At 40.9% G+C, this 57151-nt stretch carries 67 protein-coding genes and 2 riboswitches (2 of these 69 running past the window's edge); of the genes, 7 read left to right on the forward strand and 60 right to left on the reverse strand.

What is annotated here, in order from left to right; translation table 11 throughout:
* From NSQ17_RS10675 to NSQ17_RS10735, 13 genes are all read right to left on the reverse strand, one after another.
* On the reverse strand, positions 1-636 hold the 5' portion of the coding sequence (locus NSQ17_RS10675; protein WP_342467427.1) for a flagellar brake domain-containing protein. Its footprint begins 12 nt before the window's first position; the window shows 636 of its 648 coding nt (coding positions 1-636); it begins with the start codon at positions 634-636; its stop codon lies beyond the left edge, outside the window.
* A gap of 102 nt (positions 637-738) precedes the next feature.
* Complete coding sequence (gene ypeB / locus NSQ17_RS10680) at positions 739-2088, reverse strand: germination protein YpeB (RefSeq protein ID WP_008344510.1); 1350 nt, start codon at positions 2086-2088, stop codon at positions 739-741.
* A 16-nt stretch (positions 2089-2104) separates the two neighbouring features.
* On the reverse strand, positions 2105-3025 hold the full coding sequence (gene sleB / locus NSQ17_RS10685; protein WP_144679408.1) for a spore cortex-lytic enzyme: 921 nt from the start codon (positions 3023-3025) through the stop codon (positions 2105-2107).
* A gap of 132 nt (positions 3026-3157) precedes the next feature.
* On the reverse strand, positions 3158-3814 hold the full coding sequence (gene prsW, locus NSQ17_RS10690; RefSeq protein WP_008344507.1) for a glutamic-type intramembrane protease PrsW: 657 nt from the start codon (positions 3812-3814) through the stop codon (positions 3158-3160).
* A gap of 155 nt (positions 3815-3969) precedes the next feature.
* Positions 3970-4941 (reverse strand): YpdA family putative bacillithiol disulfide reductase, encoded by a 972-nt coding sequence (locus tag NSQ17_RS10695; protein ID WP_024718498.1) that lies wholly within the window; start codon positions 4939-4941, stop codon positions 3970-3972.
* Positions 4942-5065: 124 nt separating this feature from the next.
* Positions 5066-6340, reverse strand: a complete 1275-nt coding sequence (locus NSQ17_RS10700; RefSeq protein WP_007500982.1) for a Glu/Leu/Phe/Val dehydrogenase — start codon at positions 6338-6340, stop codon at positions 5066-5068.
* A gap of 196 nt (positions 6341-6536) precedes the next feature.
* The gene (locus tag NSQ17_RS10705) at positions 6537-7115 is read right to left on the reverse strand and encodes a genetic competence negative regulator (protein ID WP_007500984.1); all 579 of its coding nucleotides are present in this window, start codon (positions 7113-7115) and stop codon (positions 6537-6539) included.
* Between the two features lie 164 nt (positions 7116-7279).
* Positions 7280-8068 carry a metallophosphoesterase gene (locus tag NSQ17_RS10710; protein ID WP_144679406.1) on the reverse strand — a complete coding sequence of 263 codons (789 nt, stop codon included), beginning with the start codon at positions 8066-8068 and terminating at the stop codon, positions 7280-7282.
* An 87-nt stretch (positions 8069-8155) separates the two neighbouring features.
* On the reverse strand, positions 8156-8608 hold the full coding sequence (locus NSQ17_RS10715; RefSeq protein WP_007500988.1) for a DUF2663 family protein: 453 nt from the start codon (positions 8606-8608) through the stop codon (positions 8156-8158).
* 64 nt (positions 8609-8672) lie between these two features.
* Positions 8673-9437 (reverse strand): LysM peptidoglycan-binding domain-containing protein, encoded by a 765-nt coding sequence (locus NSQ17_RS10720; RefSeq protein WP_342467428.1) that lies wholly within the window; start codon positions 9435-9437, stop codon positions 8673-8675.
* The gene (locus NSQ17_RS10725; RefSeq protein WP_017359770.1) at positions 9382-10023 is read right to left on the reverse strand and encodes a CPBP family intramembrane glutamic endopeptidase; all 642 of its coding nucleotides are present in this window, start codon (positions 10021-10023) and stop codon (positions 9382-9384) included. The genes NSQ17_RS10720 and NSQ17_RS10725 overlap by 56 nt, the downstream gene beginning before the upstream one ends.
* Positions 10020-11528 carry an ATP-dependent DNA helicase RecQ gene (locus NSQ17_RS10730; protein WP_342467429.1) on the reverse strand — a complete coding sequence of 503 codons (1509 nt, stop codon included), beginning with the start codon at positions 11526-11528 and terminating at the stop codon, positions 10020-10022. The genes NSQ17_RS10725 and NSQ17_RS10730 overlap by 4 nt, the downstream gene beginning before the upstream one ends.
* Positions 11521-12573: a helix-turn-helix domain-containing protein gene (locus NSQ17_RS10735; RefSeq protein WP_282745219.1), complete on the reverse strand. Its 1053-nt coding sequence runs from the start codon at positions 12571-12573 to the stop codon at positions 11521-11523. The genes NSQ17_RS10730 and NSQ17_RS10735 overlap by 8 nt, the downstream gene beginning before the upstream one ends.
* Positions 12574-12841: 268 nt before the next feature.
* Between NSQ17_RS10735 and NSQ17_RS10740 the strand changes: the two genes are divergently transcribed.
* On the forward strand, positions 12842-13090 hold the full coding sequence (locus tag NSQ17_RS10740) for a ferredoxin (protein WP_008344492.1): 249 nt from the start codon (positions 12842-12844) through the stop codon (positions 13088-13090).
* Between the two features lie 34 nt (positions 13091-13124).
* Here the strand turns inward: NSQ17_RS10740 and NSQ17_RS10745 are convergent, their stop codons facing one another.
* Positions 13125-13706, reverse strand: a complete 582-nt coding sequence (locus NSQ17_RS10745; protein ID WP_008344490.1) for an ECF transporter S component — start codon at positions 13704-13706, stop codon at positions 13125-13127.
* 149 nt (positions 13707-13855) lie between these two features.
* Positions 13856-13988, reverse strand: a riboswitch (FMN riboswitch).
* Between the two features lie 287 nt (positions 13989-14275).
* Here NSQ17_RS10745 and serA point away from each other — a divergent pair.
* Positions 14276-15850: a phosphoglycerate dehydrogenase gene (gene serA, locus NSQ17_RS10750; protein WP_041507010.1), complete on the forward strand. Its 1575-nt coding sequence runs from the start codon at positions 14276-14278 to the stop codon at positions 15848-15850.
* Positions 15851-15882: 32 nt separating this feature from the next.
* Here the strand turns inward: serA and NSQ17_RS10755 are convergent, their stop codons facing one another.
* From NSQ17_RS10755 to NSQ17_RS10825, 15 genes are all read right to left on the reverse strand, one after another.
* The gene (locus NSQ17_RS10755; RefSeq protein WP_039165787.1) at positions 15883-16530 is read right to left on the reverse strand and encodes a M23 family metallopeptidase; all 648 of its coding nucleotides are present in this window, start codon (positions 16528-16530) and stop codon (positions 15883-15885) included.
* Between the two features lie 100 nt (positions 16531-16630).
* Positions 16631-17737, reverse strand: coding sequence for a sigma X negative regulator (locus tag NSQ17_RS10760; RefSeq protein WP_096881583.1), 1107 nt, complete (start codon positions 17735-17737; stop codon positions 16631-16633).
* Positions 17697-18257 (reverse strand): RNA polymerase sigma factor SigX, encoded by a 561-nt coding sequence (sigX, locus tag NSQ17_RS10765; RefSeq protein WP_007501006.1) that lies wholly within the window; start codon positions 18255-18257, stop codon positions 17697-17699. Before sigX ends, NSQ17_RS10760 begins: the two co-directional genes overlap by 41 nt.
* 202 nt (positions 18258-18459) lie before the next feature.
* Positions 18460-20241 carry an ATP-binding protein gene (locus NSQ17_RS10770; RefSeq protein WP_024718919.1) on the reverse strand — a complete coding sequence of 594 codons (1782 nt, stop codon included), beginning with the start codon at positions 20239-20241 and terminating at the stop codon, positions 18460-18462.
* Positions 20238-20960, reverse strand: a complete 723-nt coding sequence (locus tag NSQ17_RS10775; protein WP_003215596.1) for a response regulator transcription factor — start codon at positions 20958-20960, stop codon at positions 20238-20240. The genes NSQ17_RS10770 and NSQ17_RS10775 overlap by 4 nt, the downstream gene beginning before the upstream one ends.
* 86 nt (positions 20961-21046) lie before the next feature.
* Positions 21047-22225, reverse strand: a complete 1179-nt coding sequence (gene ccsB / locus NSQ17_RS10780) for a c-type cytochrome biogenesis protein CcsB (protein WP_017359778.1) — start codon at positions 22223-22225, stop codon at positions 21047-21049.
* Positions 22209-23888, reverse strand: coding sequence for a cytochrome c biogenesis protein ResB (locus NSQ17_RS10785; protein ID WP_045034330.1), 1680 nt, complete (start codon positions 23886-23888; stop codon positions 22209-22211). The genes ccsB and NSQ17_RS10785 overlap by 17 nt, the downstream gene beginning before the upstream one ends.
* A gap of 1 nt (position 23889) precedes the next feature.
* On the reverse strand, positions 23890-24420 hold the full coding sequence (locus NSQ17_RS10790; RefSeq protein ID WP_008344474.1) for a thiol-disulfide oxidoreductase ResA: 531 nt from the start codon (positions 24418-24420) through the stop codon (positions 23890-23892).
* 90 nt (positions 24421-24510) lie between these two features.
* Complete coding sequence (gene rluB, locus NSQ17_RS10795; RefSeq protein ID WP_008344472.1) at positions 24511-25245, reverse strand: 23S rRNA pseudouridine(2605) synthase RluB; 735 nt, start codon at positions 25243-25245, stop codon at positions 24511-24513.
* A gap of 134 nt (positions 25246-25379) precedes the next feature.
* On the reverse strand, positions 25380-25916 hold the full coding sequence (locus NSQ17_RS10800) for a spore maturation protein (RefSeq protein WP_017359781.1): 537 nt from the start codon (positions 25914-25916) through the stop codon (positions 25380-25382).
* 4 nt (positions 25917-25920) lie between these two features.
* Entirely contained in the window at positions 25921-26508 is a 588-nt protein-coding gene (locus NSQ17_RS10805) for a nucleoside recognition domain-containing protein (protein WP_008344468.1), read from the reverse strand.
* Entirely contained in the window at positions 26496-27647 is a 1152-nt protein-coding gene (locus NSQ17_RS10810) for a D-alanyl-D-alanine carboxypeptidase family protein (protein ID WP_284725401.1), read from the reverse strand. Before NSQ17_RS10810 ends, NSQ17_RS10805 begins: the two co-directional genes overlap by 13 nt.
* A 110-nt stretch (positions 27648-27757) precedes the next feature.
* Positions 27758-28237: a YpuI family protein gene (locus NSQ17_RS10815; RefSeq protein ID WP_024718922.1), complete on the reverse strand. Its 480-nt coding sequence runs from the start codon at positions 28235-28237 to the stop codon at positions 27758-27760.
* Positions 28238-28350: 113 nt separating this feature from the next.
* Positions 28351-28944 carry an SMC-Scp complex subunit ScpB gene (scpB, locus tag NSQ17_RS10820; RefSeq protein WP_342467430.1) on the reverse strand — a complete coding sequence of 198 codons (594 nt, stop codon included), beginning with the start codon at positions 28942-28944 and terminating at the stop codon, positions 28351-28353.
* The gene (locus tag NSQ17_RS10825) at positions 28934-29692 is read right to left on the reverse strand and encodes a segregation/condensation protein A (RefSeq protein ID WP_007501021.1); all 759 of its coding nucleotides are present in this window, start codon (positions 29690-29692) and stop codon (positions 28934-28936) included. Before NSQ17_RS10825 ends, scpB begins: the two co-directional genes overlap by 11 nt.
* Before the next feature lie 210 nt (positions 29693-29902).
* Here NSQ17_RS10825 and NSQ17_RS10830 point away from each other — a divergent pair, with 210 nt between their 5' ends.
* Together NSQ17_RS10830 and NSQ17_RS10835 are read left to right on the forward strand one after the other, a co-directional pair.
* On the forward strand, positions 29903-29995 hold the full coding sequence (locus NSQ17_RS10830; RefSeq protein ID WP_008359694.1) for a YjcZ family sporulation protein: 93 nt from the start codon (positions 29903-29905) through the stop codon (positions 29993-29995).
* An 88-nt stretch (positions 29996-30083) separates the two neighbouring features.
* Complete coding sequence (locus NSQ17_RS10835) at positions 30084-30608, forward strand: DUF309 domain-containing protein (protein ID WP_039165804.1); 525 nt, start codon at positions 30084-30086, stop codon at positions 30606-30608.
* Positions 30609-30833: 225 nt separating this feature from the next.
* On the opposite strand, the gene NSQ17_RS10840 is transcribed toward NSQ17_RS10835, so the two are convergent.
* From NSQ17_RS10840 to NSQ17_RS10870, 7 genes are all read right to left on the reverse strand, one after another.
* A complete protein-coding gene (locus tag NSQ17_RS10840) occupies positions 30834-31187 on the reverse strand; it encodes a GNAT family N-acetyltransferase (RefSeq protein ID WP_039165807.1) in 354 nt (117 codons plus the stop codon).
* 113 nt (positions 31188-31300) lie between these two features.
* Positions 31301-31765: a 6,7-dimethyl-8-ribityllumazine synthase gene (gene ribE / locus NSQ17_RS10845; RefSeq protein ID WP_007501031.1), complete on the reverse strand. Its 465-nt coding sequence runs from the start codon at positions 31763-31765 to the stop codon at positions 31301-31303.
* Positions 31766-31791: 26 nt separating this feature from the next.
* Complete coding sequence (ribB, locus tag NSQ17_RS10850; protein WP_017359786.1) at positions 31792-32415, reverse strand: 3,4-dihydroxy-2-butanone-4-phosphate synthase; 624 nt, start codon at positions 32413-32415, stop codon at positions 31792-31794.
* An 11-nt stretch (positions 32416-32426) separates the two neighbouring features.
* Entirely contained in the window at positions 32427-33077 is a 651-nt protein-coding gene (ribE, locus tag NSQ17_RS10855; RefSeq protein ID WP_268431878.1) for a riboflavin synthase, read from the reverse strand.
* A 252-nt stretch (positions 33078-33329) separates the two neighbouring features.
* A riboswitch (FMN riboswitch) is annotated at positions 33330-33471 on the reverse strand.
* Positions 33472-33584: 113 nt separating this feature from the next.
* The gene (locus NSQ17_RS10860; RefSeq protein ID WP_008344451.1) at positions 33585-33929 is read right to left on the reverse strand and encodes a hypothetical protein; all 345 of its coding nucleotides are present in this window, start codon (positions 33927-33929) and stop codon (positions 33585-33587) included.
* A gap of 234 nt (positions 33930-34163) precedes the next feature.
* Positions 34164-34400, reverse strand: coding sequence for a DUF2164 family protein (locus NSQ17_RS10865; RefSeq protein WP_041507005.1), 237 nt, complete (start codon positions 34398-34400; stop codon positions 34164-34166).
* 200 nt (positions 34401-34600) lie between these two features.
* The gene (locus NSQ17_RS10870; RefSeq protein ID WP_017359789.1) at positions 34601-35182 is read right to left on the reverse strand and encodes a TetR/AcrR family transcriptional regulator; all 582 of its coding nucleotides are present in this window, start codon (positions 35180-35182) and stop codon (positions 34601-34603) included.
* 250 nt (positions 35183-35432) lie between these two features.
* Here NSQ17_RS10870 and NSQ17_RS10875 point away from each other — a divergent pair, with 250 nt between their 5' ends.
* A complete protein-coding gene (locus NSQ17_RS10875; RefSeq protein ID WP_256689353.1) occupies positions 35433-36695 on the forward strand; it encodes an MFS transporter in 1263 nt (420 codons plus the stop codon).
* Positions 36696-36725: 30 nt separating this feature from the next.
* On the opposite strand, the gene NSQ17_RS10880 is transcribed toward NSQ17_RS10875, so the two are convergent.
* Positions 36726-37163 (reverse strand): peptidylprolyl isomerase, encoded by a 438-nt coding sequence (locus tag NSQ17_RS10880; protein WP_007501040.1) that lies wholly within the window; start codon positions 37161-37163, stop codon positions 36726-36728.
* Positions 37164-37484: 321 nt separating this feature from the next.
* Between NSQ17_RS10880 and NSQ17_RS10885 the strand changes: the two genes are divergently transcribed.
* On the forward strand, positions 37485-38369 hold the full coding sequence (locus NSQ17_RS10885; protein ID WP_008344446.1) for a DUF1002 domain-containing protein: 885 nt from the start codon (positions 37485-37487) through the stop codon (positions 38367-38369).
* Between the two features lie 40 nt (positions 38370-38409).
* On the opposite strand, the gene lysA is transcribed toward NSQ17_RS10885, so the two are convergent.
* From lysA to NSQ17_RS11000, 23 genes are all read right to left on the reverse strand, one after another.
* The gene (gene lysA, locus NSQ17_RS10890) at positions 38410-39735 is read right to left on the reverse strand and encodes a diaminopimelate decarboxylase (protein WP_342468098.1); all 1326 of its coding nucleotides are present in this window, start codon (positions 39733-39735) and stop codon (positions 38410-38412) included.
* 115 nt (positions 39736-39850) lie between these two features.
* Complete coding sequence (locus NSQ17_RS10895) at positions 39851-41323, reverse strand: spore germination protein (RefSeq protein ID WP_007501043.1); 1473 nt, start codon at positions 41321-41323, stop codon at positions 39851-39853.
* The gene (locus tag NSQ17_RS10900; protein WP_007501044.1) at positions 41277-41885 is read right to left on the reverse strand and encodes a stage V sporulation protein AE; all 609 of its coding nucleotides are present in this window, start codon (positions 41883-41885) and stop codon (positions 41277-41279) included. The genes NSQ17_RS10895 and NSQ17_RS10900 overlap by 47 nt, the downstream gene beginning before the upstream one ends.
* 6 nt (positions 41886-41891) lie before the next feature.
* Positions 41892-42242 carry a stage V sporulation protein AE gene (gene spoVAE / locus NSQ17_RS10905; protein WP_007501045.1) on the reverse strand — a complete coding sequence of 117 codons (351 nt, stop codon included), beginning with the start codon at positions 42240-42242 and terminating at the stop codon, positions 41892-41894.
* Positions 42242-43258: a stage V sporulation protein AD gene (gene spoVAD, locus NSQ17_RS10910; protein ID WP_024718928.1), complete on the reverse strand. Its 1017-nt coding sequence runs from the start codon at positions 43256-43258 to the stop codon at positions 42242-42244. The genes spoVAE and spoVAD overlap by 1 nt, the downstream gene beginning before the upstream one ends.
* Before the next feature lie 12 nt (positions 43259-43270).
* Entirely contained in the window at positions 43271-43723 is a 453-nt protein-coding gene (gene spoVAC / locus NSQ17_RS10915) for a stage V sporulation protein AC (RefSeq protein ID WP_024718929.1), read from the reverse strand.
* Positions 43724-43743: 20 nt separating this feature from the next.
* Positions 43744-44160 (reverse strand): stage V sporulation protein AB, encoded by a 417-nt coding sequence (locus NSQ17_RS10920; RefSeq protein WP_024718930.1) that lies wholly within the window; start codon positions 44158-44160, stop codon positions 43744-43746.
* Positions 44150-44770, reverse strand: a complete 621-nt coding sequence (locus NSQ17_RS10925; protein WP_342467431.1) for a stage V sporulation protein AA — start codon at positions 44768-44770, stop codon at positions 44150-44152. The genes NSQ17_RS10920 and NSQ17_RS10925 overlap by 11 nt, the downstream gene beginning before the upstream one ends.
* Before the next feature lie 114 nt (positions 44771-44884).
* On the reverse strand, positions 44885-45652 hold the full coding sequence (gene sigF / locus NSQ17_RS10930; RefSeq protein WP_007501051.1) for an RNA polymerase sporulation sigma factor SigF: 768 nt from the start codon (positions 45650-45652) through the stop codon (positions 44885-44887).
* Between the two features lie 12 nt (positions 45653-45664).
* The gene (gene spoIIAB, locus NSQ17_RS10935; protein ID WP_007501052.1) at positions 45665-46105 is read right to left on the reverse strand and encodes an anti-sigma F factor; all 441 of its coding nucleotides are present in this window, start codon (positions 46103-46105) and stop codon (positions 45665-45667) included.
* The gene (gene spoIIAA / locus NSQ17_RS10940; protein ID WP_008344431.1) at positions 46102-46455 is read right to left on the reverse strand and encodes an anti-sigma F factor antagonist; all 354 of its coding nucleotides are present in this window, start codon (positions 46453-46455) and stop codon (positions 46102-46104) included. The genes spoIIAB and spoIIAA overlap by 4 nt, the downstream gene beginning before the upstream one ends.
* 157 nt (positions 46456-46612) lie before the next feature.
* The gene (locus NSQ17_RS10945; protein ID WP_178930309.1) at positions 46613-47800 is read right to left on the reverse strand and encodes a D-alanyl-D-alanine carboxypeptidase family protein; all 1188 of its coding nucleotides are present in this window, start codon (positions 47798-47800) and stop codon (positions 46613-46615) included.
* Positions 47801-47925: 125 nt separating this feature from the next.
* Complete coding sequence (locus tag NSQ17_RS10950; RefSeq protein ID WP_019743098.1) at positions 47926-48738, reverse strand: purine-nucleoside phosphorylase; 813 nt, start codon at positions 48736-48738, stop codon at positions 47926-47928.
* A gap of 11 nt (positions 48739-48749) precedes the next feature.
* Positions 48750-49934, reverse strand: a complete 1185-nt coding sequence (gene deoB / locus NSQ17_RS10955; RefSeq protein WP_025207568.1) for a phosphopentomutase — start codon at positions 49932-49934, stop codon at positions 48750-48752.
* Positions 49935-50087: 153 nt separating this feature from the next.
* The gene (gene xerD / locus NSQ17_RS10960) at positions 50088-50978 is read right to left on the reverse strand and encodes a site-specific tyrosine recombinase XerD (RefSeq protein ID WP_007501057.1); all 891 of its coding nucleotides are present in this window, start codon (positions 50976-50978) and stop codon (positions 50088-50090) included.
* A gap of 6 nt (positions 50979-50984) precedes the next feature.
* Positions 50985-51212, reverse strand: a complete 228-nt coding sequence (locus tag NSQ17_RS10965; protein ID WP_024718934.1) for a YqzK family protein — start codon at positions 51210-51212, stop codon at positions 50985-50987.
* Positions 51213-51329: 117 nt separating this feature from the next.
* Positions 51330-51782 (reverse strand): ferric iron uptake transcriptional regulator, encoded by a 453-nt coding sequence (fur, locus tag NSQ17_RS10970; RefSeq protein ID WP_003215577.1) that lies wholly within the window; start codon positions 51780-51782, stop codon positions 51330-51332.
* A gap of 121 nt (positions 51783-51903) precedes the next feature.
* Positions 51904-52548 carry a stage II sporulation protein M gene (spoIIM, locus tag NSQ17_RS10975; RefSeq protein ID WP_017367532.1) on the reverse strand — a complete coding sequence of 215 codons (645 nt, stop codon included), beginning with the start codon at positions 52546-52548 and terminating at the stop codon, positions 51904-51906.
* Positions 52549-52664: 116 nt separating this feature from the next.
* Positions 52665-53795, reverse strand: a complete 1131-nt coding sequence (locus tag NSQ17_RS10980) for a S8 family peptidase (protein WP_024718936.1) — start codon at positions 53793-53795, stop codon at positions 52665-52667.
* Between the two features lie 111 nt (positions 53796-53906).
* Positions 53907-54128, reverse strand: a complete 222-nt coding sequence (locus tag NSQ17_RS10985) for a hypothetical protein (protein WP_217967018.1) — start codon at positions 54126-54128, stop codon at positions 53907-53909.
* Positions 54129-54196: 68 nt separating this feature from the next.
* Positions 54197-54649, reverse strand: coding sequence for a GNAT family N-acetyltransferase (locus tag NSQ17_RS10990; protein ID WP_041091980.1), 453 nt, complete (start codon positions 54647-54649; stop codon positions 54197-54199).
* Positions 54636-55817, reverse strand: coding sequence for a TIGR00375 family protein (locus tag NSQ17_RS10995; RefSeq protein ID WP_135009210.1), 1182 nt, complete (start codon positions 55815-55817; stop codon positions 54636-54638). The genes NSQ17_RS10990 and NSQ17_RS10995 overlap by 14 nt, the downstream gene beginning before the upstream one ends.
* Positions 55814-56371, reverse strand: a complete 558-nt coding sequence (locus NSQ17_RS11000; protein WP_024718940.1) for an NUDIX hydrolase — start codon at positions 56369-56371, stop codon at positions 55814-55816. The genes NSQ17_RS10995 and NSQ17_RS11000 overlap by 4 nt, the downstream gene beginning before the upstream one ends.
* Before the next feature lie 168 nt (positions 56372-56539).
* On the opposite strand from NSQ17_RS11000, the gene NSQ17_RS11005 reads away from it, so the two are divergent.
* On the forward strand, positions 56540-57151 hold the 5' portion of the coding sequence (locus tag NSQ17_RS11005) for an aldo/keto reductase (protein WP_008343842.1). It continues 315 nt past the right edge of the window; the window shows 612 of its 927 coding nt (coding positions 1-612); the start codon lies at positions 56540-56542; its stop codon lies beyond the right edge, outside the window.

A 57151-nucleotide genomic window follows, 5' to 3' on the forward strand; every position in this document is an offset into this window, starting at 1 on the left:
CACACGTGTTAGAAGCTGCTGCTGGAAGCAATACTTCATGATGTGTTGCTGGTGGTCGTTTGTGATTTCAGTAAATTCCATGATCGCTCTTGTTTTCCCCGTCTGTTCATCTTGATAAACACGATTCATTTCTGCAATCGCTTTAATTTTCACTGGTTCTTTAAGTGAAAGTTCAAACTCTGTGACGACCTCGCCATATTCTTTTAGTGAGACACCTTCTGGAACAGCAATTGCTACACCGCCAGCACTCATATTGACAATAAATGTGTCGAAGGTTTCTTCACCATTTTGCGTAATGGACGCTTTCACCATCGTATCCACTCGAAGATATTCTCTTCGCTGAAGCCGAATCATTTCTTCTTTTGGCGGAATCGAAACGACAATCATCGGGATATCTTCTTTTCTTTTCTCAATGACTTTGCTTGTACATTTGTATGGAATTTGATTTTCATCGAAAAAGAAGACGGTGATTTCTGTTTCTTGATTTAAATAGATCGTGCGCCCCGTTTCTTTATCAGCTGGATAATTAATGCAAATATCATCGTTATTATTTTCCAAAACTTTCGATTTTGCAGTTTTCACTTCTTTGTTCTCATTGACATACTCAATTGTGATTGCATCCCCTATTTGTAACATTCCTCATCACTCTTTTCATCTGTGAAATCGTATCCTCTCTTATATTAAACCATGTATAAAACAAAAGGAAAAGGCTTATTCGCCTTTTCCTCGCTTCCTTTTCTATAGGTCTTTATATATAGGTTCTGCATTTTTTAGTTTATCTACTCTTTCTTCTTTTCCAGTATCTGCATTAATGAACATTCGGTACGTGTCGTTTTTAATGGTTCCTAAAAACTCATAGCAGAGAACTTCCTCTGACATATCATTTTGAACAAGAGCTACATGTGTATCCTCGATCTTCACATGTTTATTTAAGGTCTTTTCAGCTTCTTTTCGAGAAATCTTTGGTGCTTTTATGTCACGTTTTCTGTGATTCATTAAATAGTCTTTCGCTGAGAATCCCACAACCTCACCATCATCTAAAGCGACTTTCATTCGAATACTATCTGGATAAAGCAATACGTTATTCTGTAAAGGCACATAGGTAAATACGCCGATATTATCAAATTGCGCACTCTCATCTAAATGAAATGATTCGGTATCGAATCCATGCTTCTTTAAGAAACTTAGTGCTTTTTCTGAGGCATCATTTAAACTGATTTTTTGTTTTTTCACTTCACGGTTCTGAAGAAGATAGACAGGATGGCCGCCTTTTTCAGTCAAGTCTAAATAAAAGTTTGCCCGGTTGTCTGGGTCAGACATTGACAGGCTGTAGACATCACGGTTCGTTTTACTCCCACTTTTTCTCACCTTAAAATCTTTGTTATGGTCAGGCGCAAATTGCTGGGCGATGCGAATCGCTTCTTTTTTTGAAATCTTTTGCCCTTTTAAGTGATTGTAGCCTTGCGTTTCTGATTCAGTTGACACATTTGTAGGGCCAAGATCAACATCTGCAAACGCATCAGCATTTCTCTCAACGGTTTTTAATCCGTCAATGATGGTGTTGTCGTTTTTTCGATCTCCATCAGCCAGTGCCATTTCAACATCCATCCATTTTAAATTTTTGTTGAGTACGAGATGCTGCACTTGTCTAAGTTCGTTTTGAATATCTGCCGCTTGATCATATAAAGTGGTAATGGTTTTGTGTGTATCTTTGTTTAATGGTTCATCTGATAAAGATTTAAGTGACGATTTGTAGCTAAAGTCACCGACATTCGCTAGAAACTCTTCTGTTTTGTTAAAAGGCATCAATGTGAGCGGAAGCTGACTGACATTGTTATGCGCTTCTGATGACATTCTCCATACATCTGCCAGTGCTGGAGATATAGATGTTTGGCTATTCATCGCAAGTGTTGCGCCAAGTTTATCGTGCAGCTGATCGACTTGATACGTTAAATCATGGAAGGCTCTTTGATAGTTGTTCTCTGCATGAAGCAGTACTGCATCTTTTTCTTGATGCTCTTTATAGCCCCAGTATCCTGTTGAGATGACAGCAATTCCTAAAATAGCAATCAATATTCCTCTGATCATTTATTTACACCTCTTTTTATTCACAGAAAATATGTTTCCCGATTCGTTTAATTTGTGGTCTTCCCCAAATCCATGGGCTTGTTGCTGTATCAGGATTAAAGTAATAAACGGCGCTTTCAGATGGGTCCCAGCCATTAATGGCATCAAATACTGCCTTTTTAGCGGTTTCATTTGGCGCCATATAAAATTGTCCATCTGCTACAGCAGTAAACGCAAGCGGTTCAAAAATGACACCAGCAATAGTGTTTGGAAAGGTCGGGTTGTTTAAACGGTTTAAGATGACGGCTGCGATCGCTACCTGTCCTTCATAAGGTTCACCTCTCGCTTCACTATAAACAGCTTGTGAAAGAAGCTGAATGTCATTGCTTGAAAAACCACCTGGCATGTTGGCTGCTGTTTGTTTCGGCGTTTGATTTGCTTGACCATTTCCTGACTGCTTTCCAGACTTCCCAGTCGAGCTGTTTCCTCCGCTTTGACTTTTTTGATTCTCTTTTGCACCTTGTGCTGTCTTTTTTTGCGTGTTTCTTTGCGCAGGAGCCTTTGTTTGCTGATCAAGAGGTTTCCCGCCATAATGCGTAAACTGATTCCCTTTTTGCAGCTGCTGCTGCACAAACTCTTTATAGTATTTCGTCTTTTGAACTAATAGGTTTTTTGTTTTTTCCCCTACGAGTCCATCGACTTTCTTTACACCAAACTGGCTTTGAAAATTGCGCACGGCCCAGTAAGTTCCCCAGCCATACACCCCGTCTATTTTTCCATTGTAAAAACCATTGTATTGGAGCCTTGCCTGGAGCTCGACGACATCTTCTCCTGTAGCTCCCCGCTGAATCACTTGATTCGTGAAAGCTTCACTTTTTTCAGCTGTCATCAATGAAGACGCGAGCAGAACAATTGAGAAGATAAGGACGATTTGTTTCATGAAACGAGCTTTGTCCATATTTGATCCTCCTGTACTTTTGATGTTTGAATATATGTTTCTTCCGATCCCTATTTTTATACATTCATCACAGGAGGGAATTGGATGGAAAAGACAAAAAACGCCCTAAAGACGTATAGGACGTTTTCCAATTTAAATTTGTACCATCTTCACCGCACGGGCTTTTTTGGCTTTCCGCAGACCAAACCACCATAAAAAAATCATGAACGGCAACATAATATATCCCCAATTTTTCATGCCGAGAAGAATGAAATCATATAAGCCATGAAAAAGGATAGGAAGTATTAAAGAGAGAATCAGCCATTTTCGCTGCTCTTTTTTATCAGAGAAGCGAGCTTTACCTATATAAAATCCCATCACCACACCAAATAAAGCATGGCTTGATACAGGCAGCAAGGCACGTGTAAACGCGTACTCTACCCCATGACCCACTAAGTACAAAATATTTTCAAGTGTCGCAAATCCAAGCGAGACACTTGTTCCATAGACAATCCCGTCATAGTGTTCATCAAACTGTACGTGCGCATAGACACTGACCATTAAAATAAACCACTTTAATGATTCTTCTAAAAAACCCGATGTCACAAATGAAATCACGATAGGATTCGTGGCGATATTTTCCTCTTGGAGGACATACTGAATAAACATGGTTGGAAACACAAGTATGACACCTAGCATAAAAGATCTGATGACCATATGAACCGGCTCATTGTCGTATTGATCTTTCAAATAAAAATAACTTAAAAGTGCGATGCCGGGAGCTAAACCTGCTGAAATGATTGCGATCATAATCAGACCTCTTTCCCTACATTATCCTTTATTATCGTACCACGAATCACCCCTTTTTTATATGACTCGAGCCCATTTTCCCAAAAATAATCTTCTATATAATCCCAATTTACATAAAAAAGAACTGAATCCCTTAGAAGGACCCAGTTCTTTTTTTACCCGTTGATTCTTTTGTTGATTTCTTCTGCAATTAACCCGCCATGAAATCTTCCATTTTCAATGAAAATTTCGTTGGCGTTGTTACCAGCTGCAATGACCCCTGCAATGAAAATACCTTCTACATTTGTTTCCATTGTTTGTTCATCAAATGCTGGGCGGCCTGATTCTGGATCGATTGTTACACCCATTTTTTCTAAAAATGAATGATCAGGATGATAACCTGTCATCGCAAACACATAATCACTTTTCACTCGATCCGTTTGGCCCTGCTGGTTTGTAAAGACAATATCCTGTTCTGTGATTTCCTTCACCTCTGCACCGAACTCCATTCGAATGGTGCCATTTCGAACAAGCGCTTCAAACTCTGGTAAAATCCAAGGTTTGATGCTGGATGAATATTCAGTTCCTCTATATAAAACCGTCACCCTGCTTCCGCATTTCACAAGTTCCAGGGCAGCATCAACACTAGAGTTCTTCCCGCCGATCACCGTCACATCTTTATCAAAGTAGGGGTGTCCTTCTTTAAAATAATGATACACATGAGGAAGGTCTTCCCCTTTTACATTCATATAGTTAGGATGATCATAGTAGCCAGTCGCAATCACAACATAGTCACATGTATAGTCGTCTTTTGATGTATTTACCGTAAAACGGCCATCTTTTTTCGTCACAGCGTTTACCTTTTCAAAAGCATTCACACGAAGGCTTTTTCGTCTGACCACCTCTCGGTAATAGGAAAGCGCCTGAATACGAACGGGTTTCCGATTTTCAGTGATAAAAGCGACGTCACCGATCTCAAGCTTTTCACTTGTACTGAAGAAGGTTTGGTGTGTAGGGTAATGATAAATACTGTTGACCACATTGCCCTTTTCAATCACAAGTGCATCAATCCCAATTTGCTTGAATGCAATGGCAGCTGATAGACCGCAGGGGCCGCCTCCTATTATGATCGCTTTTTCTTGTTTCATTTGTTCCACTCCTGTCGTTTCACTGCAATAACAATTGCTGGGCTGTTTGATTCTTTGCATGATTCCATAAAAAAATCTCCTATTTAAGGATAGGAGATTTTAAGGCGCGATGCAAATAAGTCGCTTAAATCCAGCCTCTGAATCGAGAAGCTTCAGCCATTTTACGTACACCGACCATATATGCTGCTAGTCGCATATCAATACGGCGGTTCTGCGCCATTTCATAAATATTATTAAATGATTTCACCATCATATCTTCTAAACGAGTTTCTACTTCTTCTTCTGTCCAGTAGAACCCTTGGTTATTCTGAACCCATTCAAAGTAAGAAACAGTCACTCCACCCGCACTTGCAAGTACGTCTGGAACAAGCAGTACACCACGATCTGAAAGAATTTTTGTCCCTTCCAATGTCGTTGGTCCATTTGCTGCTTCTACGACAATTTTGGCTTTAATGTTCGCCGCATTATCTTCTGTAATTTGATTTTCAATGGCTGCAGGTACTAAGATATCACAATCTAGCTCAAGCAGCTCTTGGTTTGTAATTGTATCATTAAATAATTTAGTGACGGTTCCAAAGCTGTCACGTCGGTCAAGCAAGTAGTCAATATCGAGACCATCTTCATCATACAAACCGCCGTAAGCATCTGAAATTCCTACGATTTTCGCTCCGGCATCATACATAAATTTAGCCAAGTAACTTCCTGCATTTCCGAATCCCTGAACGACAACACGAGCCCCATTGATGTCAATTCCTTTTTTCTTCGCCGCTTCTTTGATACAGATCGTTACACCTTTTGCCGTTGCAGTATCACGTCCATGTGAGCCTCCAAGAACAATTGGTTTTCCTGTAATAAATCCTGGCGAGTTAAATTCATCAATTCTAGAATACTCATCCATCATCCATGCCATGATTTGAGAGTTTGTAAACACATCTGGCGCTGGAACATCTTTTGTTGGTCCAACGATTTGACTAATTGCGCGAACATATCCGCGGCTTAGTTTTTCAAGCTCCCTAAATGACATTTCTCTTGGATCACAGATAATACCGCCTTTTCCTCCGCCATAAGGAAGATCCACAATACCACATTTTAAACTCATCCAAATCGAAAGCGCTTTTACTTCTTTTTCAGTAACGTTCGGGTGGAATCGAATTCCGCCTTTTGTTGGACCGACAGCATCATTATGCTGCGCACGATAACCAGTGAAAATTTTCACCGATCCATCATCCATACGTACTGGAATTTTGACCGTTAATAGGCGAATTGGCTCCTTCAGCAATTCATACACTTCTTGCGGATAGCCCAATTTATCAAGCGCTTTATGTATGACGGTTTGAGTTGACTTTAAAACATCTAGCTTATCTTCTGCGTTATGAGCGGCGTTTTGATCGGCTGCCATTAAAATAAACCCCCTAGAAATCTTTCATGATCTACTGCTCCCTTTCAAGCAATAGTATACACCTTCGTACTGGTAAAGCAAAGGTAAAAAGCGTTTTTTATCAAAATAAAATATCAGCGTTTATAAATATAAAAATGGATATAAAAAAATACTGTTGTTTCATCACAACAGTATTAAATATAATAGAAAAAAGTGATTAAAAATACAGTTGAATCGTTTTCACTGCATCTTCCTGCATGATCACTTTTCCGTATTCTTTTAACCGGTGAATGGTTAATGTCGTCGGAGAACCGAACTCCGCTAAAATAGAAATGACCGTATCTGCAGACAGTTCTTCGAAATCATCTAGGCTGAGAAAATATTGACCTTCATAATGGTAAACTGTCCCCCCCAAAAGTCCAATACGACTTAAACTATGGGACAGTTGAATCACATCTTCAAACGAGGCAAATTGATAGAGCACATGCTTGCTCTCGTCGAGCTTGACTTGCATCTCAATGTAATCTTCATCAAACTCATCATCAGCATCTTCCTGCTGACTCTTTGTCACAATGACGACCATCCCCTGCGCCTGAAGAGAAAATACTTCAACAGCAATCGGTCCATTCGCTTCAAAACCGAGCTCCTGATTCGCTTCGTTCATCATGTCTTTAAACAGCTGATGAACTTTGAACGAATCTTTCCAAAGGTCTTCTTTCGTAAGACCTCGGTCTGTCAGATCATCTAGTGTGAGAAAAATTTTGATTTTATTATAATTCAGACGCTCTAGCCGCATAACGTTCCCTCCTGCCTCTTCTAACACACATCATACTGTAGTATATGAGATGATGAGTCATAGGTTCTTAATTTTGTATTCAGTTTACACTGTGTCAAGACGGAAGACAAGCATGAAGCTATGCTTACGGTGACTTTTATGGAAAATATTGATGGGGCATCAACTTAGCGCGTTTTTAGCGGCATTAAATAGATCAGATGGGTTTCTGGTTCTGCTCCAAGACGCATCGGAATCTTTGTTGTTCCGTAACCATTACTAATCAGAAAGAAAGCACCTTTGACTTGGCCTGTTCTTCCTTTTTCATACGGACCAAATTTCCCAATGCGAATTTGACCCCCATGGGTATGACCGCTCAAAACGAGATCAATTCCCTCTTCTTCACTCATCAAGTGATGCACATCTGGGTTGTGTGATAAAAGGATATTCACGTCTTCTTTGACAAACTCCGGCCGTATCGCTTCATAATCTGCTTTTTCAAGCCGGATATCATCAATTCCGCCTATTTTAATGGGCTGTCCTTCAAAATTCCACACAGCCGTCTCATTTTGCAATGTCGTCACCTGATAGGTATGGAGGATGTCTTTGAGTTTTTGCTGATGCAGCTCATGGTCGTTATTCCCCCACACAAAATACACCGGGGCAATCCTTGCTAAACGTTTCACATTTTCTTCGACTCTAGCATATGGGACTCCCTTTTCAGCTAAGTCCCCGCCGATCATAATGACATCAGGCTGCTTCTCTTCCACTTCCGCTAATAAAGTATCACTAATTAGACGGCGATGGGTATCAGAAATAAAGAAAATGACTGCAGGTCGATCTGACTGAAGTCCTTCTATTGTAAAGTAATGCTTTTTGATGTTGTTTTGTTTTGCCGTTTTCACCATTTTCGCTGTTACACACACACCTGTTGTCACAGCCGCTATGGCAGCAGTAAATCCGATGGCATATTTCATTATGAATGACTCCCTTGTATCAGCTTTCTTTTATAGGACGCTTGAATGAAAAAAGACGTTTCAACTGTTTAAACGTCTTTTGCTCATTTATTTACTTTCATAATAGAGGTTGATGTCATATTGCGTCTGCATGAAGTGAAAAACGGCCTCGCGCTCTTTCCACTGATTTGATTGAGGCCATAAATCTGTGCTTTTCTGTATAATTTCACATCTGAGCTTATGATATTCATCCTCAGCCTTTTCTTCTTTTTTCTTATAATAATACGATGCGTAAAAAGCAAACACTTCAGCCATGATCCAAAACAGAAACACCTCATGGCCAAGCAATGTGGCAATCATCGCTTCCGGCTGCAGGGAGCCCCCGCTATTAGCTGTTATCACAAAATAAAACAGAAGAATCGCAAGTGATAAAAGGGCTGTCCATTGCCACCTTTTGCATTGTTTTGCAAATCCCTCGTATTTGCGTTTCCTTTTGATCAATGTTTCAATCATTTTCTGTGTCGGCTGATCCATATAGCGGCTGATTGCGTGCAAAGTCATCACATACACCCTTGTCCCTTTTTTCTACATATGTATGTGCTTTTCGATTCATTCATGTCAAATATTAATTTTCTAATGGGATATTCAATACTTGTCCGCTGTACACGCTATTTCCTTTTAAATGATTGTAAGCTCGAATTTTCTCTTCCCCTGATCGGTTTTGATAATACTTCATGGAAATTCGATACAAGTTTTCCTCTGGTCCAACAGTATGCTGCACGACACGAACAGGCTTTTCTTCCTGCTTCTTCTTCTCTTCTGCTTCTTTTCGCTTTTTCTCTTCCTGCTGTTTTTGAAGAGCGAGCTGTTGCTGCTCACGCTTTTTTGCAGCTTCGGCCTTTTCACGCTCAGCCTTCTCTTTAGCGGCTTGTTCTTTTTTCTTTTGCTCTGCTTTTTCTTTTGAACGATGCTTTTCTTTATCAGCATCTTTCTTTTTCTTCTCATCATCAGACGCATCCGCTTTGTCAGCGCTTGAATCATTTTTTGTGTCAACAAGTGCTGACGGGACTGGATCTGTGTCAGCACTCGATGTTTTATCAATATAAACACCTTGATTGTTGTTATCGTTAATTTCCTTTGATGTGTAATAAATCAACAGGAAGAAAACCGTGACGACAATAATAGGAAAGATAATAGCCAGTGTCGTAAACAATGGATTACGCACCTTTTTGGTTCGCTGCTTTTTATATTCATGAAAATCTTCTCGTGTAGGAAAGTGAGAGTCATCTGAAGGATGCACTTTTTCTTCTTCAAGATTTTCCTCTACATCATCATCATGGATGTTTGTCAGCTGCTGCTTTTTTCTCTTCATTCTCGACATTTCTTCCATGTTCATCCCTCCCCCAATATTTAAAACGAATTTGACATGCAAAGACTAGGTCAATGACAAAGTGTGTCATGACAGGAACGAATAAATTCCCTGTCCACTCGTATAAAAGTCCTAAAAAAATACTAATAGAAACCACAAGGATAAACAAGAGTATTTTTGACAAATAGCGAAAGTGAAGAAGTGCAAACACAATGCTTGCAATCTCCAGTCCAAATTGCTGCTGAACGATCCCGCGAAATAAAATTTCTTCTGAAAAGGCAATGAGCAGCGTTAACCAAACAATATGCAGAATGCTGCGGTTTTTGAACATTTTTTCATTTAATCCGCCATCATCATACATATGAGCCGGAAACACCTTCATGACAATAGCGTCGACAATAATCACAAGCAAAGCGCCGCCAATTCCGTAAGTCAGGATACGCATATCTCGGATCTGCCATAAGGCTGTAAAATCAGTCCAATGATCAAACATAAACATCCCTAGTAAAAAAGAGACAATCAGCATGAGCAGCTGTGTGAAATACAACTGTTCTACTACTTGTCGATCGGTTAATTTTTCAATAATACGGCGATGTTGTTCAATCAATGCTGCGCCTCTTTTGTCAGGTGAAACAGACGATCCAGCTCGGTCTTCCAGTGTTTCATTTCATTCAGCTCCAATGGTTGATCTTTTTTTTCGTAATCAGACAGGTCAAGTCCGCATGAAGAGCAGCAGTTCCCAAAGGAAGCGTCCTCCGTTAGATCAAGCTGCTCATCAAAGTATGATAACAGAGATTGCCTAAAGCAGCGACGGCCAGTGATATGCTCTTTAAACTGCCACACTTTTTTTAGCTTTTCTGTTTGTCTATCCTGCAGCTTTTCTTTCAGCTTCTTCATGAGCAAACGGGGCTGTTCAGTTTGGTACATCGTATAATAATGCGAGAGCATTCGCGCACGCGTCTCCTGAAGCCCTGCTTCCATCAATTGTTCACGTAATTTCTTTTCATCATTTATCGGCATATGTGATAATCGGGCTAAGAAAAAATCAATTTCTGGATCATCAAAACCTTCTGCTTGAATCAAATGACTTTGAATATCCGCATCCTCTTCTGTATATAAAAGAACGCTCACACTATTTTTCCCGTCCCGTCCAGCTCTTCCAATTTCCTGCATAAATGCTTCAATTGACTGAGGCGGACTCATATGAATCACAAAGCGTATATTTGCTTTATCAATTCCCATTCCAAAAGCACTTGTACAGCAAATGAGATCAATTTGACCACTGATAAATTGCTGCTGGATCAGCATGCGGTCTCCTGACTCCATTCCACCATGATAAAACTCTACACGTTGATGCGTTTTTTGTTTCACCAAACGTGAGATATCTTCTGTCATTTGCCGGGTCGGACAATAAATTAGCCCAGGCCCTTGAAGGGTTTCCACAAGCTCCAGTGCTCGTTTCTCTTTTGCTTCTTTCGTTTCATGTGCCTCTTTTAATAGTGCAATATTCGGCCGGTTGACTGAATGAATATGTACATCTGGATGCTCTAGCCGCAACGTTTGCACAGTATCTTTTAAGGTTTGTTTCGTCGCAGTTGCCGTTAGTGCTAAGGCGACAGGATTGCCGAGCGCTTCCCTCCATTCCCCAAGCTTGGAGTATTCCGGGCGGAAATCATGTCCCCATTCCGATATACAGTGAGCTTCATCTACAACGAATAGACCCACATGCATCGCTTTGAGCTGCTCTAACAATACCTCTGACATAAGCGCCTCAGGTGCGACAAATAAAAATTTATATGATGGCAAATGCCGAATAATATGTCTTCTTTCTTGAAAAGACAGTGTACTGTTAAGCGCAGCCACTCGCTTTTCACCGCGCATTTTCATGCGTTCCACTTGATCTTCCATGAGTGATAAAAGAGGCGAAATGATCAGCACTAACCCGTCTGTCAAATAGCCCGGAATTTGATAACAAAGTGACTTCCCGCCACCAGTAGGAAGCATGGCAACCGTATCTTTTTGTTGAAGTACACTTCGAATAATGTCCTCCTGACCTGTTTTGAAGGCATCATAACCAAAGTATCGCATCAGCGTCTGATGAAGCTTATCCACTTGCTTTCACCATCCTTGTCAATGCCAATCGTATTTGAAAATAAGTAAATGAATGCTCGAGACTTTCTTTGATCAGCTTCATCTTGTTGGTTTGGAGCTGACCGGCTACCTCATGTATCGCCTTTTGAGCTTCACTGCTGACATATGGTTCGATCGAGAAGCTCGGCTCATGTATCGAGAGCTCCACAATATGATCTTCAATTGTCGCTTTTTTTAATGAACGAATATGAGCAATTTGATCAATACTGAACCCTTTTTGTACAAGCTCAAGCGTTTTATGGGTAGAGGTGGTCAGCACACGTTTGAATTGAAGATCATCTATCATTCGCTGGATGATCGGTGCCTCACCTTTTTGTGCACATTGAATAAAATAATGGAGCACATTCCAAAAAAGCAAGTAAACATACCATACATCTTCTTTCATCCATTCCGCCATTTGCTGGTACGTCCGTCCGATTCTTTCATTGGAAGTCAATGAATAAACAAAAAGCAGTGCCTCTTGATCAGTTAAATGAGCAAGAAGTGTTTCAAGCTCATGATGGATATCTTCAGAAAGCTTTTTCTTCTGGTGATATTGAGAGAAGAAGGATTTCGTCCAGTTTTGAACCGATATATCTCTTTGAATCGGCACATAGTGTTGTGACCGCGCTGCATGATGTGAAAGGACCTGCACAAGTAAAGACAGCCTCATCCATAATATTTTTGCTTTATCATGATACTTGGCACCATCAAAATAAACTGGCATCGGTTTTTCAGCAAAACGCTGACTTAGCATACTTATTCCTTCATCTGTGGCAATGAATGTATCCTCTGTCTTTCTGATTAAGTGCTGCTCTAGCAGCCTTTTTACAGAGCGATTCAGCTGATCCCTCGTAAAAGCTGGATAGCAGCCGAAGTAGCTAGAGAGCTGAAACAAACTTGCATCCTGTATCGTTTGTGATGATTTTTTCCCTTTAAAAAGATGGTAGACAGCACTAATGGAGCGTTCGCCGTTCAATTTATGTACGCTGTCCATCAACATGACATCCAAGTAATGAATCGTCATTGACCAAAGCACCTGTCTTCCTGACAAAATTCGAATATTTTCTCCCTTTATTTTAACAGATTTCATTGAAGAAGAAATGTTTAAACTCAATTAATGGGGGAAAGTTATGAACAAACCCTTATGTGATAAGCATTCTCAATCACTTTACAGTTGAAATGTGAATTTAAAATCATTACAATAAGGTTTGAGGAAATTGGTTTTTTATCGGTGAAACTAAAAAGGTTAAACCATTTGTTCCATCGAACAATCTGGGAGGTATTTTTTTAACATGGCAAAATATACAATTGTAGACAAAGACACATGTATTGCTTGCGGCGCATGCGGTGCAGCTGCTCCAGACATTTATGATTATGATGATGAAGGCATTGCATTTGTCACGCTTGATGACAATCAGGGGACTGTAGAAGTTCCAGAAGTACTTGAAGAAGATATGCTTGATGCATTTGAAGGTTGCCCAACTGACTCAATTAAAGTTGCGGACGAAACTTTCGATGGTGATCCACTTAAGCATGAATAGGATAAAAGCCCCTTTAAAAGGGGCTTTTTTTATATTAACTATTTTGAAGTCGGCGTTTATTTTCAAACCATGGACGCATTTTGACAAAAATGAAACTAAAGACGATGGTGATGATGATTCCTTTAATTAGGTTAAAAGGCAAGATCCCTGCTGTAATGGTTGCCTTTAGCACATGATCTGACAGGACGGGTGCATTCAAAAACCATGTATAAGCAGGAAGGAACAAGAAATAGTTTAAGATGCTCATCATGACTGTCATGAGTAATGTTCCGAGAATCATGGACCACGCTAACCCTCTTGCTGATTTAATCTTTTTAAAAATAAAAGCCACCGGTAAGATGAATAGTACACCTGCTGTAAAATTCGCTACTTGATCCACAGGAACACCGGACATGCTACCATGAATGAGGTAGTGCAGTAGATTCTTTAAAGCTTCAACAGCAATCCCAGCACCTGGCCCATAAATTAAAATCGCAATAATCGCAGGAATATCACTAAAATCAATTTTTAAATACCCAGGCAGCCCAGGGAAAGGGAAATTCAATAACATTAATACAAATGCGATACTGCTAAGCATGCTGATGACAACTAAACGTTTTACTTTACTTTGATTCAATATTCTCTCTCCTTTTCGATCAAATCTTTCGAAAAGAGGATTGTTCAATTTTAGCCACAAAAAAACCGCTCTGAATACATACACAGGAGCGGGAAATTTAGGCTACACAAATAAACGTATAAACAGACATGTTTTCAACGTTTACGAACCTCCATCTTCTCCCATCCAGACTATACTGTCGGCTTCGGAATCACACCGAATCCTGCCAAAAAAGGCTCGCGGGCTTAGAGACTATGCCTCATCACCGCCGGTAGGGAATTACACCCTGCCCCGAAGATTGATCATTATTCAATTCGACATCATTATATATGATATATGAGCATTTGTACAGATAAAAATCCTGAGCAAATTCATCAGTTTTAAGAAATCGTAAAAAACCTAAAATTTATAATGACAAATGCGTAAAAATTGGTTATCTTTTGTTTAAAGGTGTCCATTCTTGATCAAGACACTAAAAAATGTTCGTGTTTTCTTTTTCGCTTTACTGCTTTAATTTGATTGACACAGTGAAAAGGAATATGGTAAATTATCAGATATTTATGACGTTTATTTTAGGAGGAAATCTTACGATGTTTCGAGTATTAGTCTCAGATAAGATGAGCAATGATGGTCTTTTACCACTATTAGAATCAGATTTTGTTGAAATTGTTCAAAAAAATGTAACAGAAGCAGAAGATGAATTACACACGTTTGATGCCTTACTTGTCAGAAGTGCCACAAAAGTGACAAAAGAACTTTATGAAAAAATGACTTCATTAAAAATTGTTGGCCGTGCCGGTGTGGGAGTCGACAACATTGACATTGATGAAGCGACAAAACACGGTGTGATTGTCATCAATGCACCAAATGGGAATACGATTTCAACGGCAGAGCATACGTTTGCGATGATCTCATCTCTCATGCGTCATATTCCTCAAGCCAATATTTCTGTGAAATCAAAAGAATGGAACAGAGGCGCATATGTCGGTGCTGAGCTTTACGGAAAATCTCTTGGGATTGTTGGCTTAGGCAGAATTGGAAGTGAAATCGCCCAGCGTGCAAGAGCATTTGGCATGACGGTCAACGTATTTGACCCTTTCCTCACAAAAGAACGTGCCGAAAAAATTGGTGTCAATGCAAAATCACTTGATGAAGTGCTTGAAGTATCAGATATTATTACGGTACATACACCTTTAACAAAAGAAACTAGAGGACTTCTCAATAAAGAAACAATCGCAAAAACGAAAAAAGGTGTTCGTCTAGTGAACTGTGCACGCGGCGGCATAATTGACGAACGAGACCTTCTTGAAGCACTTGAAAATGGTCATGTCGCAGGGGCAGCTCTCGATGTATTTGAAGTAGAACCACCTACTGAGAATCCACTTGTGGATCATCCAAACGTCATTGCCACTCCGCATCTTGGTGCATCTACAAAAGAAGCACAATTAAATGTGGCGGCACAAGTCTCTGAAGAAGTTCTTCAATTTGCAAAAGGACTCCCGGTCATGTCATCTATTAATCTACCAGCGATGACAAAAGACGAGTTCAAAAAAATCCAGCCTTATCATCAATTTGCGGGAAAACTTGGACGTCTTGTTTCTCAATCGATGAGAGAACCTGTAAAAGAAGTCAGCATTTCATATGAAGGATCTATCGCAAAACTCGAAACATCATTTATTACAAAAAGTCTGCTTTCTGGCTTTTTGAAAGAGCGCGTCGATTCGACTGTAAATGAAGTCAATGCAGGTATGGTGGCAAAAGAACGCGGCATTAGCTTTAGCGAAAAAATTTCTTCAAGCGAATCTGGCTATGAGAACAGCATTTCCATTGAAGTCAAAGGTGACCTTTCCACCTTTACATTAAAAGCAACGTATATCCCGCATCTAGGTGAACGTGTCGTTTCTATTAATGGTTTCAATATTGACTTTTACCCAGATGGGCATCTTGTCTATATTCAGCATACTGACGCACCTGGTGTGATCGGTCAAGTTGGAAAGATTTTAGGCGACCACGATGTGAACATCGCGACAATGCAAGTAGGCCGTAAAGAAAAAGGCGGCGAAGCCATCATGATGCTATCTTTTGACAAGCACCTTGAAGATGAAATTGTCCAAACTTTAACTGAAGTAAACGATATTCTTTCTGTGCGTCTGATTGACCTATAAAAAATGGTAAACCTCATGCAAAAGCATGAGGTTTATTTTGTTGAAACGATTAAACGTTCACCTGTACGTATGAGATGCGTTGTCAGTGCATTGATTTTCTTCAATTGATCAACGGTCATTTGATGTGCTTTAGCAATGGACCAGAGCGTGTCCCCTTGTTGTATGACATATGTATGTTTCTCATATCCATCTACATGAAGGGCTGGCTCTTGGAAACGATCTCTTGCAATGATTGTGAGCGGATCTACTGCATCTTCTTTACTGACTGACCAATTACCCCTGTGCACCTCAAAATGCAAATGAGTGCCCCTAGAAGCGCCTGTGTTGCCTATGATGCCGATCGGCTGTCCTGTTTGTACATGGTCACCATTCTTCACAAAACGCGCATTTAAATGCGCATAGACGGTTTCATATCCATTTGGATGCCGAATAAATACAACTTCACCATATGTAGCAGATACATAGGAACGAGTGACCACACCTTCGCTAGCAGCCAAAATGGATTCTCCTTCCGGTGCAGCAATGTCTAACCCCTTATGCGAACCCCCTCTTGTCCCAAACAAATCAGTGACTTCACCTCTGATTGGTTCCACCCACTCGGTTGTTTTCTCTGCACGGGCAAACGGTGATAAGGTCAAGAACAAGAAACAGCTAGCACATATGTAGCAATACCTTTTCATCAGTGACTTCCCTTCTTTGAAGTTCTTTTCATGACAGCATAGTATACCTCAAGGAAGCCCTTTTCTATACATGAAAAAAGAACGCAATAAGTTGCGTCCTTTAGCGTTCTTTGATAACAACTGGGTTTGGCAGTGCCGGTACCTCTAGCGGTTCTTTTAATTCATATGGGCCTACTTGATCTGTTCCTGCATTTTGTATCGTGACATCTGTAAAACCGAAATCTTTCGCTGTGAGCAGCAGTCCTTCAATAAGTAAAATATGATCAATTGAGTCCGTTAATTGTGCTGATGCTCCAAACGTGATGGTTGCATGTTTTCCTTTTGATGTCACCTTTTGTATAGGCTCTTCTTTAATGAGTGGATCGAGTCCTGCATCATTCGCCCGCTTCATCGCCTCTACCGCATCTTTATAAGAAGGATAATTATCTTTTGACGGCACCAAAAATGTCCCGCTCTTATTTTCTAAAACGTAGTAAGCGTGCTTTGTTTGTTTATTAATTGAAATGGTACCAAGACGGCCATTCGTCCCTAATTGAAGGTGCGAGCCATTGACAGACTTGACCTGTACTTGTTTATATTGGCTCCATTTTAACGTTTCTTTGACCATGTCTTTAAAACGATTGGCTTCTTTTAATGTATCAAGAGACAAATCACTTTTCAGCTGAAAAATCAGTGTGTCCCCTTTTTCACTCACATCCACCATATCCATATAGGCTTGAAGAGGTTTTGTCATTTCAGGCAGCTCCAGTTTTTCGTATGTATCAAGAAGCGCCTGCACATCGTCATGCTTATTTTCTTTTTGAATACTGATTGGGACAACTTGAGAAGTCGATTCATCTATGTATGAAATCGTCATATACTTTTCTTTGTCAGATGCGTAAGCAACATGTGAAGGATCATTTGTGTTTTTTACCGCCTCTAATGTAGCATTCACCTGTCCTTTTTCAGCACTCGAGTCCATTTTCACTTTCTTTATATCTTGAGCAGCCGGCTGAAATAAATGAGGAGAAATCAAAAACGCCATAAATAAGACCACAACGGTTGCGACCGCTGGACCGATCCATCTGGCACTTTTCTTTTTCTTCCCGCTTGCCATCAGCATTTGCTGGTAAATCTGCTTAGATGAACGGTTGTCCTCCACCTTTGGAAGCTGACTGAGTAATACTTTAATTCGTTCTTCGCTCCAATTGGACCTGTTCGTTTTCATTCACTAGCTCCTCCTTCAAAAGCTCCATATGTTTTCGGAGCACTTTCAGGCCTCGGTGCTGCGTTGTTTTGACTTTGCTTTCCGAGAACTTTAGCGCCTTGGCCGTCTCCATGATTGAGTAGCCTTGGATAAACCTTAAAATGATGACGGCTCGTTGATCAATGGTGCAATGATCAAGTGCGGCATAAATTTCTTTGATATTTTCATCCTGTACAGCCAATTCATCTGGGAGCAGGTCTGGATCTTTTACATCCTGTTTATCCCAATCAAACGTGCCGAGCACCCGTTGTCTGATGGTTTGCTGTTTGCGAAACCAGTCAATTGCCACATGCCTTGCAATTGAAAACAGCCATGTTTTCTCGCTGCTTCTTCCTTCAAAAGTTTTATATGAGTGAAGTACCCGAATGTAAACCTCCTGCACGAGATCCTCTGCCTGATTTTTATCTTTTACCATATAAAATAAAAATTGGTACAAATCTTGATGGTACGAATCATATATTTTTTGAAAGGTTTCATGCATAGGAAACCCCTCCGTTCACTTATTTTTGTCGAGTGACTCTCACAAAACGTTACATTACAACTTTATGACAAATATATTACAAGATCGACAATTTGGAAAGGGCTTTTAGTTTAACTTCTCCTTAAAAATATGAAAATAGAAAAAACACTTCATTTTCTTTCGAAAAGAAGTGTTTCTCATGTAACAAGATTCTTCGTCAAGATTAGACGAGTTCCTGCTTTTTTTTCGGAATATAGAAAGTGAAGTGAGTACCTGTTCCAGCTTTACTATGTGCATGAATGGAGCCTTGATGCGCTTCTACGATGTTCTTCACAATCGCAAGGCCCAGCCCCGTACCGGAACGTCCTCTTGTTCTTGCTTTATCTGCTTTATAGAACCGTTCAAAAATAAACGGGAGATCCTCTTCAGGAATGCCGCTTCCCGAATCTTTCACATCCATTTTGAGCCCATTTTCCACCGATTGAACTGAGAAGTGAACTTCTCCGCCTTCTGGTGTATGACGAATGGCATTATCGATGAGATTTGTAAAAACCTGTTCTATTTTATCTGGATCAAATACAAAATACGGTTCTTCTACTTGAATTTCATACGTCAGGTTGATTTGTTTTTCTTTCGCAATTCCAAGGAATTTACGGTAGATTTTTTCAGTCAGCTCTTCTGTATCAGTTGATTCAAGATTCAGTGTAATATGACCAGCTTCCATACGTGCGAGATCGAGAAGATCATTCACAAGACGCCCCATTCGAAGTGATTCATCATAGATAATTTGGGCAATCTCTTTCTTTTCCTCTTCTGATCCGGCAATGTCATCGACAATCGCTTCACTATAGCCCTGGAGCATAGCAATAGGTGTGCGGAGTTCATGGCTGACATTTGCAATGAAGTCTTTTCTTAGCTTATCCAGTCTTCTCTCTTCTGTCATATCGCGAAGTACCGCTACCGCCCCTCTGACATCTTGCTGGTTATAAAGCGGAGACATGAGAAGAACCCAAGTACGCCCTTGCAGCGTGACTTCGATCATTTGCTCTTTTTCCGTACTGACGGCAGTATGAAACAATTCACGCGCTTCCGGCGGCAGTTCATCCCCATCTTTGATCTTCATATTTTGCTCGTAATACCAAGCCTGCAAGAATCTTTCTGCAGGAGGGTTTGTCATGAGGATCGTTCCATCAATATTGATCGTGATAACACCGTCTGCCATACTGCTGAGAATGTTGGACAAATGTTCTTTTTCTTGATTTAAAGCGGTTATATGAAATTTAAGCTGCTTACCCATTTGATTAAAGGCGATCGCCAGTTCCCCAATTTCATCTTGCGTTAAAATAGGAATCTTTGTATCAAATTTCCCTTTCGCCAAATCTTGTGCTCCCTCTCTCATCTTTCTGAGAGGATAGGTGACACGAGTGGATAAGAAGAAAGCGAAAATCGTGGTGAGCACAATCGCAATTCCGGCTGCGAGGAAGATATAACGCGTCGTATGTTTTGTTGTCTGCTCTACTGCGAGGAGGGATTGAGAAAGAAAGACCATCCCTTTCTTTCCGTTCGCCTCGTAAGGAACACCTACTACAATGCGCTCATCCTTCTGATTGCCTGTATCAGATTCAGCTCGTTTACTGATTTTTTTTCGTTCTGTCAGTGCCCTGTTCAAATCTTTGTCTGCTTCAATTTGTTCTTTTGTGATCGCAGGAAGCTTCCCGCCTTTTTCAGACGAATACCATTCTAGTCCATCCTCTTGAACAATCGCGATACTTGTCAATTTATCAGCTAGTTCTGATGTAATCGATCTTGCAAGTGATTGATCCTCATGGCTTTCTAAAATGACTGCTACTTTGTTGGCCATTTGTGTTAAATCAGACTTTGCTTCTTCCACATGGTAATTCTCAATGAACTCTAAAAGAAGCACAGTTAAAATCGATAAAACAATGAGCACGAGGAAAAGAATGGTTAACCATAGCTTTCCTACGACACTTTTCCACAGCTTCATTCAGCGCCGACCTCAAATTTGTACCCGACACCCCATACTGTCACGATTTTTTTCGCTGCTTCTGGTGACACTTTATTCAGTTTTTCACGAAGCCTTTTGACGTGAGTATCCACTGTTCTCAGATCCCCAAAGAATTCATACTGCCACACTTCTTTGAGAAGCTTTTCCCTGTCATAGACCTTATCCGGCGTTTTTGCCAAGAAGTACAAAAGTTCGTATTCTTTCGGCGTGAGGCTGACTTCTTTTCCATCTGCTGTGACCCGGTGTGCATCATGATCAATGGATAGATGAGAAAACACGAGAACATCTTTTGTGGTTGTTCCAGTATTAAGGTATGACGTTTGAGACGATCTTCTTAGCAGTGCTTTCACACGAAGAACCACTTCACGCGGGCTGAAAGGTTTGACGATATAATCATCCGTTCCTGCCTCAAAGCCTTGCACACGGTTAGCTTCCTCACCTTTTGCTGTCAGCATAATAATTGGTGTGGCTTTTTTATCTCGGATTTGATTACACACTTCAATCCCATCTGTCCCAGGCATCATTAAATCAAGCAAAATGAGGTCATAATCGGTTTGAAGTCCTTTTTGAATGGCTTCATCCCCATTTTCCGCTTCATCAATTTCATAATTTTCCCGTTCTAAATACATTTTTAAAAGGCGACGAATTCTTGCCTCATCATCGACGACTAATATTTTCGTTTGAGTTGTGTGTTCCATTAGACAATCCTCCTGCTTTCTCCGTTGTTACATACATTTTAACAAAAAGCCGAATCGAATCATAAAAGTTGGCCTTTTTCATGCGATTACGCGTAAGAATGAAGCCCCGCAATCACTAGGTTGACAAAGATGAGGTTAAACATAATGATCGCAAATCCGATTACAGCAAGCCAAGCGGACTTTTCACCATGCCAGCCTCTTGATAACCGAAGGTGGAGATAGGCGGCGTAAAATAAAAATGTAATTAAAGCCCACACTTCCTTCGGGTCCCATCCCCAGAATCTCGTCCATGCAATTTGCGCCCAGATCATCGCAAAAATAAGGCCGCCTAACGCAAATACAGGGAAACCAATGGAAACAGCCCTGTACCCAATTTCATCGACTAAATCGAGATTCACCTGTCTTACGAGCGGCTGAAGCAGCGCACTTAGTCGTTTGCGAATGATCAATCTTAGCAGTCCATAAATGATCAGCCCAACGCCAAATGACCACAGCACTGTATTCACCTTTCTACCTGAAAAAACAGGCGGCAGATCAACTACAGGCTCTAAACGATCTTTTGTGATAAGTTCTCCTTTATGAGGTCCTACTAAGGCAGGAAGCTCATAGACCATGACGCTCTCTTCTTTATTTTTATCTACCCAATTAAATTTCGCTTCATACCCTGTCATTCTAAAGATGGACGTGACAGCGATAAATGCAAGGGTGACCACAATCATAAACATGACCAGCTCTAAGCCAAAGGTTTTCTTCCCCGGTTTTGTTTGATCGACATGCTTCAAAAGAAAAATCACACCTGCCACAAAACTGATCGCTAAAATGGCTTGACCAAGCGCTGCTGTCGTGACGTGAATATATAGCCAATTACTTTGAAGTGAAGGAATCAGCGGTGAAATATCCGATGGAAACATGCTTGCATAAGCAATGATTAATAAAGCGATTGGAAGTGTGAATAAACCTAGCACAGACACTTGATAGACAAAATATAAAATAATAAATGCGAGCACCAGCATCATGCCAAAGGCTGTGGTGAATTCAAACAGATTACTGACTGGTGCGTGACCAGATGCGATCCACCTTGAAATAAAATAGCCAAATTGACTCAAAAAACCAATGATGGTGAGCGTTATGCCGATAAGTGCCGCCTTGTTTTTGCGCGGACCCTCTTCTTTCTTTTTTCCTTTAATGGCCCCTCCAAAAAAAGGAACTGCCGCTAAATACAATAGAAAAGCTGCAAATAACAGGTTTTCACTGACTGCCGCCATCTAATCCTTCCCCCTTGCTTTTGCTGATACTTGTTGTATCAGGCAGTTCTTTTTGATCCACTGGCTGTTTGATGCCACTGCCATGCAGTAACACCTTGAGATCAGACTTTAAGCCGAACCAGTTTTTGTTTGTATGTCCTGCCACAAATACTTTTCCATCCTTTGCCGACAGCCAGATTCTTCTATGCTGCCAGTACATCCCTTGTACGACACCAATCATAAAGATCATTCCGCCAACAATAAGTACCCAGAGTGTTAAGTCTTTTCGAACCGTTAAACCTGTCACGTTTTTTGTTTCAACCCGGTCAAATTTCATTTTATAAAGATTGTTATCAGAACCCTCTACTGTCTCTTGAATCGCGACAAAACTTTTTTCACCTTTTGGTTTTTCAGGAGAGATCATTTCAAATACGAACGCAGGATTATTCGGATTCCTCGTTTTCGTACTAGGTGTGCCATCTTCGTCAAAATAAAAATCAGGCAAATAACTCATCACCTTGACTTTGTAACCGCTACCAAGATCATATTCTGACTTAGGCTCCAGCAGATTAATCTTCACTGTTCCGAAAGATTTCTCAGTATCTTTTCGAATCAGCTGAAAGACCATTTGATCGAGTTCATTTTGTTTAAAATCCACTTGATATAATGAGAAATTGTCAAACTTAAGCGGTTCATTCACTTTAATATCGTGTTCTGTTACCTGCTTCAGCTTTGGCTTTTCACCAAAAACAACTTCCCCTTCACGTTTGTATAAAACGGCATCGGTTTTATAACTTTTGACGACTTGACCATCGCCAGCCTTTTCAATAGCATTTTCAAAGACTTCTTTTTCTTTTTCAGATTCATAGCGGTCAATTGAGAACGCATTATTCTTTAAGAAGTATTGGCCTCCCGTCCCTGGGATTGGTGCCGTTTCGCCTTCTCTTACCCATAATGTTTCATCCACGTACATTCCCGGGACAAACCGAAGCATGGATCCAATGAGAAATATAATTAATCCAATATGATTGACGTAAGGTCCCCAGCGGGAAAAGCGGCCTTTTTCAGCTAAAATATGTCCATCTTCTTCTCTTACGCGGTAACGCTTTTGTTTCATTTTACTAACGATGCCTTCATATGTATGTTGATCTAATGTTTGATTTGTTTCGCTGAAAAGACGCTGCCTTCTCATAAAGCCTTCTTTTTTGACAACCCCTTGATTTTTGAGTGCACGATAAAGTGGAATCACTCGATCAAGGCTGCAAATCACAAGGGAAATTCCGATAGATGCGACAAGGGCTAAAAACCACCAAGAATTATAAAGATCATGGAATCCAAGGATGTAATATAACTTGCCAAACGACCCATATTGCTCCTCATAATAAGTGGAAGCTGATGCACCTGGCGGAATAAACCGCTCCTGCGGAAAAATAGTTCCTAGCGAAGAAGCTAACAGTGTGATGACAATGAGCCACACACCCACTTTTACGGAAGAAAAAAAGTTCCATACTTTATCAACAATCGTTTTGTTGTATGTTTGCGAGCGTCTTGCACTGCCGTCATATCTCATATCAAGCAGTTTTGATGAATTTTTCTCTTTTACTGAAATGGGATTCCCGCATGATTCACATAGAACAGTACCGATTGGATTAATATGTCCACACTCGCACTTTACCTCTTTCATTCTATGACCCCTTTGGTTTAATCAAATTCATATATTCATAGACATTACGTTCTGTCATCGTCCCCTTTATGACTTTGATTACTTTGCCTTCAGGATTAATTAAAAATGTGGTTGGCAGCGGCGTAATATCATATGCCTCTGTCACTTGACGATCTTTGTCCATGGCAACAGGAAAATTCACGCCATAAGCATCCATAAAATTCTTCACAGCAATATTGGATTCCCCCACATTCACGGCAACAATTTCGACACCGCGATCCTTGAACACTTCATACTGATTTGCCATATAAGGGAATTCTTGCTTACATGGACCGCACCATGTACCCCAAAAATTGAGAAAGACGCCTTTGCCTTTTAAGTCCTTTAATTCAATCCGTTCCCCATCTACCGATTGAAGGACAAAGTTCGGCGCAATAGATCCTTCTTTGACTTGATCCTGTTTGGCAAATACTGAGTTATACATCGTATAACACAGTGCAGCAAGCATCACGAGGAGAATGCCCGTCCGTATGAAAAATCGTCTTTTCTTCATCTGAAGTACCCCTTCCCCATAGACATTCAGGTAAATTATAGCATTCTCCTTCTTTTGATGCTTCTTCATTTTTTGAAGTTTATGTGAAAATTAAAAAGCGCTTTTCCCATGATCCGCAATCGCTCTTAGGCGTTTTACTTCATGCGGCGTCAATTCTCTTCGATCTCCTGGTCTCATGCCTTCAATATGAAGGAAAGCATATTGCTCTCTTTTGAGTTTTAAAACGTCGTGGCCGATTGCTTCAAACATGCGGCGAACCTGTCTGTTTCTGCCTTCATGAATGGTTAATTGCACAATACATGTTTGCTTTCGTTTATCAATCGAAAGCATTTTGGCACGGGCAGGTGCTGTTTTTTTATGGTCTAACATGATTCCTTTTTCTAACTTTCTAAGCAATTCTTTTGAAGGGATGCCTTTTAGTTTCGCTGCATACGTTTTATCAATTTGATATTTCGGATGCATGAGCTTATGGGCAAATTCGCCATCATTTGTAATCAAAATTAAACCGCTCGTATCATAATCCAACCGGCCGATTGGATACAGACGCTGCGGAACATCATCAAAGAAGTCTGTCACGACTTTGCGTCCTTTATCATCCTCGGCAGCTGAAATGACGCCGCGCGGTTTATAAAGCATAAAGTAAACCGGTTCTTCTCTTTCAAGCTTTAAGCCATTGACTTCAATTTTATCTGAAGAGCCCACCTTTACTCCGAGCTCTGTCACTGTTTCACCATTAACGGTAACTCGTCCTTCTTTAATTAATTCTTCAGCCTTTCGTCTAGAAGCGACGCCGGCATGGGCAATTACTTTCTGTAAACGTTCCATTTGTCTTTCACCTCATGTACTATCTTACTTGCTTGGCTTGAAACAAACAAGCATTCGCGGAAAAATAAGCGTTTCATCTGTCTAATTTCAACAAAAAAGCTGTTTTCCATCCACGAAATAAAAAAAGCACCTGATTAGGCGCCGCTAAATAACAAACTGACGATAATAATCGATGCAATGATCCCAATCAGGTCTGCAAGCAGCCCCACTTTCAGTGCATCTCCCATTTTTTTAATACCAACTGCTCCAAAATAGACGGTTAAAATATAAAGGGTCGTATCCGTTGACCCTTGCATAACGGCGGCAAGCTTGCCGATAAAAGAGTCTGGACCATAAGTCGCAATTAAGTCTGATGTCATACCAAGCGCCGCTGTTCCTGATATAGGACGAATAAGCGCAAGCGGCACCACTTCTGTAGGAACACCAATCGCTGTAAACACAGGTTTCAATAATTCCATGACAAAATCAAGGGCACCTGATGCTCGGAAAATCGTAATGGCGACAAGCATACCGACTAAATATGGAATGATTGAAAAGGCAATTTGAATGCCTTCTTTCCCGCCTTCTACAAATGTTTCGTACGTCGGTACTTTTTTAATCGTCCCTGCAATTAATATCCCTGCGATGATCAGTGGAATCAAAGCAAGTGACAGCCAGTTAATAAACGCCACAAGATCACCCCCGCCTGCTTCTGCGATAGTGGAAATAGCGATCAATCATAATCGCACCGATACCTGAAATAAGTGTCGCCAAAATGGTTGGGCCTACAATATCTGTTGGCTGATCTGCGCCATAGGTCATACGAATGGCAATGACAGTCGTTGGCACAAGTGTGATAGAAGATGTATTGACTGCTAAAAAAGTGATCATAGACCGGCTCGCCTCATTTTTTCCGCCATTTAATACTTTCATCTGCTCCATCGCCTTAATCCCAAGTGGAGTAGCGGCGTTCCCAAGGCCAAAGAAATTTGCCATGAGATTGGACAGAATATACCCCATCGCTGGATGATTCGCAGGAATCTCAGGAAATAGTTTTGAGATAAAGGGCCGGCATAATTTACTAAAGAAATGTAACAACCCCGCTTCTTCTGCGATCTTCATCAATCCTAGCCAGAATACAAGAACACTAATCAGCCCTATTGAAATGGTGACCGCTTCTTTTGATCCTTTAAAGACCGCTTCATTCACTTCATGCATCGTTCCGTTAAACATTGCATAGACAAGACCGATGACCGTGAGGAATACCCAAATCAGATTGACCATGAAGATCCGCCTATCGATGTCTGAAAGACAGACTTAAACATTTCTTGAAAGCTTTTTTGAGGTATTCGGTTGCGTTTGTTTTCATAAAAAATGGGGACTTGCTCAATTACCTGACCATCCAGTAAGAACGTCATTTTCCCTACTACATCTGGGATCGCTTCTTTGTTTTTTTCCCATTTCTTTTCAGGCGTCAGCATTTCCGTTTCGATTTCCACTAGTTTTTTCTCATCCTCATTTAGTAAATAGTCCACATCCCGCTTAATAAACGCTTTTTTTTCGTAAAAAGTCCCTTTTAACGAAGCGAGCCTGCCTTTTTCAGCAAGCACATACGTTTTATAGTGATCAAATGCATACTCAAACATTGAGATATGATCCTTCCAATCATCCGGTGCATTAATCGTCACAGCAATGAGCGCAGCATCTCCTTTTGCAGCTGTGGAGACAAGTGTGCGTTTTGCAAGTTTTGTATATCCTGTCTTCCCTCCTGTCGAATATTGATACAAACCAGTGAGCAGCTTGTTTTTATTTTTCCAATAACCCTCGATTGTTTTTGCTTTATAAAAGGTGGTACCGGCAATTTTTTGATATTGCTGATGCTTCATGGCGTATTTCGTTAAGATCGCCATATCATAAGCTGATGAATAATGGTTTTTATGATCATCGAGTCCATGCGGATTTTGAAAATTCGTATTCTCCATGCCTAGTTCAGAGGCCTTTTGGTTCATCATAAAAATAAACCCTTCTAAGCTGCCGCCAACATGTTCTGCAATGGCAACAGCTGCATCATTTCCAGAGCGCAGCATGAGCCCGTATGTCAAGTCTTCTAAACTCACCTTCTGTCCTTCCTTTAAATAAATCGAAGAACCTTCCGCTTGAATCGCACGTTTTGACACTTTGACCATGTCGTTCATTTTTCCTGATTCAATGGCTAATACAGCCGTCATAATTTTTGTGATACTGGCGATTCTTCTTTTTTCGTGCTCGTCCTTTCCAAATAGGACTCTGCCTGACTGTCCATCTATTAAAATGGCACTTCTCGCACTCACCGATAATGAGACGTCTGCTTGAGCGTGTGAGGAAAAAGGCAGTAAGAGTGTTAATAGAAGAAGGACTGCTGTTCCAATTTTTAAATAGGGCATGTTCATTCACGTCCTTGTCCGTTTTGTACAAGTGTATGCGCGGCTGAAAAAGTTATGATGCCTCGTCCATAAAAAAAAGCAACTCTCATGTGAGAGTTGCCTTGTCTTCTTTATACCATTTTCATTTGCTGATGAGATGTTGTATATTCCAGCTCTTCTCTCATCGTTAAAAAATCTTTTTCTAATGAAGAAAACAAACGTTTGACCTCAGCCGATACTTCATGATGGAAAACAATGCAGCTTTTTCCTGTGTAGGCTGAACGGCTATTTTCATACCATGTATCCTTTTTTGGTGTAAAAAATTCTTCAATACATTGATGATAAATACGATGAAGCGTCTGCTGTGCGGCTTGCTGCGGGAATGTCTGCTGCTGCCTGATTTTCCTACAAACCGCCGCGGCATCCTCGCTATAAACTGCAAGCTTCCGCAATGTACTTAATATGTCACAATAATAGGCTTCCGCTTCCGGGTTTAATCGTTTCAAGCTTGATAAGGTAGCTTCGTTCAGAAAATCATTCACTTCAACTGCAACCTTTGATAAGAAAACGCCTGCTTGATCAACTTGAGCCTTTACATTCATATGTGCCATTTGTTTCGTGTTTACCTTCCCCTCATGGCTTTGTCACCATTTTATCTTTCAAACGAAGATTTTAGACCTAAAATCTTTTTTATATTTTATCATACATTTTTCCTTATTTTGAACTATTTTATCTCTTCAAATGTTTGATTGAAGTTTTCAAAAAAGAGATCAGCCTCTTCTTGCACCCCATCTGATTCCACATTCTCTGGAAGTGGCGGCAATTCATCTAAGGCTTTTAAACCAAATTGCTCTAAAAAGGTAGGTGTTGTCCCATAAAGGATCGCTCGTCCCGGTCCATCGGCACGTCCTACTTCACAGAGCAGTGCTTTGGCAACTAAACTATGCAGCACTCGTTCTGATTTAACGCCTCTGATCTCCTCGACTTCGCTGCGTGTAATCGGTTGTTTATACGAGACAATGGCGAGCACTTCTAGCGCTGCCTGTGACAAACCTTTCGATGGTGTCTCTACTAATTTTTTTAAATATACGCTGTATTCTTTTTTCGTCAGCAGCATATATGAATCTGCATATTCAATAAGCTCAATCCCTCGTTCTTGTTTTTGATATTCTTCCTTTACGACAGACATAATATCAAGCAACGCTGCCTCATCAACTTCAAGAACAGACATGAGCTGTTTTCTTGTTAAGCCTTCGTCACCTGCTGCATATAGCAGCGCTTCTAAGATGGCTTTCCAATTCACGATATCAAGCGTCATGAATCGTTTCACTCCCTATGATATAAATATCTTCAAAGTTTCCTTCCTGCTCCAGCATGATTTGATGGCTTTTCATCAATTCGAGAACAGCAAGAAACGTCACGACAAGGTGTTCCTTTTGATCATGTTGAAATAAAGTCATGAAATTGGTTCGCTTTTTTGTTTTTCTTAAATGGTTCATAATCTCATTCATTTTGTCTTCAATCGGGATTTCTTGTCTTGTAATCTTTGATGGTGCTGGTTTTGTTATTTTTTTGCGGTTCAATACCTTTTGAAACGCACCTAACATATCATACACCGTGACGTGTAAGTTTGTGTCCTTCGCTTCTGCTTCTTTTGCAAATTCACTTAAATCACTTGGTGGTTTTGTGAAGGCGTTTTGCCGCTCTTCTTCACGTTCCTTCAGTTCTTGCGCTGCATTTTTATACTTGCGGTATTCAATTAATTTGCCAATCAGCTCATCACGAGGGTCCTCTTCTTCTTCCATCAGGTCTTCATCAAACAGCTCTTCCTCTTGTTTTGGAAGAAGCATTCTGCTTTTAATGCTGAGGAGAGTTGCAGCCATCACCAAATACTCACTTGCAACATCCAGTTCAAGCTCCCTCATCGTGTGGACATATAATAAATACTGCTCCGTAATTTTAGCGACGGGAATATCATAAATATCAATTTCCAAACGGTTAATTAAATGTAAAAGCAAGTCCAAAGGACCCTCAAACGAATCTATTTTCACCTGATATTCCAGCATTCTTTTCTCACCATTTCTACTGTCTTCTAAGTACCGTTTTCATCGGCTAACCTTTAGTATAAGACACCATAAAGCTCTCGTCCAATATAATTTCGACCATGAGGCAGCAGGCAAAAAAAGAAAAACAGTGGATTCGCCCATACCAATGAGGGCATTTATACATAGAATACCATTGTAATCAGAACTGATGAAAAAGGAGGCCGTAACATTATGGGAGATGGTTATTACTTCGGCGGAGGATTTGCGCTTATTGTTGTGCTGTTCATCTTGCTGATCATCGTTGGCGCGGCTTGGGTTTATTAAAGAAACAGAGCGTCCTTTCATAAAGGGGCGCTCTTTCTTCTTTTCTTTTCGGTATGTTAGACTGATAGTGGAAAAGGAGATGACCGCTGTGTATCCTAAAGCGTACGTGGCTTTTTTACATGAATTTCATACGACAAGAGATTATTTTGAGTGTCATGAAATTCTTGAAGAATTTTGGAAAGAAGATCCTCCTCATCAGCGCAAAAAGTACTGGGTGGGTCTCATTCAGCTTGCTGTTGCTTTGTATCATCAAAGACGAGGAAATGGAAAAGGAGCAAAACGGCTGATTTCAAACAGCCTTCATATATTAGATTCGGACCGGAACGTACTAACAGAATTAGGTCTTGATGAAGAGGCATTTCTTTTACTGCTGAGAACACTGAAAAAGAAAATCGATGAAGACACGCCCTACGAAAGTGTGATGCTGCCAATCCGAGATGAAACGCTTCTTTCTTTATGCCAAGAGATGGCGGAAAAAGAAGGCTTAACCTTCGGACAGGAGAGCAACTTATCCCATACATTCTTAATTGAAAAGCATAGACTGCGTGATCGGACAGACGTATTGCTTGAACGTGAAAAACAGATGGAACGTAAAAAAAGCAGAGGCATATAACCTCTGCTCTAGCGTGTAGACAAACCCTCGCATTCGGTGTCAGTCCTGCGTGCCGGTGCTCACGAATATCGAATTCGCTCCGCTCCAGTACTCGTCCTTCCTAGACTGCAAAGGTTTTCTATCACGCTGAAAAGGAAGACAAAGGGCTAAAATAAAGTTCATTTTAGCCCTTTGTCAACAATCTAAAGCAGAGGCATATAACCTCTGCTTTTACATGTGTGATATTTAGTTTGTTTCATTGTGACACTTATGAAAGAAGCCTTGCGTTAATTCATTTGGAATGAGTGTTTTCGTTTTGAATACTTCTTCCACGGCTAATACCATTTCCTTGCCGATGCCTTGGTCACGATGGGACGGATTGACACTAATATGTTCGATTTGTACGTGGTCGTCTGTTTTCAGCACACCAATCGCACCGACGATATCCTCGCCATCTTTCCAAAGGAACAGCTGCCGATCTTCATCCATTTCATACGACTTTATCGTCTGCTGAAGCTGTTTGACGTCTTTCTCACCCGGCATAAAGGACAGGAGTCCCATGGCAATTTTTTCAAAAGACCTCTTGTAACGAATTAACATATATACCCCTCAATATTAAAATTATCCTATTTTACAGCAAATGTCTTATGAATCACTTGCTCATCACACATTATAAACACTTTTAGGTTGTTTTTAAACTCTTTTTCATCAAATTAACGAAACGTTCGATTTAGGTTGGCCATTTCAATAGCAGCTGCAGCCGATTCACTGCCTTTATTTCCAGCCTTTGTACCGGCTCTTTCAATGGCTTGTTCAATAGATTCTGTTGTCAGTACACCAAAGATAATCGGCACCCCTGTTGAGATGGCACTTTGTGCGATTCCTTTAGCCGCTTCATTACAAACATAATCGTAATGTGATGTTGCCCCGCGAATCACGGTTCCAAGTGTAATGACTGCATCATATTTTTTTGTTTCTGCTAGTTTTTTTGCCATATACGGAATTTCAAAAGCCCCTGGCACCCACACGACATCAATATCGTCACCGTTTGCTCCGTGTCTGAGCAATGTATCTTCTGCCCCATCTAGCAGTTTGCTTGTAATAAAATCATTAAATCTAGCGACGACGATTCCAAACTTTAATCCTTCTGCTACTACATTCCCTTGTATTGTATTCATATGTTCATCATCCTTTTTTGTGATTTTTATTTTGTTTTCATTGTCGTTGTTTGCTTGTTTATATATGCCTGCAATGCTTCAATCGTCAGCATCTTTAAATCGTGTTCTTTTTGAATTTTTTGTAGTTCGGGTACGCGGGCCATGGTTCCATCTGCATTCATAATTTCACATATGACACCCGCTGGCACTGAACCCGCAAGTTTAGCAAGATCAACGGCCGCTTCTGTATGACCTGGTCTTTCTACTACGCCTCCCTCTTTTGCAATAAGAGGGAAAACATGACCTGGGCGGGCAAAATCTTCTGGTTTTGACTCTTTATTTAACATGGCCAAAATGGTCGTTGAGCGCTCAAAAGCACTTATACCAGTTGTCGTTGACGTATGGTCGATGCTCACTGTAAATGCTGTATGATGTGCATCCGTATTTCGCTCGACCATGGGATGCAGATCCAAGTGTTTCGCAATCGAGGCATGAACTGGTGTGCAAATAAGACCTCTTCCATGTAAAGCCATGAAGTTAATGACTTCCGGCGTTGCATGCTCAGCAAGTGCCACAAAGTCTCCTTCATTTTCTCTGTCTTCATCATCTACTACGATAATGATTTCTCCTCGTTTCAGGGCATTTACTGCCTCATCAACTGAATGATACATACAATCGCCTCCTAGAATCCGTGCTCTTTTAAAAATGATGGGGTTAATCGTGATGGCTGCTTTTCGTTTTGCTCTTTTGTTAAAAAGCGATAAATGTATTTACCGATCATGTCACATTCAATATTTACTACATCCCCCATAGATTTAGTCGGGAAAATAGTTCCTTCAAGCGTATGTGGAATGATAGAAACTGTCACATGAGCATCTCGCAAATCGAAAATAGTCAAGCTGACGCCGTCTATTGCGATCGATCCCTTTTTTGTGAGCATATCTGTGAGGGTCTTGTCCATTTTCAAATCATAGTAAATGGCATTACTCTTCTTTTCTACACGGGTAATCACAGCCGTTCCATCAACATGGCCTGAAACAAAATGACCGCCGAATCGTCCATTTGATGACATCGCTCGCTCTAAATTCACTTGGCTACCTGACGCAAGCTGATCAAGTGATGTCGCTTTGACCGTCTCAGGCATCACATCTGCCGCAAACTGTTCTTTTGTGAAGCTTGTGACAGTGAGACAAACGCCATTGATGGCGATACTATCGCCTAGGTGAACATCTTCTAGTACACGACTGCACTTGATGATAATTTCCATGGCATCTGCGGATCTTTTGCTCAATGACTGGACTGTACCCACTTCTTCAATAATCCCCGTAAACATGTGATCCTCCCTTTCTCTTTCTTTTGTATTTCTCACTTTATGAAAAAGCGATGTTCGGGACATGTGATCGATTGAACACCTTCGTCGCTTTTTATGGTCCATACAAGGTAAATGAGGGATCACCTAATAAACACTGCATGCGATGACTATATTGACATACAGAAAGCCCCGGAAAAATTCCGGGGCTGTGGTTTTTTTGCATTAGAAATAAAACTATGATCAACACATATTTTTTGTTCATACATAGCTTTCGTTATCCTTCTCCCATCCAGACTTTCACTGTCGGCTTCAGCTTCTCACTGAATCAACCGTTAATAAATTAACGGGTCACGGGCTGTAAAGCATTTGCTTTATTACCGTCGGTCGGGATTTTCACCCTGCCCCGAAGGATACAATCGATATTTAGCTGTCCTTAGGGGCTATTATAGCGATCCTTGTGGTCAAATGCAACAATCAAGATTTATCACCTGTTCATAAAAAAAGCCTCCCTATAGGAAAGGAGACTTGTTAATTGACGACTTTTACCACTTTTATAAGACCGTCTATTCTTTTTTCATTACTAAAGTATGCTTTAATACGATCGCCTTTTTTCAGATCGGCCACATCATCTTCAAATTTCTTTCCGTTAAAAATGATTTTCGTGCCATTTTTGGCTTGACCGTAATACTCATCACCATCAATTTTTGTAATGGTATATTCATAGATGGTGTAATCTTTATCATTATTCGTTAAACTTTCGCCAATGGCTGTTGGCACATCTTCAATTTTCATGCCATTCATGTATAAATAACCTGCGCCTAAACAAAGCAGTAAAACAAATAAGATTGCGATTTTCAATTTGATTTTCCCCATATTTAGAACCTCCATCATCTGCACTTCGCCTATTTGTATGTTCTATTCCTTCTTTTGATGAAATAAAACCAAAAAAGCTGATTTTCATTAATGGTTACTTATATAACGATTCAAATGGACTTTTGGTTCCACCTTTTCATCATTACATATGATACGAATATGCGTTCTTTATTAAGGGGGTCTTTTTTCCTCTTTATCTGTTAGCAGGGTAAACAAGAAAGACGAGCTTTTTGATTATATTCTTTTCTCTAATGCGAATAGATCTTCCTCTAACAATTGAGATCTTTGAACAGCGATATTTCGGCTGTCACGAACCCCTTGATTATAATAGTAGCTTCCAAGATGTTTTGTGATAAATTCTAATATATTGATGGCTGCTAATTCACCAATCTCCTCTTCTCGTTCTTCAACAAAGTAACGCTGAATAGCAATCATCATCTGATTTTTTTCTTCTTTTGTTAATGGTTTCAAAGTATCTCCTGCTTTCTTACAGCATGATCACACGCTTTTTAGATGTGCACTTTCACTTATTTTTAGAGCTACATATGGTGACACTCACGAATACGAATGTTTGTTCTCTTATCATATCACAAAAACGTGTCCATAACACCTTAAAAGAAAAAGCGTGTTTTAATCAATGGATCAAAATACGCTTTCTTTATATAGACTATTTATTTCAATATGGATAGGATCGTCGCTACAGAATGATCTACAAATGAACGCTCTGGGCGAGATTTCATGAGGACTGTAAGTCCAATAAAAGAAACAACCAGCGCCTGTGCTAAGGCTTTGGCATTCAGACTGCTTTCGAGCTCACCCGAGCGAATACCTTGTACAATTTTTTCTTCAAAAATGACCGAAAGATACATCTGATGCTCTCTTGTGAGAATTTCAAATTTCTCTTCGTGGGGGGCAAGCTCGACTATTGTATTGATGCAAAAGCACCCTTTACTCGGCCCATGTCCATATTCCTCTTCTACTAATTCAGCAAATAATGTATGAAATGCTTCCTTTACAGATAGATTGTTTTGAAGTTTTGTTCGAATGTGGGCAGCATGCTGAGTTGTATATTTGCGTAATGCCGCTTCAAACAATTCCTCTTTATCACCGAACGCTGAGTATAAGCTTGGCCGCTGTATTCCCATTTTTGCAGTTAAGTCGCTTAATGTAGTCGCTCTGTACCCCTTCTCCCAAAAAAGCAACAAGGCCTCATCTAATGCTTTTTCCTCATCAAATTCCCGTTGTCGAACCATCATCAACCCTCATTTCTATCATAAAAACCTCTTCACTAAATCAATCATCTATTTCTTATAAGGATTTTTTACTTATCGGTACATTATCATTTTATTTTATTGACGTATCATTGTCAAATCGACTGCCCCTCTCAAGATCTCCACTACATCATCTTGACTTTAAAACGTTTCTGTGGTTATCCTTAACAGGAATCATTTTATACCAATCAGTATATTATACTATTTAGTACAAAAAGAGAGGATGAAATGCATGAAAAAAGAAAAAATGACTGCCGATGAACATTCTGATCTGGAAACGATTCATTTACAAATAACCACCCGATCAACGATGACTCGCAATATGGCTCTACTGTTTTCGACAGCCTCAGGGATGGCAGTTGCAAACATATACTTTGCACAGCCATTATTAGACTCCCTCGCAGCCGAGTTTGGTATCAGCTATTCATCCGTTGGTATGGTCATTACGATTACTCAGCTTTGTTATGCGCTAGGACTGCTACTGATCGTACCACTTGGTGATCTGTTCAACCAACGGCGGCTCATCGTAGCTCAAATGCTAGTATCCGTGTTATCTCTCATTCTAGTCGGTATCGCCCCTACCGCCACCGTCCTGTTCATAGGACTAGCTGCGGTAGGACTGCTCGCTGTAGTCACTCAGGTACTCGTCGCATTCGCAGCGACATGGGCCGCTCCTGAAGAACGTGGTCGCATAGTGGGCTTGGTTCAAAGTGGAATTGTGATTGGTATTCTTCTCGCACGAACGTTTGCTGGTGTACTAACCGATCTCGCCGGCTGGAGATCAGTCTATCTCGTTTCCGGCGTGATGATGCTGATCATAACTGGCGTGTTGTACCGGTATCTTCCGCGTGCTGACAGAAAGAGAGTCTCCATATCCTATGTGAACTTGCTCGCTTCAATGTTTATATTGTTCAGACAAGAACGAATTCTACGTATTCGTGGCGTACTGGGTTTTCTGATCTTTGTTGTGTTTGGCACGCTGTGGACTTCACTTGTACTGCCTCTCAGCACTACCCCATACAATCTGTCACATACAGCAATTGGTGCATTTGGCCTTGCTGGAGTTGCCGGAGCATTAGGTGCCGCTCGAGCTGGAAGCCTTGCTGATCGAGGCTTAGGACAGTTAACAACGTGCATCGCCCTTGTCCTATTACTCTTTTCATGGTGTTTTATTTTTTTCACTGAATATTCCCTCATTTTATTAATCGTTGGTATAGTCATTCTTGACCTATCTGTGCAGGCCGTTCATGTGACCAATCAAAGTATGATTTTCATGGTCCGGCCTGAGGCGAGAAGCCGGCTGACTGCTGCTTATATGATTTTTTATTCCCTCGGCAGTGCGCTCGGTTCTATTGTATCAACTAACATATACGCAAACTCTGGCTGGAATGGGGTATGTCTATTTGGAGCCTCTATCAGCGCCTTAGCCCTTTTATATTGGATGATCACCTACCGCTTCACGGCACAGATCACAGGAACATCAGATGTAAAATAAAAAAACACCGCAATTAAGCGGTGTTTTGGATTAAGCATCGATCACTTCGACTTTTTCCATGCCTTGTCCTTGTTCCATATCAAGAACAGCTTCGATACCAGATGTTACTTTGCCAAAAACAGTGTGAACACCGTTTAAGTGCGGCTGTGGGTCATGTACGATAAAGAATTGGCTGCCGCCAGTGTCTTTACCAGCGTGTGCCATTGATAATGAACCTCTCTCGTGCTGATGAGGGTTTCCTTCTGTTTCACATTTAATTGTGTAACCAGGTCCTCCAGTTCCATTACCGTTTGGATCGCCGCCTTGGCTTACGAACCCTGGGATCACGCGGTGGAATTTCAATCCATCGTAGAAGCCTTCATTCGCTAATTTTTCAAAGTTTGCTACTGTACCTGGAGCAGCCTCTGGGTAAAGTTCAAACTCAATTTTCTTTCCATTCGTTAATTGTATGTATCCTTTTTTCGCCATTTTTCACATTCTCCTTTCAGGTTAAACAACGCTCATTATAGCACATTTTCGGTGATGTTAAACATCCCCTGCTTGTCGAATGTGATTTACCTCTTTTGCCATCATTGATAAAATAAAAGAGCTTGATCCTTTTCTCCTAAGGAAATGATCATAGACTGAGCAAATCACTTCATCATATTGGAGGTTTCAAACATCTTTAAAAGAAAATTGAAACGTCAGACTGATTTGTTACGTCTATATGATGGAGTACGATTCAAATCATGTACTCAAAAGATGAGTTTCTCACCATCGAGAAACGCTTTCGACTTGAAGGAGGTCAACATGTTTAAAAAAACAATGCTTGGTATGATGGCAGCGCTCCTTTTACTGATTGGTGCGCCAAAAGTCAGCTTAGCGGATGCAGCTGTCGGCGATGTCATCGTCACACTCGGGCAAGACTTAACACCGGCTGATCGCCAGAAGGTGCTTGACGAGTTGAATCCACCTGAAAATGCGACAAAAATTGAAGTAACCAATAAAGAAGAGCACGAATATTTAGGAAAGTATATCCCTCGTTCTTCTATCGGGACGAGAGCATTATCATCTTCATCCATCACCATTGAAAAATCAGGTACGGGTCTGACCGTGGATACACATAACATTAAGACCATTACAGATGAGATGTATTTAAATGCTTTAATGACCGCAGGCGTGAAAGATGCAAAGGTTGTCGTGACGGCGCCGTTTGAAGTATCTGGTACAGCAGCACTGACAGGTCTATTAAAAGCCTATGAAGTGTCAAGCGACAAAGCCATTCCTGAAGATGTGAAACAGGTAGCAAACGAAGAGCTTGTAACAACATCTAAACTGGGAGACTCTATTGGAAAAGACAATGCTTCTGCCCTGATTGCAAAAATCAAAGATGACATTGCCAAAAATGGAGTTCCTAAAACAACAAAAGAAGTGGAAGAAAAAGTAGATCAAGCCGCTTCTGATTTGAACTTAAATCTAACACAAGACCAAAAAGATCAACTTGTCTCTCTCTTTGATAAGATGAAAAATATCAATATCGATTGGAAACAAGTCGGATCTCAAATTGATAAAGCAAAAGACAAGATTACAAAATTCATAGAATCAGATGAAGGGAAAAACCTTCTACAGAAGATTTGGGATTTCTTTGTCTCCATTTGGAACGCGATCGTCTCTGTATTTACTGGTGGAAAATAAAAGTCATAGAAAAAGCTGCCTGATGATCAGGCAGCTTTTTTTAAGTCGATGATTTCACTTTTGATTGATAAGGTAAATCCAATTTGACAATGTCCTCATATGTCTCACGCTCAACGACAAGCTGCGCTTCCCCATCTTCTACAAATACTACAGCCGGGCGTGGGATGCGGTTATAGTTGTTTGACATGCTGTAGCCATAAGCTCCTGTACAAAAGACAGCTAACAAGTCTCCCTGTGATAACTCTGGCAGATCAATATCCCAAATGAGCATATCTCCACTTTCACAGCATTTTCCTGCAATGGACACAGTTTGATCATGCGTTTGACTCATTTTATTGGCGCTCACTGCTTCATATTTTGCTTGATATAAAGCAGGTCGAATGTTATCACTCATTCCGCCGTCAATGGCTACATAATCGCGAATTCCAGGTACATGTTTTGATGAACCAATCGTATAAAGAGTGGTTCCCGCATCTCCAACAAGTGAGCGGCCTGGCTCAATCCAAATTTCAGGCATCTTAAACTCATAGCGGGCTACATTTTCTTTCACCGCTTGAATAATTTTCTCCACGTATTCAGTTGCTGGAAGTGGCTCGTCCTCTTCTGTATAACGGATGCCAAAACCTCCGCCTAAGTTCAGCACTGTGGAAATAAATCCAAATGATTCTCTCCATTCATCCAGCTTCAAGAAAATTTTATCTGCCGCAAGGACAAAACCAGCTGTATCAAAGATTTGAGAGCCGATATGGCAGTGGACACCTAAAAGCTCGATCACTTCTGATTCAAGTACTTGTTTGACCGCTTCGTCTGCTTGTCCATTATGAAGATCAAAACCGAATTTTGAATCTTCTTGACCTGTTGTAATATAGTCATGCGTATGTGCTTCAACGCCCGGCGTGATGCGGAGGAGTACTTTCACCTGTTTTGACAGCTCTTGCCCAAGCTGTTCAATGAGGTTGATTTCATAGAAATTATCAACAACAATACAGCCGATTCCATGCGCTAATGCCATCTTTAATTCTTCTCTGCTTTTGTTGTTACCATGGAAATGAATTTTTTCTACTGGAAACCCGGCACAAATGGCTGTGTGCAGCTCCCCGCCTGAAACGACATCAAGTGATAAGCCTTCTTCTTTTGCCAGCTGGAACATGGCAATAGAAGAAAACGCCTTACTCGCATATGCCACCTGAGCCTTTAGTTCTTCTTCAATAAATGCTTTCTGAAAGCTTTTTGCACGCTCCCGTATTAAAGCCACATCATATACATAAAGTGGTGTCCCATACGTTTCAGCTAAAGAAACGGCATCAACACCACCAATTTCTAAATGTCCGAGTTCATTTTGTCTGCAAGTGCCGTGTAAATACAATGTCATTCCCTCTTTCTCCGCCTCGGCTGAAAAAAGACAGCTGCACAAGCTGCCTTTTGCCGTTTCTCAAAGTTAAAAATACAATATCACAATCTTCAGCCACTTTCAACGAGCGTTAAGAATTTGGCGGAATTTTTGATCTGTTCTGAGGGTGAACGATGCTTGGCCTTACTTTTGAGCCAGGAACAGACGTCCGAATGAGCACTTGCCATAAAGCCTTTCCATTAAAAGGAATGAACGGCCACATATAAGGCGTCTGTAAGGAACGAATGGATGTTAAGTAAATAAGTAACAGCGTAAAACCGATGATCAGTCCATTCAGCTTAAAGATCGCTACTAGTGCTAATATGATCAGTCGGATGATTTTATTAGCGACACTCAGTTCATAACTTGGAGTGGTGAATGTACCGATGGCTGCTAGCGAGACGTATAAGATGACCTCTGGTGTAAATAAACCGACATCAATTGCAATTTGTCCAATTAAGACGGCTGCAATCAAACCCATAGCAGTCGACAAGGCGGTCGGCGTATGAATCGCCGCCATTCGTAAAAATTCCACCCCAAAATCAGCAAGGAATACTTGGAGAATGACAGGGATATGAGAAGGTTTGTTAAATCCAATATAGCTTAGATTGTCTGGCAGAAGATTCGGTTCTAGAATAAAAAGAAACCAGATCGGCAAAAGAAAAGTAGAACATAAGATGCCTAAAAAACGCACCCATCTTAAAAAAGTCCCAACTGCTGGCGCCTGGCGGTATTCTTCAGCATGTTGAACGTGATGAAAAATAGTGGTTGGTGTAATGATGACACTAGGAGATGTATCCGTAATGATGATGACATGCCCTTCTAATATATGGTTAGCGGCTACATCTGGGCGCTCGGTGTATCGCACAAGCGGGAAAGGATTATATCCTTGCTTAATGATAAATTCTTCTATTGTTTTATCAGACATCGTCAGTCCGTCAACTTTAATCCCAGACACTTCTTTTTCGATAATATCAACAAGATCAGGGTCAGCTATGTCTTCAATATAACAAACACAGACGTCCGCTTTAGAACGCTCGCCTACTTTAAGCATTTTGTATCGCAGTTTTTCATCCCGCACTCTTCTGCGAATGAGTGCTGTGTTCACAATGATGTTTTCAACAAAGCCGTCTCTTGCACCTCTGACAACCTTTTCTGTATCCGGTTCCTCCGGCATTCTGCCAGGGTAGCTCCTGACGTCAATAATAAATGCGTAATTTTCACCTTCGACAACGACTGCCACAAGTCCAGACAACACTTGATCCACTGCTTCATCAAGCGTTTCAACTTTTGAGACTTGCTGATTGACAAGACGGTTTTCTACCACACGTGCAAGATCATCTGATTCAGGTTCGTTGTCATTGATTTCAATCAATTCTTTTAATAAATAGATCACATATTGTGTATCACATAATCCATTTACATAGTAAAGCTGGATTTCCTGATCATGGACATAAATTTTCCGAACGCCAAGGTCAAAGCTGAGACCCATCCCGACATTGTCTTTGAAAAAATCTTCATTTTTCTTCGGATCTCGGTACACGTGCACCTTGTCTTTCTTCATGGAAACCGCTCCTTTCTAAAATTAATTCGACTGCCTTCATTGTGATGGGGGACCCTTTGCTTAGATCATCTTTCCGTCCCATCTTGCCAATATCTCCAATGCCGACAACAATCGGAAGCTGTAGTGAATCGAGACAATACACTGTATCTCCACTCATTTTGTGTGGTTCCATTTCTGGAAGTCCATGTTTGTCAACGCCGTATTCTGTCAGTTCACCTTCCCGGTCAATGGAGACATGTACCTTTGTCCATTCCGCTTGATGGGTTTTAGATGCCACTGCAATGGCGCCAATCACTTCAATTTCAGGGTGACGTGCTACGTGCTTCATAGCCGTCTCCCCTGTTCCTTCACCTGTTAAGCCAGAATCATCAAACATGACAAACACTGGGTCATACGGCGTTTTTAAAATCATCTGGACCAGTTCTGGTCCTGTTCGTTTGCTCGGATTCCCTTTTGAGCTGGAAATACATCTTCCGCCGACTTTCTTTGCGACAAGCTCAATCGTTTTGGCAGCATATATATCTCCGTCTGTCACTAAAATGACTTTGCGTCTTTGCCCCATATTAGGTTATCCTTTCGGTTTAAAGATAAGTGCAATGATAAATGAAAATAAAATCGCAGCTGATATTCCAGCAGAGGTTAACTCAAAAATCCCAATTCCGATTCCAATAAATCCGTGGACATCGGCCTGATGCATCGCCCCATGAAGCAAGCTGTGACCAAAGCTTACGATAGGGACGGTAGCACCCGCTCCTGCAAATTCAATAAATTTATCATAAATACCAAACCCGTCTAAAATCGTCCCCGCCACAACAAAGGTCGTCATGACATGTGCCGGTGTGAGTTTCAGTACATCAAGTAAAAGCTGGCCGATCACGCAAATCAGTCCGCCTGCAACAAAAGCAATCAAATAATCCATTAGCTTTCTCCTCCTGCACGCTCAAATACAACTCCGTGCGCAATGGTTGGAATGGTCTCTTTTTGCTGAACCATCATTGGGCTGAGAAGCGCCCCGGTTGCTACAACCAATACTCTTTGTAAATTCCCTGCTTTCATTTCTTGAAAGATGTGACTGAATGTCACGACAGCTGAGCAGGCACAGCCGCTGCCTCCAGCGAATACATTTTGATCAGGTGTGTATATGATTAATCCGCAATCATCATGCTTCCGTCCAAGCTGAATGCCATCTTCTTTCAGAAGATCCTTTAAAATAGGCGATCCAATTCCAGATAGATCTCCTGTTAGGATGAGATCATAATCATCTACTGTTCTTCCTAAGTCTTCTAAATGTTGTTTGATTGTGTCTGCCGCTGCAGGCGCCATAGCCGAACCCATATCGAATGGATCTGTAATCCCAAGATCCATCACCCGTCCGACGGTGGCACTTGTAATTTGAATTTGGGAAGGTTCTTGGCTGATGACGACAGCACCGCTCCCTGTCACTGTACTTGTGGCTGTATCTGGTTTTTGCCCGCCATATTCTGTTGGATTACGAAATTGCCGCTCTGCCGTCGCATTGTGACTGCTTGTCGCAGCAAGTGCTCTATTGGCAAACCCACCATCTATTAACGCTGAGGCAATGGCGACTGATTCCATAGATGTGGAGCAGGCACCAAATAAACAAAGAAACGGGATTTTGAGTTCTCTTGCCACATAGTTGGCTGTCACGTTTTGGTTCAGTAAATCTCCTGCCAGCAGAAGGTCAATATCACTTTTTTGCAAATTCGCTTTTGATAAGGCCATTGATATGGCATCATCCATGAGCTGCCTTTCAGCCATTTCCCAGTTCTTTTGATAACAGTGCATTTCATCATAGGTTTTATCAATGAGATGACCGATTGGGCCTTCTTTTTCTTTCGGTCCTGCTGCTGTTCCTTCCGCATTCACATAAAGCTTGTGTTCAAATACCCAAGATTGCTTACCTGTTAGTTTCACGTTTTATTCCTCCTACGAAAACATCTTTTCCAAGACGTATCGAATAATCCCTACGACATATGCCGAGACGACACCAAACACAATGACATTCCCAGCCAGTTTAAACATGTTGGTCGCTACACCTAACACAAGCCCTTCACTTTTATGCTCAAGAGCCGCACTTGTCATGCTATTTGCAAATCCTGTCACTGGGACAGCTGATCCCGCTCCAGCAAACTGGCCGATTTTATCGTAAATACCAATACCAGTTAAAATAGAAGAAATTAAAATAAGGGTCGCCACCGTTGGATTCCCTGCTGTCTTCTCATTAAAATCAAAAAAAGTAATATAGAAATTTTGCAATCCCTCGCCTATCGCACAAATCAAACCGCCGACAAGAAAAGCCTTGATGCAGTTCAGTACATAAGGAGGTTTCGGCTGATACGTTTTCACTTTAGATGGATAGTTCTCTTTTAAACTTGACACGTGTTGTTCCCTCCACATTTTTAAATATAAATAAGCCAATGAAATAGCGAGCCAAACACCTTTCCTAAGACGATGGCCATGAGCAGTAGCACAATTTTCCCGTCCATTCCAATTCTTTTCGTTAAGATAGGAAGTACATTTAACACTTCAGTGAGTGCGGCAGCAAGCATGCCGACAAAAATGCCAGATAAAAGACCGATCGGTAGCGCCAGCCATTTGGATAAATGCAAATGGACTTGACTTAAAGTAGCCCAGCCGCCAACGATCGCTCCACTTATCACGGCAGCCTCATATCCTTGAATAAAACGCTGCGTTTTCGTTAATTGCATTAATCGAGGGATAATACCAAGCACTGTGAGAAACGCCACAAATCCTGCCCCTACCGTTAAACCGCCGCCGAGCCCAACAAGCACCACAAAAAGCCATTTACCGATCATGGATATCTTTCAATGTTTCTTTGTTTTCATTGAGTGCGACATAATGATCAAGATCGAGCTGATATTTAAACATTTCCACTTCAAGCGGGCTTGGCTCTTCGTTTAAACGCTTTTTAAACACATGATTGAAAAATAAAATCATGCCAAAACCGAGTCCAAAGCTATATGGAATTTGTAATAAATACGGATGCTCAACCGTGTTTCCAGTAATCATCTCGTAAAGGCGAATATGAACAAGCCGCATACTAACATCCTCATGAAAATTCATGATGGCAAGGGCCGCTCCGACAAATAAGAGGAGCCATACAAACACGAATAATACGGGGGACAGCTGGCGTTTGCCTGTGTCTATTTCAACAATGGCTTCTGAGCCTCCGACCGTTTGAATGTCGATGTCAGGCCATGTTTTTTTGATCGTTTTGACCACATGCATGATATCTAACACAACGATGTGACGATCCTTTTTGCTGACATGGTATATCGGCATTTTTCTCAGCTTTTGCACAGCACTGTCATCTCCAGTGATTTGAGCGATATCCTCTAAATAAATAAGCTGATCATTACCAGTCTTAATCCGATGGCGCAGCCGAATAAAGATTTGTCCGTCCATCCAAGTCACTTCCTATACGATGGGTTAAAAATAGTATGTGGTGAAAAATGGTTCTCATACTGAAAGAACTTGATTTACCGGTAATTACCACACAAAAAAAGCCAGCCGAATTGGCTAGCTGTCTTTTTGATCCATTTGCATTTGAATTTGTTTTAAAATTTTCTTTTCAAGCCGTGAGACTTGCACTTGGGAAATTCCGAGTCTTTCTGCTACTTCTGATTGTGTTTGGTCTTTATAATACCTTAAATAGACAATCAGTTTCTCCCGCTCTTCTAATTCTTTAATCGCCTCTTTTAGCGCAATTTTATCAAACCATCTTTCTTCTGAATGATCGGCAATTTGATCGAGCAACGTAATCGGATCGCCGTCATTTTCATACACGGTTTCATGAATAGATGATGGTGAGCGGACCGCTTCTTGAGCAAGAACGACATCCTCAGGAGTGATGTCCAGATATTCAGCGATTTCCTGAACAGTCGGCATTCTGCCATGAGATTTAGACAATTCGTCCCTTGCCCGCCTGATTTTATTTCCAAGTTCCTTTAATGACCTGCTGACTTTGACGGTTCCATCATCACGAATGAAACGCTGAATTTCACCAATGATCATTGGAACGGCATAGGTCGAAAACTTCACATCATAAGACAAATCAAATTTATCAACAGATTTCAGCAGGCCAATACAGCCTATTTGGAACAGATCATCTGGTTCATATCCTCTATTTAAAAAGCGCTGAACAACGGACCAAACAAGACGCATGTTTTTTTCTACGAGGAGGTCTCTTGCTTGTTGATCTCCGTCTTGGCTTTTTTTGATGAGCTGTTTCACTTCATCATTAGACAGCTGTGCTTTTTTTGCTTGCTTTTTTACCTCCACATCCATATGAGCAGCTCCTTAATTACAAAGCGCTTTGCTTTTTGATAGATGCTTTGTTAAGCGGATTGTTGTGCCCATTTCTGGAGATGAGTCCACCATGACATCATCCATAAAGTTCTCCATGATCGTAAAACCCATCCCGGAGCGCTCTAAGTCTGGTTTCGTCGTAAAAAGCGGCTGCCTTGCTTCCTCAAGATCTGAAATGCCCATGCCTTCGTCTCGAATCGTCAGATACACAATATGGTCATCCAGCGTAACGCTAATGTGCACCTTGCCGTCTGGATTCCCGTCATACCCGTGAATGATCGAGTTCGTGACCGCCTCTGATACAACGGTTTTGATTTCTGTTAGCTCATCTAATGTTGGATCGAGCTGAGCGATGAATGCTGCCACCGTTACTCTCGCAAAGGATTCGTTTTGACTTAAAGCAGAAAAAGTCAGATTCATTTCATTTGTCATGATGCCACCCCCAATGTTTGCAGCGCAGTTTGCTCTGAAGGCTCCATACGAATAATTTTAAACAAGCCGGACATATCAAATAAACGGTTCACCGCTGGCGAGATCGCACAGACGACCATTTCACCGCCAAGTTGTTTAATTTCTTTGTATCTTCCTAAAATCACTCCGAGCCCAGAGCTGTCCATAAACGATAAATCAGCTAAATTCAGCACGATGTGGCGAATGTCCTCTGTTTCCAAATAATTCGTCACCTTTTGTCTCAATGTCTCTGCGGAGTGATGATCAAGCTCCCCTGTCAACCGAATGCAAAGTACGCTCTCTTTTATTTGAAAATCAATACCAAGGCTCATCTTTTCTTCCTCCTTGCTCTATTTTCGGATAAAGAATGTTTCTCTTTCTTCACATGCAAATCCTTCACCATGACAAAACTAGTGATCATTCGTCACATTTAGATGTTCTTTTCGTTCATAGCAAAAAAGACTGCCAATTGCAGCAGTCTTTCACCTTTTACTTCCATTTAACAAATTCGGCCATAGCCCGTTTGAAGAACGTCCAAACACCGGCTTTTTCCATATCTTCTTTCGCTTCAACAGGACTTTCATGAAGCACTTTTCCATCTTTTTTCAAGATGATGGTGCCAAGTTTCGTTCCTTTTGAAAATGGGGCTGTGACATCTTGAGTTAATTTAATTTCTTTTTTGATCTGATCGACATTTTCGCCTTTTTTCGTTAGAAGAGAAATCGGTTCTGACGTGACAAGCTGAATTTTTTTCTTTTTCCCTTTGCTCACTTTGATCTCTGCTACATCTTGACCACGCTTGTACAGAGGATGCGTTGTATATTGACTAAAGGCGTAATCCAGCATTTTGACGACTTGGGCGTTTCTGTCTTTTGGTGTACTTGCGCCGAATACAACAGCAATCACGCGCATGTTGCCTTTTTTAGCGGATGCAGTTAGACAGTATTTCGCCTCGCCTGTAAACCCTGTTTTCACCCCATCCACACCTGGATAAAATTTAATGAGACGGTTTGTATTCACAAGCCAGAATTTTTTATCCGTGTTCTGACGAAGATAGTCTTCGTATACACCTGTGAACTTGGTGATCTCTTCATATTTCAACAGCTCTTTCGCCATTTTTGCCATATCATGAGCCGTGCTGTAATGATCTTTTTCAGGAAGTCCTGTTGGATTTTGAAAGACCGTCGAGGTGAGCCCAAGCTCTTTTGCCTTTTTGTTCATTTGCTCAACAAACTGTTCTTCAGATCCAGCAATATGTTCTGCCATGGCAACTGAAGCATCGTTTCCTGACGCAATCGCAATGCCTTTTAGCATGTCTTTAACCGTCATTTCTTCTCCCGGTTCAAGGAAAATTTGTGAGCCTCCCATAGATGCTGCATGATCGCTCGTTCTTACTTTATCAGTCATTTTTAATTTCCCTTGATCCATCGCTTCCATGATGAGAAGCATCGTCATGATTTTGGTCATACTTGCAGGGGCAAGCTTTTCATCACTGTTTTTGTTGTAAAGCACTTTTCCCGTGTCACGTTCCATTAAAATTGCTGATTTGGCTTCATGCGCCAATTCTAATGTTTGTTTTTCTCCTGGCTTTTCAATCTTTTCTTTTGCCATCGCTGATGGTGAAACCATTGAGATAAGGATCATTAAAATAAACAATGCACATATATGACGTTTCAAGTGGCAGACCTCCATTATCGTAATCCTTTCTATTTTTTCCTCATAAAGGCTGTTTTATTCAGAGATCGTTTGATTGCCATAAAAAAAAGCCCTCTGTTTATGAACAGAAGGCTTTTTCACACGATCTATGAGAGTTGTTTGACAACTTCTTTCACTAAATCAAGGAAACTTGCTTTCACTTTTTCCGTCACTTCGATCACTTCATCATGAGAAAGCGGCTGATCTAAAATACCTGAAGCCGCATTAGAGATGCATGAAATACCAAGTACTTTTATGCCTGCATGACGTGCCACAATCACTTCTGGCACAGTCGACATACCGACTGCATCAGCGCCAAGCGTTCTGAGGAAACGAACCTCTGCCGGTGTTTCATATGAAGGGCCTGTCATTCCTGCATAAACCCCTTGCTGCACAGATATGCCTAAATGTTTAGCCGTTTTCTCTGCAAGTGCCAACAAATCTTTATCATATGGTGCAGACATATCAGGGAAACGAACCCCTTGACTGTCGTTTGGTCCAATTAACGGATTGGTTCCCATCATATTGATATGATCTGTAATCAACATAAGATCGCCAGGATGGAAGGACGTATTCACACCGCCCGCTGCATTTGTCACAATACATGTCTCAATGCCGATTTCTTTCATCACACGGACAGGAAATGTCACCTGCTTCATATCATACCCTTCATAGTAATGGAAACGTCCTTGCATGGCACAAACGACCGTGCCTTTCAGCGTTCCAATGACGAGCTGGCCTGCATGCCCTTCTACTGTTGAAACAGGGAATCCAGGAATATCTTCATATTTCAATTTGATTGGATTTTCAATCTCATCGGCTAAAATGCCAAGACCTGAACCTAAAATCAATCCAACTGTTGGTACATATGTCGATGCTTGTTTAATATATGCCGCCGCTTCTGAAAACTGTGCTCCCACGTGATTTCCCCCTATTTGAGTTTAGATAAAAAGCTTGTGCCGTATTTTGGCAGCGTTGATTTAAAATTATCTGCTACCGTTGCCCCAAGATCAGCAAATGTTTTCGCTGTTGGCAGCTCATTCGCTTCTTGATGCTTTTTGCTGTAAGCAATAAGCGGAACGTATTCTCTTGTATGATCTGTTCCGTGATGAACCGGGTCATTTCCGTGATCTGCTGTGATCACAAGCAGATCATCCTCTTTTAATAGATCAAACACTTCAGGTAGACGTGCGTCAAATTCCTCTAGTGCCTTACCGTAGCCTTCTGGATCTCTTCTATGTCCATAAAGCGCATCAAAGTCGACAAGATTTAAGAAGCTCAGCCCAGTAAAGTCTGTTTTCAGCGTCTCCACTAGCTTGTCCATCCCATCCATGTTGGATTTCGTTCTGAGTGAAGAGGTGATTCCTTCACCATCATAAATATCAGAGATTTTTCCGATCGCAATGACATCAAGTCCATCATCTTTCAATTCATTCATGACGGTACGGTCGAATGGTTTTAATGCATAGTCATGACGATTTGGTGTTCTAACAAATGCCCCCGGCTCCCCGACAAATGGACGAGCGATGATGCGCCCTACCATATATTTTTCATCTAAAGTCAGTTCACGTGCGATTTCGCAAATGCGGTAAAGTTCGTCTAATGGCACAACTTCTTCGTGTGCAGCAATTTGCAGCACAGAATCTGCTGAAGTATAAACGATTAAATCGCCTGTTTTCATGTGCTCTTCGCCAAGCTCATCCAGAATTTCTGTACCAGACGCTGGTTTATTTCCAATGATGCCACGCCCTGTTTTTTCTTTTAATTCATTTAACAGTTCATCTGGAAAGCCGTCTGGAAAGACTTTAAATGGTGTGTCGATGTAAAGACCCATGATTTCCCAATGCCCTGTCATTGTGTCTTTCCCGTTGGATGCTTCTTGCATTTTCCCATAATACGCAAGCGGTTTTTCGTCCGCTGGAATTCCTTTAATTTCTTTAATATGACTTAGCCCAAGCTTCGCCATATTCGGCATATGAAGCCCGTTCATTTTTTCAGCAATATGTCCAAGTGTATCTGCACCTACATCATTAAAATCAGCAGCATCAGGTGCTTCCCCGATTCCTACTGAATCCATCACAATGAGGAAAATACGTTTATACTGATAATCAGGCATAAAAAAGCGCCTCCTTCAATATTCTTGTCCTTTCACCTTTCACAACTGGAGAGGTCAGACATCTCAAGTATAAACCGTTTTCAAGTCAATTGACAACCATAAACGGTCCAAACATAAAAAAGCATGATACACGTTCACCGTGCCATGCTTTACTTATGCCCTTGGATGGAATTTGTGATACACGTCTTTTAATCTTGTTTTTGTGACATGTGTGTAAATTTGTGTAGTAGAAATATCGGCATGTCCGAGCATTTCCTGTACGGCTCTAAGATCCGCACCGTTTTCAAGCAAATGTGTCGCAAATGAATGTCTGAGCGTATGAGGCGTCAATTCTTTTTGAATACCTGCTTCTATGGCTCGTTTCTTTAAGTTCTTCCAAAAGCCCTGCCGCGACATTTTTTTTCCGTGATGATTCAGAAATAAAGCATCGGCCGGCTGTTTTTTGAGCAGCTTGTTTCTGCCTTTTTCTATATACACTTCAATCGCACTTGCAGCAGCTTCACCAATAGGCACGATTCGCTCTTTTCTTCCTTTTCCAAAACAGCGGATAAACCCCATGGTCAGATGCACATCTGCAAGAGTCAAATCAAGCATTTCACTTACGCGAATACCTGTTGCATATAAAAGTTCGAGCATGGCTTTGTCACGGTAGTCAAATGGTGTTTGCTGCTTAGGTGTATCGAGCAGCTTTTCTACCTCATCTAATGATAGAACTTTCGGTAATTTCCGCTCTGTTTTTTGTGATTCAATGTTCCATGACGGGTCATCTGTTGTCACTTTTTCACGGAGCAAAAATTGATGAAAGGAGCGTATCGATGATAGATGACGGACGGACGTTTTACTCGATTTCCCCTCGTCTTTTAACTGTTTTAAATAATGAATAATATGAAGGCGTGTGACGTCTTTTACATCTGTCAATTGTTCATGCGTCATTAAAAAAGACAAATAGTTCTGTAAATCTCTTTTATAAGAGACAATGGTATTTTCAGAGAGTCCTCTCTCTACTGTCATAAAATGAATAAAGTCGGATAATTGATCCTTCAATGGTTTCTACTCCCCGTTTTGATAAAAATAAATCAATCGATCCTGCCACCTGTCTTGTTTCGGCTGATCCATTTCCATCACTTTTATCGCTGCACCTTCTGGTTTATCATAACGATGATAGCTTTCATATTCTGAATTTATCCATATCATAGCATAATAGAACAGGACGGTAAAACCAGTGAACAAGATAAATACTTTCATTACTTCACCTGTTGTTTTGAGCCATTTTCGCATGTTCTTCATGTCCTTTCTCGTGTTCTCATTACTTCAGCATATGCCAGGTGGGACAAGGAATATACAGCGAACATGCAAAAAACCTTTTCATTTTGAATGAAAAGGTTCCAATTCGGATTATTTGCCGGATTCATCATCATGACACCGGTGGCAAATACCATGGAATGTCAATCTATGATCCTTAATTTTAAATTTCCAGTCGCGTTCAATAATTTCTTCAACATCTTCTAATAAATCATCTTCTATCTCATCGACTGTTCCGCATTCCATACAGACAAGATGGTGATGGAAGTGAGCGGCTCCTTCTTTGCGAAGATCATATCGCGAAACGCCGTCTCCAAAGTTAATTTTATCAACAACTTTCAGTTCAGTAAGCAATTCTAACGTCCGATAAACAGTAGCAAGACCAATTTCAGGAGACTTCTCTTTTACGAGGAGGTATACATCTTCTGCACTTAAATGGTCTTCTTCATTCTCAAGCAGTACTCTTACTGTTGCTTCACGCTGTGGCGTGAGCTTATAGCTGGAAGAATGAAGCTGTTTCTTAATTCGATCAATCCGATTTTCCATTGACTTTCCCTCCTACGCCACATTACTTGATCATTATATCAAATGATGTGCAGAGAGCCAACTATAATCATTTTAAATTGATAAATAAATTGATTATTATTTAATAACGATTATAAAATCATCAAAACAGAACACCTGCCAGCTTTTTCATCAGCATGAATGATAAGTATGATTCAAAAAAGGACGAAAGAGCAGCGAGGGTTAAAATCATCAGTAGAACAGAAGCATACCGGCCAAACCAATGGATTGGCGCTTGACTGATGGTTTTTTTCATAAAAAGCTGACCAATTAAACGAATGGAGAACGCAATCGCACAAGTTCCGATCACTAAATACGCAGGAATGAGCAAGATATTTTGAGGAAGCACCGAGACAAAAGAAAGAAAAAAACCGCTAAGCCCCATTTGATTGACCAAAAAACCGACAGTAAACCCAACTACAATCCCTTTTAGAAAGATCATAAGAAAAATAAGCGGCAGGCCAATGATGGAAATTCCGAGTATCCACATGAGGCCCAAATATTTCATATGATGCAAAAAGCTTTGCAAAAACATTTCTTTTGATTCTGCTGCTTTCTCATTCGTCAGTTGACCAAAAAATTGATTTAAATAGTAGAATAAATCCTCTTTCTGACTCATTGTCATACTATTGACGATAATGGCTCCAAAAATGACGCCCATTAAAAATAGTACAGAAACAAACAAATAAATTGATAAATGATCTTTCACGTGCTGAAGAAGATGTTCTTTCCAAGACTTTTTCCGCATGCGCCTTCCTCCCAAATAGTAAAGGTTACTAGATTCTATGAGAGAGCAGACGAAACATGACAGTTTTATGAAAAGAAAAAACGAGAAAGCAGCTGCACACTGCTTTCTCGTTTCCTTTATCGTGCAGCTTTTTGTACGTTCACAAGCCCAGCCCCATAATAAAAAGGTTCGCCAAGTTTTGTTGCCGTTTTTGTCAGCCTTTCACGCAATTCATCATTTGTGAGATTCGGATGTTTTGATAGAATGACTGCCGCAGCACCAGCTACATGAGGTGATGCCATAGACGTTCCACTCTTATATCCATATTCGTTATGAGGAATGGTACTTAATGTTGAAACACCTGGTGCTGATACTTCCACTTCCTCCCCAACAGAGGAATCAAAGGCTCTTTGCTTTCGTTGATCCACTGATGCGACTGCCATGACAGAGCTGTATTTGGCCGGGTAATCTATCGTATTAAGTGACCCGTAGCTCCCAGCATTTCCTGCAGATGCGACAATGAGAATCCCGTTGTCATATGCTCGATCGACCGCTTCTTTCAGCGCCTCCGATTCACTTGCTCCCCCCATACTAATATTGATGACATCCATCTCATTCTCAATCGCCCATTCAATGCCTTTAATGATCCAGCTATAGTAGCCGTCACCATTTTCATCTGCCACTTTCACCGCATAGATCGAAGCTTTTGGTGCCACACCAACGACGCCTACCTTATTATCTAATGCTGCGATCGTGCCTGCAACGTGGGTTCCGTGTTCATGCGGGTCAACGAGCGGATCGGACTCTGTTGGAACAAAGCTGACACCACCAGTTACATGTAAATCTTCATGCTTGCCGTCAATTCCACTGTCAAGAACAGCTACTTTGACATTCTGTCCGGCATATCCTCGTTTATGTACCTTTTGTGCTTTAATGCTTTTGATACCATAAGGGACGCTTTGACCGCTTGTTTTTGCTTTTTGGTCTTCCTCAATAAAAGTAACTTCTTTTGCTTGATGTAGTTTTTCTTTTGATGCTTCGTTCAACGAAACTTTCATCATATCTATTTTATCTATTGATTCTTTCACATGACCGCCAGCTTTTTCAACAAGCTGTTTTTGTGTTTTGTCTTGAACGGAAGAAGAAAAACCGATCATATACTCTTTTTTTGCTTGATCCTTTGCAGATACATCTGATGCGCCGAATGTCATCGATGCCAGCAGCATACTTGCCATACAAAGCCCTGCTCCAAATGATTTGACCTTCACGATACCCACTCTCCCTTTCATTTCTTTTTGTCATTTAACTACATTTTTAGACAAAAAGAAACGACCGTTTGTCCTATTTTTTAAAATTTTTCCAATTATTTGATCTACTTGTCACAAAAAAGCAAAATAAAAATGCTTATGATCCTGTTCATAGCGATCATAAGCATTCCTATCTTTATGTTTTTTCATCATATGCTGCAAGGCTTCTTGTTTTGTTTTTGTCTTTCTTTCGTGTGTACTAAAATGCGGTATATTTCCTCTCGATTGTTCTGGAGTTCGACTGTGCTGCCTTTGAAGGTGTTCTCTCTTTTTCTTTGCTTTGCTTTTTCCCATTTCGCAAAACCCCTTTCGTTGTCGTTATGATACATGAAAGAACCTAAAAAAGATAGACGTATACACGCCTATCTTTCTATTCTCATCATATCAAGATGCGGAATTCCATCCTCATCATAACAATCTGAGACAGCTTCGAAGCCAAACGATTCGTAGAACGATTTCAAATAAGCCTGTGCTTGGATTTTAATCTTTGTTTCGCCTAATTCACTGAGCTTTTTTATCGCCTGATCGAGCAGGATCTTCCCGTAACCTTTTTTTCGGCCGGTCTTCGTCACAAGGACACGGCCAATGGATGCCTCTTTGTACATGATCCCGCTTTGGAAAATGCGGCAATAAGCCACAATCGTGCCGTTCTCTTTGGCGATTACATGCAGCGCCTCTTGATCACGATGATCAATTTCAGGATAAGGACATGTTTGTTCTACAACAAACACATTCACTCTTTCCATTAAAATCAGGTAAAGGTCTTCTTTAGACAGTTGTTCAAATGTGTGACATGTCCATTTAAGTTGATTCATGATTGATATCCACCTTACCGTAGACCCCGCCTCCTCCAGCGATCAGTCCAACTTCACCTCTTCTTGCTTTGATGATGTAATCGGCTGTTTTCTCAGGCAGGACCGCTTTTAATTCTTGTTCTGTTGCTTGATGAAGAATATTCATCTCTGTATGAAAGACAGCTTTTAACTTTTCTAACGTTTTGGCTCCAACACCCGGAATAAATTGAAGGGGAAGCTGGTGAACATAAGGAGGCCTTATTCCTTTGTCACTTTCTTGGTCAGCAAGCTCCTTTAACCGCTCACTCACCCCTTTTGTCATTCGGGTATGGCCGCATGCTTGGCACTTTTCTTGCTCCTGACTGTCAGGTCTTACCCCGCATTTCTCACAGGTCGTATGATAATACTTTCCGAGCCGCGGAGCGAGCCCATAATTTCCAGTGATGTTTCTGCCATCTTTTCCTTGAAGCGCTAGCTCGAATTCAGCAAAGGAGGCATGATCCATTCGGATCTTAGTATATTCCCGCGCAATTTTCCCTAAAGAATGGGCATCTGAATTTGTTAAAAAAGGATAGCGGTTTAGCTCACTTAGCTGGGAGGCCATAGACGTATCACAGCTAAGGCCAAGCTCAACAGCATCAATGAGTTCTGGATCGAATACTTCGGTTAAAGACGTATTGACCCCTTTGCCATATAAACTTTTATGCGGCGTAAAAATATGGGCAGGAATAAATAATCCCCCTAGTTCCTTCACCTTATGCTGAAGCGTTCTCCCATCCACATATAACCGCTGTGAACTCAAATGCACATTTTTCATATGAAGAGAAAGCCATGCGGAAAACTCAGACATTTTACGAAGCGTGGGCATAAAGGCAAGCACATGAATCGGACCTTTTGATTGGTCATCATTGATTTCTAGCTCACTGCCTAAAAGCAAAACGGTCTTTCCAAATGATAAACCGCCATCGGTTAGTTCAGTGTACGTGCCTTCCTCTACACCTTCTATCAGTTCTTCTAGTACTTCGGGAGATTGTGCATCAATGACACCAATCATCCCCATCCCTTTACTTTGAGACGCTTCAATGAGAATTTGGTCAATGGTCAGTGACCTTGCACCTGTAATTTTGACAGCCCTGCCTGTTCTTGTTCGACCAATATGAATATGGATATCTGCAAAGAATTCCCTCATTTTGTAGACTTAAGTACCTCTTGCAATTGTAAGTATTGAATGGCATAGGCTGTTTTTGCATCATAAATATGCTGTTTTTCGATGAGGTGCAGCGCTTCTTCTAATGAAACTTCCATCACTTCGACAAATTCATCCTCATCCAGCTCTCGTTTCTCTTCAAGCGGGACCAGCTGATCGGCAAGGTAGATATGAACAATTTCATCCGCAAACCCTGGTGATGTATAAAAGGCGGTCAGTTTTTGGAGCGCCTGAGTAGTATAGCCTGTCTCTTCTTCCAATTCTCTCAGTGCTGTATGTGCCGGCTCTTCCCCTTTTTCTAGTTTTCCAGCCGGAATCTCAACGATGGCTCTCTCCAGTGCTTTACGGTATTGCTTGACCAAAATGATTTTATTTTCGTCTGTACGTGCAATGACGGCTACTGCACCTGGATGTTTAATGATTTCGCGTTTGCCTGGTTTTCCGTTCGGCAATTCTACATCTTCAAGAACCAAGTCAATGATTTTTCCGTTATATAATGTTTTTGACGATAATGTTTTTTCTTCAAAGTCCTTCAATTTTGTCAGCTCCTCGTTCTACTTTCACTTTTTACTTCATTCATTTTAACATAGATGTTTTAAGAGAAGCCAAAATGCGGATGCCTGCTTCAATGCGCCTTTTGAAATCACCTAGCTTGAATTCCAGAATTGTTTCACTTAATGTGAAAGGATAGGAGTGTGATTGAATTGAAAAAAAGACGAATTGGCACCTCTGATCTCTTGGTTAGTGAGGCGGCACTAGGATGTATGTCCCTTGGGACTGAAAAAGAAAAAGCGCTCTCTTTATTAGATGAAGCCATTGATCTTGGGATTAACTATTTGGATACAGCTGATTTATATGATTTTGGAACAAATGAGGAAATCGTCGGGGAAGCCATTAAGAACAGACGCCAAGATTTGATTTTGGCCACTAAAGGCGGCAACCGCTTTGAAAAAGGCAAACCTGGCTGGGACTGGGATCCTTCAAAAGCATATATAAAAGAGGCAGTGAAACAAAGCCTGAAACGACTTCAAACAGATTATATTGATTTATATCAATTGCATGGCGGCACAATTGACGATCCAATTGACGAAACCATCGAGGCATTTGAAGAATTGGTTGAAGAAGGTGTCATTCGCTATTACGGCATATCGTCGATCCGTCCGAATGTCATTAAAGAATACGCCAAAAAATCAAATATCGTGAGCGTGATGATGCAATATAGTTTACTCGATCGTCGCCCAGAAGAATGGTTCTCTCTTCTTGAAGAACAAAGCATTAGTGTCGTGGCAAGAGGTCCTTTAGCAAAAGGATTATTA

This window comes from Bacillus sp. FSL W8-0629, from assembly GCF_038593225.1.
GTDB classification, from domain to species: Bacteria; Bacillota; Bacilli; order Bacillales; family Bacillaceae; genus Bacillus; species Bacillus altitudinis.

Bases quoted from the DNA above. Each gene is read 5' to 3' on its own strand.
- NSQ17_RS10790 (WP_008344474.1), bottom strand. From the start codon at position 24,420: ATGAAGAAAAGACGATTTTTCATACGGACGGGCATTCTCCTCGTGATG.
- ribE (WP_268431878.1), bottom strand. From the start codon at position 33,077: ATGTTTACGGGGATTATTGAAGAAGTGGGTACAGTCCAGTCATTGAGC.
- spoIIM (WP_017367532.1), bottom strand. From the start codon at position 52,548: ATGCGGAAAAAGTCTTGGAAAGAACATCTTCTTCAGCACGTGAAAGAT.
- NSQ17_RS10815 (WP_024718922.1), bottom strand. From the start codon at position 28,237: ATGGCACATATGAATGTAAAGGCTCAAGTTGATCAAGCAGGCGTTTTC.
- fur (WP_003215577.1), bottom strand. From the start codon at position 51,782: ATGGAAAATCGGATTGATCGAATTAAGAAACAGCTTCATTCTTCCAGC.
- NSQ17_RS10720 (WP_342467428.1), bottom strand. From the start codon at position 9,437: ATGGAAGAAATGTCGAGAATGAAGAGAAAAAAGCAGCAGCTGACAAAC.
- NSQ17_RS10900 (WP_007501044.1), bottom strand. From the start codon at position 41,885: ATGGGGCAAAGACGCAAAGTCATTTTAGTGACAGACGGAGATATATAT.
- NSQ17_RS10925 (WP_342467431.1), bottom strand. From the start codon at position 44,770: ATGGACGGACAAATCTTTATTCGGCTGCGCCATCGGATTAAGACTGGT.
- NSQ17_RS10695 (WP_024718498.1), bottom strand. From the start codon at position 4,941: ATGAAACAAGAAAAAGCGATCATAATAGGAGGCGGCCCCTGCGGTCTA.
- NSQ17_RS10700 (WP_007500982.1), bottom strand. From the start codon at position 6,340: ATGGCAGCCGATCAAAACGCCGCTCATAACGCAGAAGATAAGCTAGAT.
- NSQ17_RS10840 (WP_039165807.1), bottom strand. From the start codon at position 31,187: ATGTTAATTCGTTACAAGAGGTCTTTTGAAAAAATTGCCATGGGACTC.
- NSQ17_RS10965 (WP_024718934.1), bottom strand. From the start codon at position 51,212: ATGCGAAAATGGCTCAAAACAACAGGTGAAGTAATGAAAGTATTTATC.
- NSQ17_RS10825 (WP_007501021.1), bottom strand. From the start codon at position 29,692: ATGCTGGAATATCAGGTGAAAATAGATTCGTTTGAGGGTCCTTTGGAC.
- prsW (WP_008344507.1), bottom strand. From the start codon at position 3,814: ATGATCGCAATCATTTCAGCAGGTTTAGCTCCCGGCATCGCACTTTTA.
- NSQ17_RS10715 (WP_007500988.1), bottom strand. From the start codon at position 8,608: ATGACTTTGCACGCAATCAGCCGCTATATGGATCAGCCGACACAGAAA.
- NSQ17_RS10735 (WP_282745219.1), bottom strand. From the start codon at position 12,573: ATGACGATTCATTACTTGGATGTCATGTTGATGGACAGCGTACATAAA.
- NSQ17_RS10885 (WP_008344446.1), top strand. From the start codon at position 37,485: ATGTTTAAAAAAACAATGCTTGGTATGATGGCAGCGCTCCTTTTACTG.
- sigX (WP_007501006.1), bottom strand. From the start codon at position 18,257: ATGCATGAAACCTTTCAAAAAATATATGATTCGTACCATCAAGATTTG.
- NSQ17_RS10705 (WP_007500984.1), bottom strand. From the start codon at position 7,115: ATGCGGCTAGAGCGTCTGAATTATAATAAAATCAAAATTTTTCTCACA.
- spoIIAB (WP_007501052.1), bottom strand. From the start codon at position 46,105: ATGACAAATGAAATGAATCTGACTTTTTCTGCTTTAAGTCAAAACGAA.
- ccsB (WP_017359778.1), bottom strand. From the start codon at position 22,225: ATGGCGGCAGTCAGTGAAAACCTGTTATTTGCAGCTTTTCTATTGTAT.
- scpB (WP_342467430.1), bottom strand. From the start codon at position 28,944: ATGACGCTTGATATCGTGAATTGGAAAGCCATCTTAGAAGCGCTGCTA.
- NSQ17_RS10775 (WP_003215596.1), bottom strand. From the start codon at position 20,960: ATGGAACACACAACTCAAACGAAAATATTAGTCGTCGATGATGAGGCA.
- NSQ17_RS10985 (WP_217967018.1), bottom strand. From the start codon at position 54,128: ATGGGAAAAAGCAAAGCAAAGAAAAAGAGAGAACACCTTCAAAGGCAG.
- NSQ17_RS10995 (WP_135009210.1), bottom strand. From the start codon at position 55,817: ATGAGGGAATTCTTTGCAGATATCCATATTCATATTGGTCGAACAAGA.
- rluB (WP_008344472.1), bottom strand. From the start codon at position 25,245: ATGGAACGTTTACAGAAAGTAATTGCCCATGCCGGCGTCGCTTCTAGA.
- spoVAE (WP_007501045.1), bottom strand. From the start codon at position 42,242: ATGGATTATTTGATTGCTTTTGTTGCAGGCGGACTGATTTGCGTGATC.
- NSQ17_RS10895 (WP_007501043.1), bottom strand. From the start codon at position 41,323: ATGAAGAAAGACAAGGTGCACGTGTACCGAGATCCGAAGAAAAATGAA.
- ypeB (WP_008344510.1), bottom strand. From the start codon at position 2,088: ATGATCAGAGGAATATTGATTGCTATTTTAGGAATTGCTGTCATCTCA.
- NSQ17_RS10920 (WP_024718930.1), bottom strand. From the start codon at position 44,160: ATGATCGGTAAATGGCTTTTTGTGGTGCTTGTTGGGCTCGGCGGCGGT.
- deoB (WP_025207568.1), bottom strand. From the start codon at position 49,934: ATGCCTGATTATCAGTATAAACGTATTTTCCTCATTGTGATGGATTCA.
- NSQ17_RS10860 (WP_008344451.1), bottom strand. From the start codon at position 33,929: ATGGGGAAAATCAAATTGAAAATCGCAATCTTATTTGTTTTACTGCTT.
- NSQ17_RS10880 (WP_007501040.1), bottom strand. From the start codon at position 37,163: ATGGCGAAAAAAGGATACATACAATTAACGAATGGAAAGAAAATTGAG.
- NSQ17_RS10710 (WP_144679406.1), bottom strand. From the start codon at position 8,068: ATGAAATATGCCATCGGATTTACTGCTGCCATAGCGGCTGTGACAACA.
- NSQ17_RS10785 (WP_045034330.1), bottom strand. From the start codon at position 23,888: ATGAAAGAGGTAAAGTGCGAGTGTGGACATATTAATCCAATCGGTACT.
- sleB (WP_144679408.1), bottom strand. From the start codon at position 3,025: ATGGACAAAGCTCGTTTCATGAAACAAATCGTCCTTATCTTCTCAATT.
- NSQ17_RS10810 (WP_284725401.1), bottom strand. From the start codon at position 27,647: ATGCCCTATTTAAAAATTGGAACAGCAGTCCTTCTTCTATTAACACTC.
- NSQ17_RS10990 (WP_041091980.1), bottom strand. From the start codon at position 54,649: ATGAATCAACTTAAATGGACATGTCACACATTTGAACAACTGTCTAAA.
- NSQ17_RS10760 (WP_096881583.1), bottom strand. From the start codon at position 17,737: ATGAAAACGAACAGGTCCAATTGGAGCGAAGAACGAATTAAAGTATTA.
- NSQ17_RS10870 (WP_017359789.1), bottom strand. From the start codon at position 35,182: ATGGTTCGACAACGGGAATTTGATGAGGAAAAAGCATTAGATGAGGCC.
- NSQ17_RS10830 (WP_008359694.1), top strand. From the start codon at position 29,903: ATGGGAGATGGTTATTACTTCGGCGGAGGATTTGCGCTTATTGTTGTG.
- spoIIAA (WP_008344431.1), bottom strand. From the start codon at position 46,455: ATGAGCCTTGGTATTGATTTTCAAATAAAAGAGAGCGTACTTTGCATT.
- NSQ17_RS10755 (WP_039165787.1), bottom strand. From the start codon at position 16,530: ATGAAAAGGTATTGCTACATATGTGCTAGCTGTTTCTTGTTCTTGACC.
- NSQ17_RS10805 (WP_008344468.1), bottom strand. From the start codon at position 26,508: ATGGTCAATCTGATTTGGGTATTCCTCACGGTCATCGGTCTTGTCTAT.
- ribE (WP_007501031.1), bottom strand. From the start codon at position 31,765: ATGAATACAATACAAGGGAATGTAGTAGCAGAAGGATTAAAGTTTGGA.
- NSQ17_RS10770 (WP_024718919.1), bottom strand. From the start codon at position 20,241: ATGAAGCTGTGGAAAAGTGTCGTAGGAAAGCTATGGTTAACCATTCTT.
- NSQ17_RS10875 (WP_256689353.1), top strand. From the start codon at position 35,433: ATGAAAAAAGAAAAAATGACTGCCGATGAACATTCTGATCTGGAAACG.
- serA (WP_041507010.1), top strand. From the start codon at position 14,276: ATGTTTCGAGTATTAGTCTCAGATAAGATGAGCAATGATGGTCTTTTA.
- NSQ17_RS10740 (WP_008344492.1), top strand. From the start codon at position 12,842: ATGGCAAAATATACAATTGTAGACAAAGACACATGTATTGCTTGCGGC.
- sigF (WP_007501051.1), bottom strand. From the start codon at position 45,652: ATGGATGTGGAGGTAAAAAAGCAAGCAAAAAAAGCACAGCTGTCTAAT.
- ribB (WP_017359786.1), bottom strand. From the start codon at position 32,415: ATGTATCATTCAGTTGATGAGGCAGTAAATGCCCTGAAACGAGGAGAA.